At 57.0% G+C, this 56,826-nt stretch carries 55 protein-coding genes (2 of these 55 running past the window's edge); 29 read left to right on the plus strand and 26 right to left on the minus strand.

The annotated features are described in order from the left end of the window. Window positions 1–530 carry the 5' portion of a beta-glucosidase BglX gene (gene bglX, locus IEX01_RS18385; RefSeq protein WP_024556340.1) on the minus strand. Its footprint begins 1,768 nt before the window's first position, so 530 of the gene's 2,298 nt are visible here — the first part of the coding sequence; the start codon lies at window positions 528–530; its stop codon lies beyond the left edge, outside the window. Between the two features lie 197 nt (window positions 531–727). On the opposite strand from bglX, the gene dld reads away from it, so the two are divergent. Beyond that, window positions 728–2,479, plus strand: a complete 1,752-nt coding sequence (dld, locus tag IEX01_RS18390) for a D-lactate dehydrogenase (protein WP_024556339.1) — start codon at window positions 728–730, stop codon at window positions 2,477–2,479. Between the two features lie 109 nt (window positions 2,480–2,588). Continuing rightward, window positions 2,589–3,146 (plus strand): GNAT family N-acetyltransferase, encoded by a 558-nt coding sequence (locus IEX01_RS18395; protein ID WP_024556338.1) that lies wholly within the window; start codon window positions 2,589–2,591, stop codon window positions 3,144–3,146. Here the strand turns inward: IEX01_RS18395 and pbpG are convergent. Further along, a complete protein-coding gene (gene pbpG / locus IEX01_RS18400) occupies window positions 3,143–4,090 on the minus strand; it encodes a D-alanyl-D-alanine endopeptidase (RefSeq protein ID WP_188724308.1) in 948 nt (315 codons plus the stop codon). The two genes, IEX01_RS18395 and pbpG, sit on opposite strands and share 4 nt — an antisense overlap. Before the next feature lie 171 nt (window positions 4,091–4,261). Beyond that, complete coding sequence (locus tag IEX01_RS18405; protein ID WP_024556336.1) at window positions 4,262–4,849, minus strand: Yip1 family protein; 588 nt, start codon at window positions 4,847–4,849, stop codon at window positions 4,262–4,264. A gap of 167 nt (window positions 4,850–5,016) precedes the next feature. On the opposite strand from IEX01_RS18405, the gene IEX01_RS18410 reads away from it, so the two are divergent. After that, window positions 5,017–5,592 (plus strand): DedA family protein, encoded by a 576-nt coding sequence (locus IEX01_RS18410; protein ID WP_024561004.1) that lies wholly within the window; start codon window positions 5,017–5,019, stop codon window positions 5,590–5,592. Here the strand turns inward: IEX01_RS18410 and IEX01_RS18415 are convergent. Further along, the gene (locus IEX01_RS18415; RefSeq protein ID WP_024556334.1) at window positions 5,583–6,356 is read right to left on the minus strand and encodes an SDR family oxidoreductase; all 774 of its coding nucleotides are present in this window, start codon (window positions 6,354–6,356) and stop codon (window positions 5,583–5,585) included. The two genes, IEX01_RS18410 and IEX01_RS18415, sit on opposite strands and share 10 nt — an antisense overlap. A gap of 81 nt (window positions 6,357–6,437) precedes the next feature. Then, window positions 6,438–7,007, minus strand: coding sequence for a TetR/AcrR family transcriptional regulator (locus tag IEX01_RS18420; RefSeq protein ID WP_188724309.1), 570 nt, complete (start codon window positions 7,005–7,007; stop codon window positions 6,438–6,440). A gap of 105 nt (window positions 7,008–7,112) precedes the next feature. Between IEX01_RS18420 and IEX01_RS18425 the strand changes: the two genes are divergently transcribed. Then, window positions 7,113–7,580 (plus strand): nuclear transport factor 2 family protein, encoded by a 468-nt coding sequence (locus IEX01_RS18425; RefSeq protein ID WP_024561002.1) that lies wholly within the window; start codon window positions 7,113–7,115, stop codon window positions 7,578–7,580. Between the two features lie 167 nt (window positions 7,581–7,747). Further along, window positions 7,748–7,831, plus strand: a complete 84-nt coding sequence (gene yohP, locus IEX01_RS21920; protein ID WP_125454249.1) for a small membrane protein YohP — start codon at window positions 7,748–7,750, stop codon at window positions 7,829–7,831. A gap of 31 nt (window positions 7,832–7,862) precedes the next feature. Here the strand turns inward: yohP and IEX01_RS18430 are convergent, their stop codons facing one another. After that, window positions 7,863–8,816: an MBL fold metallo-hydrolase gene (locus tag IEX01_RS18430; RefSeq protein ID WP_188724310.1), complete on the minus strand. Its 954-nt coding sequence runs from the start codon at window positions 8,814–8,816 to the stop codon at window positions 7,863–7,865. A 76-nt stretch (window positions 8,817–8,892) separates the two neighbouring features. Between IEX01_RS18430 and IEX01_RS18435 the strand changes: the two genes are divergently transcribed. Continuing rightward, complete coding sequence (locus tag IEX01_RS18435) at window positions 8,893–9,807, plus strand: LysR family transcriptional regulator (RefSeq protein WP_024556330.1); 915 nt, start codon at window positions 8,893–8,895, stop codon at window positions 9,805–9,807. Here IEX01_RS18435 and dusC read toward each other — a convergent pair. Then, window positions 9,804–10,736: a tRNA dihydrouridine(16) synthase DusC gene (dusC, locus tag IEX01_RS18440; RefSeq protein WP_024556329.1), complete on the minus strand. Its 933-nt coding sequence runs from the start codon at window positions 10,734–10,736 to the stop codon at window positions 9,804–9,806. The genes IEX01_RS18435 and dusC overlap by 4 nt on opposite strands. A 365-nt stretch (window positions 10,737–11,101) precedes the next feature. Between dusC and IEX01_RS18445 the strand changes: the two genes are divergently transcribed. The 4 genes from IEX01_RS18445 to sanA all read left to right on the plus strand — a co-directional run bounded on the left by IEX01_RS18445 (window position 11,102) and on the right by sanA (window position 14,046). Beyond that, a complete protein-coding gene (locus IEX01_RS18445) occupies window positions 11,102–11,497 on the plus strand; it encodes a CidA/LrgA family protein (protein WP_188724311.1) in 396 nt (131 codons plus the stop codon). Next, window positions 11,497–12,192 carry a CidB/LrgB family autolysis modulator gene (locus IEX01_RS18450; protein WP_024556327.1) on the plus strand — a complete coding sequence of 232 codons (696 nt, stop codon included), beginning with the start codon at window positions 11,497–11,499 and terminating at the stop codon, window positions 12,190–12,192. Before IEX01_RS18445 ends, IEX01_RS18450 begins: the two co-directional genes overlap by 1 nt. 130 nt (window positions 12,193–12,322) lie before the next feature. Beyond that, window positions 12,323–13,207 carry a cytidine deaminase gene (cdd, locus tag IEX01_RS18455; protein WP_024556326.1) on the plus strand — a complete coding sequence of 295 codons (885 nt, stop codon included), beginning with the start codon at window positions 12,323–12,325 and terminating at the stop codon, window positions 13,205–13,207. 125 nt (window positions 13,208–13,332) lie between these two features. Further along, window positions 13,333–14,046 carry an outer membrane permeability protein SanA gene (gene sanA, locus IEX01_RS18460; RefSeq protein ID WP_188724312.1) on the plus strand — a complete coding sequence of 238 codons (714 nt, stop codon included), beginning with the start codon at window positions 13,333–13,335 and terminating at the stop codon, window positions 14,044–14,046. A 270-nt stretch (window positions 14,047–14,316) separates the two neighbouring features. On the opposite strand, the gene mglC is transcribed toward sanA, so the two are convergent. The 7 genes from mglC to IEX01_RS18495 all read right to left on the minus strand — a co-directional run bounded on the left by mglC (window position 14,317) and on the right by IEX01_RS18495 (window position 22,509). Then, window positions 14,317–15,327: a galactose/methyl galactoside ABC transporter permease MglC gene (gene mglC / locus IEX01_RS18465; protein ID WP_188724313.1), complete on the minus strand. Its 1,011-nt coding sequence runs from the start codon at window positions 15,325–15,327 to the stop codon at window positions 14,317–14,319. A 15-nt stretch (window positions 15,328–15,342) separates the two neighbouring features. After that, the gene (gene mglA, locus IEX01_RS18470) at window positions 15,343–16,863 is read right to left on the minus strand and encodes a galactose/methyl galactoside ABC transporter ATP-binding protein MglA (RefSeq protein WP_024556323.1); all 1,521 of its coding nucleotides are present in this window, start codon (window positions 16,861–16,863) and stop codon (window positions 15,343–15,345) included. Between the two features lie 84 nt (window positions 16,864–16,947). Further along, window positions 16,948–17,943, minus strand: a complete 996-nt coding sequence (gene mglB / locus IEX01_RS18475) for a galactose/glucose ABC transporter substrate-binding protein MglB (protein ID WP_024556322.1) — start codon at window positions 17,941–17,943, stop codon at window positions 16,948–16,950. A 288-nt stretch (window positions 17,944–18,231) separates the two neighbouring features. Continuing rightward, window positions 18,232–19,257, minus strand: a complete 1,026-nt coding sequence (gene galS / locus IEX01_RS18480) for an HTH-type transcriptional regulator GalS (RefSeq protein WP_024556321.1) — start codon at window positions 19,255–19,257, stop codon at window positions 18,232–18,234. Between the two features lie 154 nt (window positions 19,258–19,411). After that, window positions 19,412–20,569, minus strand: a complete 1,158-nt coding sequence (gene yeiB / locus IEX01_RS18485; RefSeq protein ID WP_188724314.1) for a DUF418 domain-containing protein YeiB — start codon at window positions 20,567–20,569, stop codon at window positions 19,412–19,414. Window positions 20,570–20,587: 18 nt separating this feature from the next. Further along, window positions 20,588–21,256 (minus strand): GTP cyclohydrolase I FolE, encoded by a 669-nt coding sequence (folE, locus tag IEX01_RS18490; RefSeq protein ID WP_024556319.1) that lies wholly within the window; start codon window positions 21,254–21,256, stop codon window positions 20,588–20,590. Window positions 21,257–21,360: 104 nt separating this feature from the next. Next, window positions 21,361–22,509, minus strand: coding sequence for a YbfB/YjiJ family MFS transporter (locus IEX01_RS18495; protein ID WP_188724315.1), 1,149 nt, complete (start codon window positions 22,507–22,509; stop codon window positions 21,361–21,363). Between the two features lie 129 nt (window positions 22,510–22,638). Here IEX01_RS18495 and fghA point away from each other — a divergent pair, with 129 nt between their 5' ends. Next, complete coding sequence (gene fghA / locus IEX01_RS18500; RefSeq protein WP_188724316.1) at window positions 22,639–23,469, plus strand: S-formylglutathione hydrolase; 831 nt, start codon at window positions 22,639–22,641, stop codon at window positions 23,467–23,469. Window positions 23,470–23,521: 52 nt separating this feature from the next. On the opposite strand, the gene IEX01_RS18505 is transcribed toward fghA, so the two are convergent. Together IEX01_RS18505 and yieE are read right to left on the minus strand one after the other, a co-directional pair. Further along, entirely contained in the window at window positions 23,522–24,991 is a 1,470-nt protein-coding gene (locus IEX01_RS18505; RefSeq protein WP_024556316.1) for an amino acid permease, read from the minus strand. 181 nt (window positions 24,992–25,172) lie between these two features. Next, a complete protein-coding gene (gene yieE, locus IEX01_RS18510; protein ID WP_024556315.1) occupies window positions 25,173–26,039 on the minus strand; it encodes a DNA-binding transcriptional regulator YeiE in 867 nt (288 codons plus the stop codon). Window positions 26,040–26,156: 117 nt separating this feature from the next. Between yieE and IEX01_RS18515 the strand changes: the two genes are divergently transcribed. Both IEX01_RS18515 and nfo read left to right on the plus strand, forming a co-directional pair. Further along, a complete protein-coding gene (locus IEX01_RS18515) occupies window positions 26,157–27,206 on the plus strand; it encodes a YeiH family protein (RefSeq protein ID WP_188724317.1) in 1,050 nt (349 codons plus the stop codon). Window positions 27,207–27,280: 74 nt separating this feature from the next. Further along, entirely contained in the window at window positions 27,281–28,138 is an 858-nt protein-coding gene (nfo, locus tag IEX01_RS18520; protein WP_024556313.1) for a deoxyribonuclease IV, read from the plus strand. Window positions 28,139–28,197: 59 nt separating this feature from the next. On the opposite strand, the gene fruA is transcribed toward nfo, so the two are convergent. From fruA to fruB, 3 genes are read right to left on the minus strand one after another with little or no spacing between them, the layout of a single operon-like run. Next, entirely contained in the window at window positions 28,198–29,898 is a 1,701-nt protein-coding gene (fruA, locus tag IEX01_RS18525) for a PTS fructose transporter subunit IIBC (protein ID WP_024556312.1), read from the minus strand. 16 nt (window positions 29,899–29,914) lie between these two features. Continuing rightward, a complete protein-coding gene (gene fruK / locus IEX01_RS18530) occupies window positions 29,915–30,853 on the minus strand; it encodes a 1-phosphofructokinase (RefSeq protein ID WP_024556311.1) in 939 nt (312 codons plus the stop codon). After that, a complete protein-coding gene (gene fruB / locus IEX01_RS18535) occupies window positions 30,850–31,983 on the minus strand; it encodes a fused PTS fructose transporter subunit IIA/HPr protein (RefSeq protein WP_188724318.1) in 1,134 nt (377 codons plus the stop codon). Before fruB ends, fruK begins: the two co-directional genes overlap by 4 nt. A gap of 369 nt (window positions 31,984–32,352) precedes the next feature. Here fruB and setB point away from each other — a divergent pair, with 369 nt between their 5' ends. Beyond that, a complete protein-coding gene (gene setB / locus IEX01_RS18540) occupies window positions 32,353–33,534 on the plus strand; it encodes a sugar efflux transporter SetB (protein ID WP_024556309.1) in 1,182 nt (393 codons plus the stop codon). Here setB and IEX01_RS18545 read toward each other — a convergent pair. Further along, complete coding sequence (locus IEX01_RS18545; RefSeq protein WP_024556308.1) at window positions 33,531–33,785, minus strand: zinc/iron-chelating domain-containing protein; 255 nt, start codon at window positions 33,783–33,785, stop codon at window positions 33,531–33,533. The genes setB and IEX01_RS18545 overlap by 4 nt on opposite strands. A 169-nt stretch (window positions 33,786–33,954) precedes the next feature. Here IEX01_RS18545 and yeiP point away from each other — a divergent pair, with 169 nt between their 5' ends. Then, window positions 33,955–34,527 (plus strand): elongation factor P-like protein YeiP, encoded by a 573-nt coding sequence (gene yeiP / locus IEX01_RS18550; protein ID WP_024556307.1) that lies wholly within the window; start codon window positions 33,955–33,957, stop codon window positions 34,525–34,527. A 109-nt stretch (window positions 34,528–34,636) separates the two neighbouring features. On the opposite strand, the gene uxuA is transcribed toward yeiP, so the two are convergent. After that, window positions 34,637–35,827 carry a mannonate dehydratase gene (gene uxuA, locus IEX01_RS18555; RefSeq protein WP_048888128.1) on the minus strand — a complete coding sequence of 397 codons (1,191 nt, stop codon included), beginning with the start codon at window positions 35,825–35,827 and terminating at the stop codon, window positions 34,637–34,639. Window positions 35,828–36,033: 206 nt separating this feature from the next. Between uxuA and IEX01_RS18560 the strand changes: the two genes are divergently transcribed. The 9 genes from IEX01_RS18560 (at window position 36,034) to yejF (ending at window position 47,700) form a co-directional block, all read left to right on the plus strand. Further along, on the plus strand, window positions 36,034–37,500 hold the full coding sequence (locus IEX01_RS18560; protein WP_048888129.1) for a mannitol dehydrogenase family protein: 1,467 nt from the start codon (window positions 36,034–36,036) through the stop codon (window positions 37,498–37,500). A gap of 116 nt (window positions 37,501–37,616) precedes the next feature. Beyond that, window positions 37,617–38,603: a CobW family GTP-binding protein gene (locus tag IEX01_RS18565; protein WP_024556304.1), complete on the plus strand. Its 987-nt coding sequence runs from the start codon at window positions 37,617–37,619 to the stop codon at window positions 38,601–38,603. A gap of 35 nt (window positions 38,604–38,638) precedes the next feature. Next, a complete protein-coding gene (locus IEX01_RS18570) occupies window positions 38,639–39,343 on the plus strand; it encodes a phosphatase PAP2 family protein (protein WP_035895805.1) in 705 nt (234 codons plus the stop codon). Between the two features lie 424 nt (window positions 39,344–39,767). Further along, window positions 39,768–40,337 carry a bifunctional murein DD-endopeptidase/murein LD-carboxypeptidase gene (gene mepS, locus IEX01_RS18575; RefSeq protein ID WP_024559666.1) on the plus strand — a complete coding sequence of 190 codons (570 nt, stop codon included), beginning with the start codon at window positions 39,768–39,770 and terminating at the stop codon, window positions 40,335–40,337. Window positions 40,338–40,508: 171 nt separating this feature from the next. Then, a complete protein-coding gene (gene pdeN, locus IEX01_RS18580) occupies window positions 40,509–42,071 on the plus strand; it encodes a cyclic di-3',5'-guanosine monophosphate phosphodiesterase PdeN (RefSeq protein WP_024556301.1) in 1,563 nt (520 codons plus the stop codon). Between the two features lie 110 nt (window positions 42,072–42,181). Further along, the gene (locus IEX01_RS18585; RefSeq protein ID WP_188724319.1) at window positions 42,182–43,987 is read left to right on the plus strand and encodes an extracellular solute-binding protein; all 1,806 of its coding nucleotides are present in this window, start codon (window positions 42,182–42,184) and stop codon (window positions 43,985–43,987) included. An 8-nt stretch (window positions 43,988–43,995) separates the two neighbouring features. Next, window positions 43,996–45,093, plus strand: coding sequence for a microcin C ABC transporter permease YejB (locus IEX01_RS18590; RefSeq protein WP_024559664.1), 1,098 nt, complete (start codon window positions 43,996–43,998; stop codon window positions 45,091–45,093). Further along, a complete protein-coding gene (locus tag IEX01_RS18595) occupies window positions 45,090–46,112 on the plus strand; it encodes a microcin C ABC transporter permease (protein WP_024556298.1) in 1,023 nt (340 codons plus the stop codon). Before IEX01_RS18590 ends, IEX01_RS18595 begins: the two co-directional genes overlap by 4 nt. A gap of 1 nt (window position 46,113) precedes the next feature. Further along, window positions 46,114–47,700, plus strand: a complete 1,587-nt coding sequence (yejF, locus tag IEX01_RS18600) for a microcin C ABC transporter ATP-binding protein YejF (protein WP_188724320.1) — start codon at window positions 46,114–46,116, stop codon at window positions 47,698–47,700. Window positions 47,701–47,705: 5 nt separating this feature from the next. On the opposite strand, the gene IEX01_RS18605 is transcribed toward yejF, so the two are convergent. The 3 genes from IEX01_RS18605 to rsuA all read right to left on the minus strand — a co-directional run bounded on the left by IEX01_RS18605 (window position 47,706) and on the right by rsuA (window position 50,310). Beyond that, complete coding sequence (locus IEX01_RS18605) at window positions 47,706–48,050, minus strand: YejG family protein (protein ID WP_188724321.1); 345 nt, start codon at window positions 48,048–48,050, stop codon at window positions 47,706–47,708. Between the two features lie 346 nt (window positions 48,051–48,396). Continuing rightward, on the minus strand, window positions 48,397–49,587 hold the full coding sequence (locus IEX01_RS18610; RefSeq protein WP_024556295.1) for a Bcr/CflA family multidrug efflux MFS transporter: 1,191 nt from the start codon (window positions 49,585–49,587) through the stop codon (window positions 48,397–48,399). A 15-nt stretch (window positions 49,588–49,602) separates the two neighbouring features. Then, on the minus strand, window positions 49,603–50,310 hold the full coding sequence (rsuA, locus tag IEX01_RS18615) for a 16S rRNA pseudouridine(516) synthase RsuA (RefSeq protein WP_188724322.1): 708 nt from the start codon (window positions 50,308–50,310) through the stop codon (window positions 49,603–49,605). Between the two features lie 172 nt (window positions 50,311–50,482). Here rsuA and radD point away from each other — a divergent pair, with 172 nt between their 5' ends. Then, complete coding sequence (gene radD, locus IEX01_RS18620) at window positions 50,483–52,237, plus strand: DNA repair helicase RadD (protein ID WP_188724323.1); 1,755 nt, start codon at window positions 50,483–50,485, stop codon at window positions 52,235–52,237. Window positions 52,238–52,245: 8 nt separating this feature from the next. On the opposite strand, the gene IEX01_RS18625 is transcribed toward radD, so the two are convergent. Continuing rightward, complete coding sequence (locus IEX01_RS18625; RefSeq protein ID WP_188724324.1) at window positions 52,246–53,145, minus strand: SDR family oxidoreductase; 900 nt, start codon at window positions 53,143–53,145, stop codon at window positions 52,246–52,248. Between the two features lie 103 nt (window positions 53,146–53,248). On the opposite strand from IEX01_RS18625, the gene IEX01_RS18630 reads away from it, so the two are divergent. Then, window positions 53,249–54,073 (plus strand): helix-turn-helix transcriptional regulator, encoded by an 825-nt coding sequence (locus IEX01_RS18630; protein WP_024556291.1) that lies wholly within the window; start codon window positions 53,249–53,251, stop codon window positions 54,071–54,073. A 129-nt stretch (window positions 54,074–54,202) separates the two neighbouring features. Further along, on the plus strand, window positions 54,203–54,487 hold the full coding sequence (rplY, locus tag IEX01_RS18635; protein ID WP_024556290.1) for a 50S ribosomal protein L25: 285 nt from the start codon (window positions 54,203–54,205) through the stop codon (window positions 54,485–54,487). A 93-nt stretch (window positions 54,488–54,580) separates the two neighbouring features. Here rplY and yejK read toward each other — a convergent pair whose 3' ends face one another. Then, the gene (gene yejK, locus IEX01_RS18640) at window positions 54,581–55,588 is read right to left on the minus strand and encodes a nucleoid-associated protein YejK (protein ID WP_024556289.1); all 1,008 of its coding nucleotides are present in this window, start codon (window positions 55,586–55,588) and stop codon (window positions 54,581–54,583) included. A 157-nt stretch (window positions 55,589–55,745) separates the two neighbouring features. On the opposite strand from yejK, the gene IEX01_RS18645 reads away from it, so the two are divergent. Together IEX01_RS18645 and yejM are read left to right on the plus strand one after the other, a co-directional pair. Next, window positions 55,746–55,973: a YejL family protein gene (locus tag IEX01_RS18645; protein ID WP_024559658.1), complete on the plus strand. Its 228-nt coding sequence runs from the start codon at window positions 55,746–55,748 to the stop codon at window positions 55,971–55,973. An 18-nt stretch (window positions 55,974–55,991) separates the two neighbouring features. After that, window positions 55,992–56,826, plus strand: partial view of an LPS biosynthesis-modulating metalloenzyme YejM gene (gene yejM / locus IEX01_RS18650; protein ID WP_188724325.1) — the 5' portion only. The gene runs 926 nt beyond the window's last position; the window shows 835 of its 1,761 coding nt (coding positions 1–835); the start codon lies at window positions 55,992–55,994; the stop codon falls past the right edge of the window.

Consider the following 56,826-nt stretch of genomic DNA (forward strand, 5'->3'; position numbering starts at 1 on the left):
TCTTCGCCAAATCCTTCCGAGCCGCGGCCCCAGCGCGGGTCGCGCGAAACGTCCACCATCGGCGCCCAGGTCATGTTCAGGCCGTCGTCCGCCGCTTCATAGGCAGAAACGCGGCCTACATTTTTCACCGTTTCCAGGTTAAAGGTGGAAGCGAGGCCAAGGCTAATCGGGAAAACGGTGCGCTGGCCGTGCACGACGTCATAGGCGAAGAAGAGCGGAATTTTGGTGCGGCTCAGTTCCATCACCTGGTCCTGCATCACGCGAATATCCGGGCGGGTGACGGTGTTGAAAATCGCCCCCACCTGGCCATTTTTAATCATTTCTCGAACGGCTTCTTTTGGGGTATCCGGACCGACGCTGATTAACCGCAACTGGCCGATTTTCTCATCGACCGTCATTTTTTTGAGCAAATCGGTTACAAACGCATCCCGCGCTTCGGGCGTCAGCGGGTGGTTGCCGAACATATCGGAAGCCAGAGCCGGTTGCAGCGCAAGGCTTACGGCCACACCTACAGAACAAAGCCATTTCATAGGATTAACTCTCTTAGGTAAACATCCGCCTCGCGAACCGAGGCGGTGAAAATCAGACACGCAGTGTGCCATAAGCATAACAAGGTAAGAAGATTCCTCTCGATTTGTACGCTGATTTTTCGACGTTTTAAGACTCCTGACCAAATTCAGCGCTATGCTTAGAGACGATGATTTTTACCCGCCACAAGGAGTGGAACATGTCCCTTAGCGCACAGCACAATCCGCATCCCTTTATCACCGAATTAACCCGTCTCGTTGGCGCCAACCAACTGTTGACCGACCCGGCGAAAACCGCCCGCTATCGCAAAGGCTTCCGCTCAGGCCAGGGCGACGCGCTGGCCGTGGTTTTTCCGGGTACGCTGCTCGAATTATGGCGCGTTCTGAACGCCTGCGTGCAACATGACAAAATTATTCTTATGCAGGCGGCCAATACCGGCCTGACGGAAGGCTCCACGCCGAACGGCAACGACTATGACCGTGAAATCGTCATTATCAGCACGCTGCGCCTGGACAAACTGCACTTGCTGGATAACGGCAAACAGGTTCTGGCTTACCCCGGCACCACCCTCTATCAGCTGGAAAAAGCCCTGAAGCCGCTCGGGCGCGAGCCGCACTCGGTGATCGGCTCCTCCTGCATCGGCGCGTCGGTGATTGGCGGGATTTGCAATAACTCCGGCGGCGCGCTGGTGCATCGCGGCCCCGCTTATACTGAAATGTCGCTTTACGCGCAAATCGACGCGCAAGGGAAACTACACCTGGTCAACCATCTTGGCATCGATCTGGGCGCGACGCCGGAGCAGATCCTCGGCGCGCTGGATGACGATCGCCTGAAAGAGGACGCGGTGCGCTATGACAACCGCCAGGCGTCGGATCATCACTATATCGAGCGCGTGCGCAACATTGAGGCTGACACCCCGGCGCGCTACAACGCCGATCCGGATCGCCTGTTTGAAGCCTCGGGCTGCGCCGGCAAGCTGGCGGTTTTCGCCGTGCGTCTGGACACGTTTGAAGCCGAGAAGCGCCAGGGGGTCTTTTATATCGGCACCAACCAGCCGGAAGTGCTGACCGAAATTCGCCGCCATATTCTGGCGAACTTTAAAAACCTGCCGGTGGCCGGCGAATACATGCATCGCGACATCTATGACATCGCCGAGCGTTACGGCAAAGACACGTTCCTGATGATAGACAAGCTCGGGACCGACAAAATGCCGTTCTTCTTTACCGCCAAAGGCCGCACCGACGCCTGGCTGGAAAGGGTGCCGTTCGTGAAGCCGCACTTCACCGACCGCGTGATGCAGACGCTTGGCAATCTCTTCCCGCGCCATTTACCGCCGCGCATGAAAAGCTGGCGGGATAAATATGAACATCATCTGCTGCTGAAAATGGCGGGCGACGGCATTACCGAAGCGCGCGACTGGCTGGCGGACTATTTCAAAACCGCCGAAGGCGACGTGTTCGCCTGTACGGCGGAAGAAGGCAGTAAAGCGTTCCTGCACCGCTTCGCGGCGGCGGGCGCGGCGGTGCGCTACCACGCGGTACATGCCGATGAAGTGGAGGATATTCTGGCGCTGGATATCGCCCTGCGGCGTAACGATACCGACTGGTTTGAAACCCTGCCGCCGGAAATCGACAGCAAGCTGGTGCATAAGCTCTACTATGGCCACTTTTTCTGCCACGTTTTCCACCAGGATTACATTGTGAAAAAAGGGGTGGATGTGCATGAGCTTAAAGAGCAGATGCTCGCCCTGCTGCGCGAGCGCGGCGCGCAATACCCTGCCGAACATAACGTTGGCCACCTTTATGAAGCTCCGGCGAGCTTAAAACAATTTTATAAGGCGAACGATCCGACAAACAGCATGAATCCCGGCATCGGCAAGACCAGCAAACAGAAATACTGGGGTGAAGAGGCTACAGGCTCTGAAGGTGCTGAGAAAACCGGGGCGATATAGTGCTCCCGGCAGCGTTCGCGCTGTTTTCCGCGTATTTTTCATACTAGAGTAACTGCTCCTGCCGCAGACGCCTTGTCTGCGGCTCACACAGCAAGGGAAGGAGCATAATATGTCCGTTGTCGAAATCCTGCCGACGACTGAGATAGCAATCCGCGACGTTACAGCGGAAGACGTAGATGCTATTACCGCAATTTATGGCTGGCACGTACGCCACGGGCGCGCCTCGTTTGAAGAGATGGCGCCGGACGCCGTGCAGATGGCCGAACGCATACAACAGATCCAGCGTCAGGGGCTGCCCTGGCTGGTCGCCACCCTGCACGGGGTGGTGGTAGGTTACTGTTACGCTACCCTTTACCGTTCCCGCCCCGCCTATCGCTATACGGTGGAAGAATCCATTTATGTGGAAAACAGTATGCGCGGACGCGGAATCGGCAGCGAGCTGCTGGCGGCGTTAATCCACCGCTGCGAGCAAGGCCCCTGGCGGCAGATTATTGCCGTTATTGGCGATGGCGAGAACAATCACGGATCGCATCGTTTACACCTGCAGCAGGGATTTGAGGTGGTGGGACACCTTAAGAGCGTAGGGTTCAAGCATGGCGACTGGCGCGATACGCTTATCATGCAGCGTCCACTCAATAAAGGCGACTGGACGCTGCCGGGCAATTAATCGTCCTGGGCGTCACCACCCGCGGCGCTGTTGCTTGCCATCTGCGCCGCTTTTTGCCGTTTATAGCTGAGGGCCGAGGCGGGAACCGGGGTCGCCTTGCCGGTTTCAAGCCAGGTGCGCAGGCGGCTGGCGTCGGCAAAGTGGGTATATTTGCCAAAGGCGTCCATAACCACCAGCGACACCGGTCGGCCTTTAATCACCGTACGCATCACCAGACAGTGGCCCGCCGCGTTAGTAAAGCCGGTTTTGGTCAGCTGAATATTCCAGTTTGGGCGATACACCAGGTGGTTAGTGTTGCGAAACGGCAGGGTATAGGCCGGATTCGAGAAGGTCGCCATATCTTCATGCGTGGTGCTGAGCTGGCCTATCAGCGGATACTGCTTGCTGGCTATTAACAGCTTAGTCAGGTCGCGCGCCGTAGAGACGTTATGAATGGAAAGGCCAGTAGGCTCCACATAGCGGGTGTGCGTCATCCCCAGCGCTTTCGCTTTGGCGTTCATGGCGCGGATAAACGCGTCATAGCCCCCCGGGTAATGGTGCGCAAGGCTCGCCGCCGCGCGGTTTTCCGAGGACATCAGCGCCAGCAGCAGCATATTCTTGCGGCTTATTTCGCTGTTGAGGCGCACGCGGGAATAGACCCCTTTCATTTCCGGCGTATGGCTGATGTCGACCTTAAGCTTCTCATCCAGCGGCAGACGGGCGTCCAGCACCACCATCGCGGTCATCACTTTGGTAATGGAGGCTATCGGGCGAACCAGATCGGGATGGCTCGAATAGAGCACCTTATTGGTATCAAGATCGACGATCATGGCGCTGCCGGAGGCGATCTCCGGCTGGGCCGCCATTACAGCGGCGGGCGTTTTAGCGGCAACAGCTTGCGGCGCAAAAGGCGCGGCCAGCATCAGCGTCAGTGTAAACAGCGAAAGGCGAAATTTTATCGGCATGGTGTTTGTTCAGATTATTATTCACAAGCGTAATGACGCACACCGCAACCGTTTAGAAAATCAATAACGGCAGCAGGCGCCGCATGATACTCCGGCGTACCGCTACACCGCTACTGGAGAATCGTGTCGAAAGCTTACGTTGCTGGCGATGAAGCCAGCAACGCACCTCCCTCAGAATAGCCGATAGCCGTAACCCCACAGCACCACGGTTAACGCCAGCAGAACTTCCAGCACCAGCACGCCGATGGCGAGTGTCGAACCGGAAAAATTAAGCCCCTCTTCCCGGTTGATGTTAAGGAAGGTTGGAATGCCGACATAAAGCAGATAGCCGGTATAAAACAGCGCAACGGTGCCTACCAGCGCGCACAGCCACACGACCGGATAAAGCGCCACTATGCCGCTTAAAAAGAGCGGCGTGGCGACATAGCCGGCAAAGACCATGCAGCGCGCCAGCGAAGGACGTTGCGGCAGGCTGCGCGCCATCCACCAGATGACGCGGCCCATGACAGCCACGCCCGCCAGCATCAGCGCGTAGAAGAGAATCGCCAGCGCGAAACCGGTGCCGAGCGAGAGCCGTACGATGTTGCCATCGTCAAAATCCCAGCCAATCTGCGTCGTGCCGATAAAGGCGCAGACCACCGGGATTGCGGCCATTAACAAAACATGATGGGTGTAGTGATGCGAAACGGTTTCGTTTTCGCGCCGGATACTTTGCATTTCACGATCGGGATGGGAGAAGAGTCCCCAGACATGGTTCATATAGCCCCCTTAGTTGCTTAAGCAACGCGCTGTTAAGTATAACGCACGCGGCGATTAAAAAATAAACAGAGCGCATTTTCCAGGCGGGCAGACCCTTCGTTGAAGGCGCAGTGAATATCAGGGTGTATGCTTTAAAGAAAGCCTTACGAGGAGAGCTGATTACACTCATGGATATCAACGCGTTAATTGCCCAGTACGGCTACGCGGCGCTGCTGATTGGCAGCCTTGCGGAAGGCGAGACCATTACGCTTTTAGGCGGGGTGGCCGCACATCAGGGATTGCTTAAATTCCCGCTGGCGGTGCTGGCGGTGGCGCTGGGCGGCATGATTGGCGATCAGGCGCTTTATCTTTTCGGCCGCCGCTTCGGCAACCGCGCGCTGACGCGCTTCTCACGTCATCAGAAAAAGATCGATCGCGCCCAGCGGCTGATTTTGCGTTATCCGGTGTGGTTTGTTATCGGCACGCGCTTTATGTATGGTTTTCGCGTTATCGGCCCGCTATTGATTGGCGCCAGCCGCGTGCCGCCAAAGCTGTTTATTCCGCTGAATATTGCAGGCGCGCTGCTGTGGGCGCTGATTTTCACCACGCTTGGCTACCTGGGCGGCGAGGTGATAGCCCCCTGGCTTGCGCGCGTCGACCAGCATCTGAAGCATTATATCTGGGTGGCATTGGCGGTCGCGATTGTGGTGCTGCTGCGCCTCTTCTTAAAGCGGCGCAGCAGACGGCGGGAAAATCAGGACTGAGGTTTGAACTGCGGGTTGGCGAGCATAAAGCCGCCATCGACGATAAACGACTGGCCGGTGGTATAGCTGGCGTCTTCAGAACAAAGCCATGCCACCAGACTTGCGATTTCTTTGGTCTCGCCCGGACGCGCCAGCGGCACGTTCGGCAGCGAACCCGGCTCGGCGTCCCCTTCATCCATGTCGTTCATCGGCGTCGCAATCGCGCCCGGCGCCACCGCGTTCACAAGTATGTTGTAACTAACAAGCTCCAGCGCCATCGATTTGGTCAGACCACCAAGCGCATGTTTCGCGGCGGTGTAAGCGCTCGCCTCCGGCAGCGGCGTATGTTCATGCACCGAGGTGATGTTAACGATACGACCGCCCTGCCCCTGCTTCACCATCGCCCGGGCGGCAATTTGCGAGCAAAGAAAAGCGCCGTGCACGTCTACGGTAAATATTTGCTGCCAGTCGTTGAAATCCACCTCAAGGAAGGGCGCTTTGTTCATGGCGCCAGCGTTGTTCACCAGCGCATCAATGCGACCAAAGCGGTCAATCAACTCCTGAATGGCGTTCGCCCCTTCCGGCAGGTTGCTCAGGTTGAGCTGGATAAGCTCGGCGCGCCGACCAAAACTTTCCACTTCTTTCGCCGTCTCCTTCGCCCCGGCGTCATCTTTATGCCAGGTGATACCAACGTCATACCCCTGCTTTGCAAGGTAAATCGCGCACTTCTTGCCTATACCCGAATCTGACGCTGTAACAATCGCCACCTTGTTTGCAGAACTCATTGCGACCTCCGGTGTTTTCCATAGAAGGAGTAAGTATAGGAGAGCGATGAGAACTGACCGGGTAAAGGGAAGATACGCGTTTCAGCCCGCCTGCAGCAGGGGCTCAAGCGCCAGCCATTCCCGCAGCAGAGCGACGGCCGCGTTGCCGTTACCCTCGCGCTGCGCCATGACAATGGCTCCGTCCACCAGCAGAGCCACACGCTGCGCCAGCTGCCTGCCCTGCGGCGTATCCGGCAGGTGAGCGGCAAGCGCCTGCGTCATCTCTTCTTTATGAGCGCGTATCAACGCGAGGCTCTCCGGCAGCGCCTGGGCAAGCTCGACCGTCGTGTTAATAAAGGCGCACCCCCGGTAGTGCTCGTCGGCAAACCACAGTTCCAGGGTTGCAGACAGCCCGGCGGCAAGCGAGCCGCCTTGCTGTCGCTGCGCGGCAAGCGACTGGCGAAACCAGCTTATCCAGCGCTCGTGGCGATACTGCAAAAAAGCGAGGATTAAGTCATTTTTTGCCGGAAAGTGCCGGTAAAAAGTCACTTTTGTTACGCCCGCCTCTTTAATGATGCGGTCGATGCCTGTGGCGCGAATGCCTTCACGGTAGAAGAGATCGTGCGCCGTTGCGAGGATGCGCTCGCGAGCGCTTACGTTTTCACTGGTCATTTTGGCTCCTTGTGTAAAGAGTATCACGCATGTAGACAATTCTGTCTACATATGCCAGATTAGATGTAGACAGACCTGTCTACCACCCTAAAGAGGAGCATCATCATGGAAATCCGCCCGCCTTTGCCGCCTTTCACCCGCGAGTCGGCTATTGAGAAAACCCGTCTGGCGGAAGACGCCTGGAATAGCCGCGATCCGCTGCGCGTTTCCCAGGTTTATACGCCCGATACGCGCTGGCGCAACCGCAATGAAACCGTCATCGGTCGCGATCGGGTTGTCGGGTTTTTACAACGCAAATGGGCCCGGGAACTGGAGTACCGGCTGATCAAGGAGCTCTGGGCGTTCGAAGGCAACCGCATCGCGGTGCGATTTGCTTACGAATGGCACGACGACTCCGGCACCTGGTATCGCAGTTATGGCAACGAAAACTGGGAGTTTAACGAGCAAGGACTGATGGCGCGCCGCTTCGCCTGTATCAACGACCAACCGATAACAGAAAGCGAGCGCCGCTTTTTCTGGCCTCTGGGTCGTCGCCCGGACGATCATCCGGGCCTGAGCGAATGCGGGTTTTAATACCGGAGCGCGTAAAAACAGACGTTAATCTGGCAGGGCTGCGTGGGTCAGATCTGTCTGTTTTTCGCGCAACCAGGCCGCACCGACACGGCAAGCTCGCCATGAAAGACTACGCTTTCCTTGTAGCATCAATATTTTGCTCATTACCACAAGGAGAATTAGAGATGATGAAGCTACTGCTGTGGGCCATTCTGATTATTTTTATTATCGGGTTACTGGTGGTCACGGGCGTCTTTAAGATGATCTTCTGACCAGCAGGGCGCCGCCTGCGCGGCGGCGTCCTTACTCCTTCACCTGCAGGCTGCTGTAGTTAACAGGCACCCAACGGTATCCCTCCTGCGCTTTCTTCACTTTGCCTATGCCCGGGAACGCGATATGCGCCGAGGCTACCCAGGCGTTGCTCCGTGCGGCCATGTCGAGCGCTGTCTGGCGTTGCTCCACCGCTTTTGCCTGATCGACATCAAAGTGAATAGCCACTTCCGGTTGCGGCATCTGCACCGCCTGTACATGGATAATATCGCCCCATAGCAGCAAGGTTTCACCGCCGCGGCTGACTTTATACATTACGCTGCCAGGCGTATGCCCCCCTGCGGGCAGCGCTTCGATATCCGGCATAATCTTCGCAGGCGCCGTAAAGGGTTCAAGCTTTCCGGCATCAATAACCGGACGCAGCGACCGTTCCGACTCCTCAAACGTGTGCCGCTGGCCTGGCTCCACGTCACTCGCATGCGCCGGATCCAGCCAGAAATCGACGTCGCGCTTATCCACCCGCACCGTTGCGTTAGGGAAAGCGGGTTTACCGTCGTGCTGTACGCCGCCGGAATGGTCGGCATGAATATGGGTCAGCAGCACAGTATCAATCTGTTCAGGCGGAATGCCCGCCGCCCGCAGGTTTTCCAGCAAATGGCCGCCCGCCTTGCCAAAGAGCGGCCCGGCGCCGCTGTCGACCAGGATAAGCCGCTTGCCGGTATTAATGACGTAAGCGTTGATGGAGGTTTCGGTGCGGGGCGTCATCGCCTGCTCCGCCATCCGGCGCGACAGGGTCGCCGGGTCGATGTGCGTGAGCAGTTTTTCACTGTCAATAACCACCGTGCCGTCGGAAACGGCGGTTATCTGCCAGTCGCCCAGCATCATCCGGTAATAGCCTGGCGCCTGTTTATCCGCAATCGGCACCGGTTGCGCGCTGGTGGTGAAGGCGCAAAGCAGAAAAGTGGAAAGCGCTATCGCAAGCTTCATTGGGGTTCTCCGGGTTGATTTACCTTGTCGAAGTATCTGCCCGACGCTAATATCAATCCAATTGATTGGAGAGATTATGACTATCAAAGAAAATGATTTTCGTAAAATCGACCTGAACCTGCTTATCGCTTTTGCCGTGCTTTTTCGCGAACAGAGCGTTTCGCTGGCGGCGGATAAGCTGCATCTCGGCCAGCCGGCGGTAAGCGGCGCGCTGTCGCGGCTGCGGGAGATGTTCGACGATCCGCTGTTTGTGCGCAGCGGCCACCGCATGCAGCCTACCGCCCGGGCCCAGGCGCTGCACAGCGAACTAATGCCCCTGCTGGAGCAGCTTCAGAGCGCGCTGTTTCAGCAGGCGGAGTTTCATCCGCAACAGGCCAACGCCACCATCACGCTTGGCATGACCGACTGGGTAGAGATGTGGCTGATGCCGCAACTGATTCCGGCATTACGCGACGCCGCGCCAGGGCTGCGCCTGAACGTGGTGGCGAGCGATCCCTTCACCGACGCCCAGCGTCTGGAAGGCGGCGAACTGGATATGGCGATAAGCGTGGCGCAGGCTTCCGCCCGCTGGCAGGAGCGCGAGGCGCTGACGCAAATGCCGTTCGTTACCCTTTGGCACCCGGAGCAAATTACGCTGAACGCCCCGCTCTCGCTGGAAAGCTATGCCGCTCATCCTCATCTTTTAGTCACCTATCGCGAAGCGTCCAGCAGTCAGATAGATACGCTGCTGGCTAAACAGGGGCGGCGGCGCACGGTGTGCTATACCACGCCGCACTTCGCTGCTCTGCCCGGCCTGCTGCGCCAGATGCCCGCGCTCGCCACCGTTCCCGCCGGGCTATCGGAAAACTGGCAGCGCAGTTGGGGCCTTGCCGCAAGTCCCGTGCCGCTGGACGTGCCTTGCATCGAGGTGGCGATGCTCTGGCATCAGCGGCATAACAGCGACCCGGCGTTGATGTGGCTGCGGGAATTTATTCGCCAGCGTTTTGGTTAATGGCGGTTGATGGCGTCGGCAATGGCCGTTGACGTGGTTAAGGTGCGAATTTCGCGGAAAAGCGTGGTCGCTTCGCTGTATTCCTGACGCAGATAGCCGAGCCACTGCTTGATGCGCGCAACGTGATACATGCCGGTGTCGCCCTGCTTTTCCAGCCGGGTATATTTTTGCAGCAGCTTTACGACATCCGGCCAGGCCATACGCGGCTCGTTATATTTAATGACCCGGCTCAGGTTAGGCACGTTCAGCGCGCCGCGTCCTATCATCACCGCGTCGCAGCCGGTAGCCTGCATGCACGCCTGAGCGCTTTGCCAGTCCCAGATTTCGCCGTTGGCGATAACGGGAATGGCAAGCCGCTCGCGAATTTCGCCAATGGCCTGCCAGTTAATGCGCTCGGCACGGTAGCCATCTTCTTTTGTACGGCCATGCACCACCAGCTCGCTGGCCCCCGCCTGCTGCACGGCGTCAGCGATTTCAAAACGCCGCTCGCCGCTGTCCCAGCCAAGACGCACTTTTACCGTTACCGGCAGGTGCGCTGGTACGGCTTCGCGCATCGCTTTAGCGCCGCGGTAAATCAGTTCCGGATCTTTTAAGAGCGTCGCCCCGCCGCCGCTGCCGTTCACGAGCTTTGACGGGCAGCCGCAGTTTAAATCGACGCCCCAGGAGCCAAGCTCCACCGCCCGCGCCGCATTTTCGCCCAGCCACTGCGGATGTTGGCCAAGCAACTGCACCCGCACCCGGGTGCCGGAAGGCGTACGGCTTTGCTGATGCAGCTCCGGGCAGAGTTTATAGAAGGATTTCACCGGCAGCAGCTGGTCCACCACCCGTAAAAACTCGGTGATGCAGAGATCGTAATCGTTCACTTCCGTCAGGAGTTCGCGCACCAGCGAATCGAGCACGCCTTCCATCGGCGCCAGTAAAACACGCATATCGTTACCCGTAAGAAAAAGAGGCGCTATGGTAGCGCCTGCGGCGGCTGGCTGAAAGAGGCTAACCGCGCCGCGTTGCGGTTGCTCAGACCGTTAAGCCAGCGTGTTTGCCATCAGGAAATCGCCCGTCCAGGCGCAGCGTACCGCCCAGCGCTTCTACGTAACGCTTTTTTCGGTTTCGTTTGTTGTAATAACGAGTGCGAAGAGACACGCTTTGCACACCTGTCGCGATTTAGCGAAGCCGTAACGCTGTTCACCACTGTGCCTTGCGGGAATATCAAGTATGCTGACAATTCATGGTGTGATCGGTAGCACAGTTTACGCTTTAATTGTATGATGAATGCATTCCGCAAAGGGTGACTTTCATGAGTATTACGCTGACGACTCTCTGGCAATTCATACGCGCTTTTTTGTTAATTTACGCCTGCTTATATGCGGGCAACGCTATCGCCGCCCTGCTGCCGATAACCATTCCCGGCAGCATTATCGGCATGCTGATTCTCTTCCTGCTGCTCTCTTTGCAGATCCTTCCCGCGAAGTGGGTTAAGCCTGGCTGCCATGTGCTTATCCGCTATATGGCGCTGCTGTTTGTGCCGGTCGGCATTGGCGTGATGCAGTATGTGGATGTGCTGCGCGCCCAGTTTGGCCCGGTAGTCGTCTCCTGCTTTATCAGCACGCTTCTGGTGTTTCTGGTGGTGAGCTGGAGCTCGCACCTGGTCCACGGCGAGCGCAAGGTCATCGGGCAGAAGGAGAAAAAGTGATGCTTGAGAATATCTGGTGGTCGCTGCCGCTGACGCTGGTGGTCTTCTTCGGCGCACGCAGGCTGGCGGCGAAACTCAAATCGCCGCTGCTTAATCCGCTGCTGGTGTCGATGGTTATTATCATTCCGTTTCTTGTGGCGACCGGCATCTCCTATGAACGCTATTTCGCGGGCAGCAAGATCCTGAATGACCTTCTGCAACCGGCGGTGGTGGCGTTAGCGTTTCCGCTTTACGAACAGCTGCACCAGATCCGCGCGCGCTGGAAATCGATTATCACCATCTGTTTTATCGGCAGCGTGGTGGCGATGATAACCGGCACCTCTGTCGCTCTGCTGATGGGCGCAACCCCCGAAATCGCCGCGTCGGTACTGCCGAAATCCGTAACGACGCCTATTGCGATGGCGGTAGGCGGCAGCATCGGCGGCATTCCGGCTATCAGCGCCGTGTGCGTTATCTTTGTGGGGATTCTCGGCGCGGTATTCGGCCACAGTTTGCTGAATTTAATGCGTATTCGCACCAAAGCCTCCCGCGGACTGGCGATGGGCACTGCCTCGCACGCCCTGGGTACGGCGCGCTGCGCGGAGCTGGATTACCAGGAAGGGGCGTTCAGTTCTCTGGCGCTGGTGATCTGCGGCATTATCACCTCGCTCATCGCGCCCTTTTTATTCCCGGTTATTCTGGCCGTTTTTGGCTAAAAGTTGCGATACGTCGCGCAAATTCATTTTAAATTTCATTTGTTGCATAGGCAGTGAGACGAAAATCACATATAAAGCCCAGCGAGGCCCGTAAACTACGGCTCCAGTAAACTGATAAGAGGCTTAGCCCATGCATTCACGTTTTGAATCTGCTTTTGCACAGCTTCCCGCCGCGCTCCAGGAGTCCCTGGCGCCGTGGCTCGCCGATGCGCATTTCCCGGCCATGCTGAGCGCAAGTCAGGTTGAAGAGGTAAAACGCCACAGCGGGCTGGATGATGAAGCGCTCGCCTTCGCGCTGCTGCCGCTGGCGGCCGCCTGCGCGCAGACTGACATCTCCCATTTCAACGTCGGCGCCGTAGCCCGCGGCCTGAGCGGCGCGCTCTATTTCGGCGCGAACATGGAGTTCACCGGCGTGGCGATGCAGCAGACCGTGCACGCGGAGCAAAGCGCCATTACCCACGCCTGGATGCGCGGCGAAAGCGGCCTTTGCGCCATCACCGTGAACTACACCCCTTGCGGCCACTGCCGCCAGTTTATGAACGAGCTGAACAGCGGCCTGACCCTGCGCATTAACCTGCCGGGACGTGCCCCCTCTAAGCTTGGCGACTATCTGCCCGACGCTTTCGGCCCACGCGACCTTGATATTAAAACGCTGATTTTCGACGCTGAGGATCATGCATTCGCCTTAAAAGGCGAAGCGCTCGGCGACGCGGCGATAAAAGCGGCTAACCGCAGCCACGCGCCTTACAGCCAGTCGCCTTCCGGCGTCGCCCTGCAAACTCATGACGGGCAGATTTTTACCGGCAGCTATGCTGAAAACGCCGCGTTTAATCCCTCGCTGCCTCCCCTGCAGGCGGCGCTGAATCTGCTGAGCCTGAACGGCTATGGCTGGCGTGATATTCAGCGGGCGTCGCTTGCAGAAAAAGCGCAGGCCAATATCGTTCAATGGGACGCAACCGTTGCTACGCTTCGCGCCATTGGTTGCGACGCCGTCGAACGCATCGAACTCGCCTGATGCCCACCCTGCGGATAAAACATCCGCAGTGGTGAAAATTGCTTCAACCGATACGCTGATTCTTGCTCTTGTCCAACGGGTAAAGTAGCCTTGGATGAAATTTCACCCCTGCTCCGAGTACCTGAATGTTGAAGCGTTTGTTATACAGCCTGCTGGTTCTGATTAGCTTATTGCTGTTAACTGCGCTGGGGCTTGACCGCTGGATCAGCTGGAAGACCTCTCCCTACGTTTATGATGAACTGCAGGACCTGCCCTACCGTCAGGTTGGCGTGGTGCTGGGCACGGCCAAGTATTACCGCACCGGGGTCATCAACCAGTATTACCGCTACCGCATTCAGGGCGCGCTGAACGCGTATAACAGCGGCAAAGTGAACTACCTGCTGCTTTCCGGCGATAACGCGCAGCAGAGCTATAACGAGCCGATGACGATGCGCAAAGATTTCATCGCCGCAGGCGTCGACCCGGCGGACATCGTGCTGGACTACGCGGGCTTTCGTACGCTGGATTCGATAGTTCGCACCCGCAAAGTGTTTGATACCAACGATTTCATCATTATCACCCAGCGCTTTCACTGCGAGCGCGCGCTGTTTATTGCGCTGCATATGGGCATCCAGGCGCAGTGCTACGCCGTTCCCTCGCCTAAAAATATGCTCCCGGTGCGCATTCGCGAGTTCGGCGCTCGCCTCGGCGCGCTGGCGGACCTCTATATCTTCAAGCGCGAACCGCGCTTCTTAGGGCCGCTCATCCCGATTCCTTCGCTGCATGAAGTCCCGGATAACGCGCAGGGATACCCGGCGGTGACGCCGGAGCAGCTGTTAGAGTTACAAAAGAAGAAGTAACGGCGGGTTACGTTTCGCCGCACGCAGCCGGTTTGCCTTCGCCCCTCATCCCCGGCCTTCTCCCCCAAAGCCCGAGGGAGAAAACCCGCCTTTTAACCCACTACGCCGCGCTGTTTTCCGGGTGGGTTAGCTTTAGCGGCTCCTGTTATGCCCGCCGCCGCAAAAGGCGAATGGCGCTTCGCTTACCCACCCTGTTCCCTTTGTCTCCTGCTGCCCCGCCCATAAAAAAAGCCCCCGCGTCTGCGGAGGCTTTTCCATACTGCCAAGCGATTACTTCTTGCGAGCGTATTTCAGGGAGTCCAGCGCTACCGCGAAGATAATGATGGCGCCCTTGATGATGTACTGCCAGTACGGGTTCACGCCGATATAGGTCAGGCCGTAGTTGATAACGGTGAAGATTATCACACCAGTTACCACGCCGAGCACCGTACCCACGCCGCCGCTGAAGGAAACCCCGCCCACTACGCAGGCTGCGATGGCGTCGAGTTCGTACATGAAGCCGAGGTTGTTGGTAGCGGAACCGATACGGCCCGCTTCCAGCATCCCGCCGAAGGCGTAGAAGACGCCGGAGAGCGCATAAATCATCAGCAGGTTCAGCGCCACGTTCACGCCGGAAACCTTCGCCGCTTCCGGGTTGCCGCCGATGGCGAAGATATTTTTACCAAAGCGAGTTTTGTTCCACAGGATCCAGACGAACACGACGGCGATCAACGCATAGAAAGTGATGTAAGAGAGCCTGAAGCTGCCTATCGCCAGGAACCCTTGCGTAAAGGTCGAGAAACCGCTGTCGAAACCAGAGATCGGCGAAGCGCCCACAAAATCGTAGTACAGGGAGTTGATGCCGTACACGATGATCATGGTGCCGAGCGTGGTGATAAACGGCGTTACGTTCAGGTAAGCGATAACGATGCCGTTAATCAGGCCGATGATGGCGCCGATAGCGCAGACAATCAGGATAACCAGCGCAATCGGCATGGTCGCCATTTCCGGGAACACCTTGTTGGCGTTTTCCATTGATTGCAGCAAGGTCGCCGCGACTACCGCCGCGAGCCCTACCTGACGACCGGCTGAAAGGTCCGTGCCCTGGGTAACAATAAGCCCCGCGACGCCCAGCGCGATAATAATACGCACCGAGGATTGGGTCAGAATGTTACTTAAGTTAAGCAGACTTAAAAAAGTGGAATCCTGGAAAATAATAATGGCCAGCAACACTAAAAGAACGACGTAAATACCGCCTTCTTTCAGATAAGTGAGAAAACTCTTCTTATTTAACGCACTCATGAGGAGCCCCTGATATTAAAGGTGCAAAGACGCAAGACGTAAAATTTCGTTTTGCGTTGTCGTTTTAGTGTCAACAATTCCAGCGACGAGGCCATTGCTCATTACCAGAATACGATCGGTTATCCCTAACAGCTCTGGCATTTCGGAAGAGATAATAATGATCCCTTTGCCTTTTTTCGCCAGCTCAGCGATAAGCTGATAAATTTCAAACTTCGCGCCTACGTCAATACCGCGCGTCGGTTCATCCAGCATTAATATTTCCGGTTGCGTCAGCAGCCAGCGACCAATAATCACCTTTTGCTGGTTGCCGCCGGAAAGCGAACCGATTTGCGTCCGGTGCCCTGGCGTTTTCACGCGCATGGAATCGATAACCCACTGGGTATCGCTTTTCATGCGGGAATTATCCAGCAGACCGACTTTATTTTTGTAGTTGCGAATATTGGAGATCAGGGAGTTAAAACCGATATCCAGATAAGCGTAAATCCCCGTTGAGCGACGCTCCTCGGTCACCAGCGCGAAACCGTGGTTAATGGCTTCGTTGGCGGTGTGGTTATTAATCTGTTTGCCGTGCAAGGTAATGGTGCCCGCCGATTTTTCACGGATACCAAATAACGTTTCCACAATATCAGTGCGCTTGGCGCCCACCAGTCCCGCGATGCCGAGAATCTCCCCTTTATGCAGATCAAAGGAGACGTCACGGATAGAGGGCTGGCGCAGCGAGGTCAGGTTGCGCACTTCAAGGATAACTTCACCCGGTTTGTTTTCTTTATCCGGGAACCGCTGATTGAGCGAACGGCCCACCATCATGGCGATGATCTTATCCATATCCAGCCCTTCAAGCGGCTGGGTGGCGATCCACTGCCCGTCGCGCAGGATAGTAATTTCATCGCACAGCTGAAATATCTCTTCCATTTTATGGGAGATATAAACAATACCGCAGCCGCGCTCTTTCAGCTTACGGATAATTTTAAAGAGATGATTCACCTCTTTTTCCGTTAGTGAAGAAGTGGGCTCATCCATAATGACGATTTTCGCGTCATAGGAGAACGCTTTGGCGATTTCAATCATCTGCATCTGCGAGACAGAAAGCGTCCCCACGCGCGCGCGCGGATCGATATCAATATCCAGCTCGTCGAAAATCGCTTTGGTATCGCGATACATTTTGTCCTGATCGACAAATACCCCTTTGGTGGGGTAGCGACCAAGCCACATATTGTCCATAACAGAGCGCTGCAAAACCAGGTTTAACTCCTGGTGCACCATGGAAATACCATTTTCCAGCGCTTCTTTGGCCGAATGAAAATCAATTTCTTTTCCCTGGAAAAGAATGCTGCCGGAATCTTTCTGGTAGATCCCAAAAAGGCACTTTAATAACGTTGACTTGCCTGCGCCGTTCTCCCCCATTAACGCGTGGATGGAGTGAGGACGAACTTTTAAATTTACGTTATCGAGTGCCTTAACGCCGGGGAATGACTTGTTGATATTGGTCATTTCCAACAGGTATTCGCCTGACGTCTGCGTAGTATTGCTGACCATAATTACACCTGGCTGCGAGAGTATTGTCTGAGCATGGCACGGTTTAAAAGGGGCGCTTGCGCGCCCCGGAAAAGCATTTAACTATTATTTATCGCTGAACTGCGCCAGGTTGTCTTTATCAACGCCGACGTAAGGAATACGAACCACTTTGTTTTCAATTTTCCAGTTCGTGCCGTCAGCGGCGCCTTTACCCTGCGCCAGGTTTTTCGCCAGATCGAACGTCGCTTTCGCCTGGTTGTTGGCGTCGTTCAGCACGGTACCGGCCATCGCACCGGATTTCACCAGCGCCAGCGCTTCCGGCAGGGCGTCAACGCCGAATACCGGGATTGAAGATTTGTTATGCGCCTTCAGCGCTTCTACTGCGCCCATCGCCATCGCGTCGTTGTTGGCGATCACGACTTCAATTTTGTTGGCGTTCGGACCAGAGAGCCAGGCGTCCATTTTGTCTTTCGCCTGAGCGGTATCCCACATGGCGGTATCTAACTGCAGCTGCTGAGTTTTGATGCCTTTATCGTTCAGCTCTTTAATCACGTAGGTAGTACGCGCTTCGGCATCCGGGTGGCCCGGCTCGCCTTTCAGCAGTACGAACTGGATCTGGCCGTCTTTGTTCAGGTCCCAGTTTTTGTTCGCAGCCCAGTGCTTAGCGATCAGGTCGCCCTGGATAACGCCGGATTCTTTGGAGTCGGTCCCTACGTAGTAAGCTTTGTCGTAGCTGTCGAGCGCTTTGCGTGAAGGTTCTTTGTTATAAAACACAACCGGTACGTTCTGCCCGCGCGCTTTTTCGATGACGGTACCCGCAGCGGCCGGGTCAACCAGGTTGATGGCAAGGGACTTCACGCCTTTCGCCAGCAACACGTCAATCTGGTCGTTCTGCTTGGACTGGTCGTTCTGCGAGTCGTTCATCAGCAGCTCAACGTCTGGCGTGGCTTTTGCTTCTTTCTCAATGGCCTTGCGTACTACGGACATGAAGTTATCGTCATACTTATAGATAGTCACGCCGATACGGTCAGCGGCCTGGGCTGCGGCGCCAAACAGCATGCAGGACATAACGGCAGACAGAGTAAGGACCTTCTTATTCATGGTATCTCCGGTTTTATGCAGGGTAGTTCTTGTGAAAAACGGGCGGCGGGGTAGTAATGTTAGAAAAGTGTTACTGACCACCGAAGCTCACTTTAAAATTTTCTTCCTTGATCGGTAACGCTCCAGTACTGCGTCTTTTTGTTTGTTTTCGGCCCTTAACCCATGCTCTTAGCGCAACGTTGCTGTTACATAGTGTTTCAGCCTTTAAAACGCTGACATCATAGACCAGCGCAATGTTAATATACTGTGAATTTACTCACAGATTGAAAGCGGTTACATCACTCTCATTTATAAACTAGTGATCGGCCCCACACTTTGCTTTCCGGCCACGGAATGGCGGCGCACCAGCGTCGGCATAAAGCAGTGACTGGCCTGCAAATCGAGCTCTCCTGCGGCGCCCTGCAGCGCCAGCTCGGTCGCGAGTCGCGCCATGGAAACAATGGGATAGCGCACCGTGGTGAGTTGCGGATCGGTGTAGCGGGCGATTGGAATATCATCGAAACCAATGAGTGACAAATGCTGCGGCACGGCAATGCCATTATCTTTAAGTGCCGTTAGCGCGCCTGCCGCCATGCTGTCGTTGTAGGCAAACACCGCCGTGAGCTGCAGGTTGCGCCCCAGTAACTCCACCATCGCCGCCTCGCCGCCCTGCATATCCGGGCTGCCCGTACCGACCCAGCTTTCCGGCGGCGTTATCCCCTGCTCCGCCAACGCCCGCAGCCAGCCCTCTTTACGCTGGTCATCATCTTCAATACGGTGAGCGGAAGCCAGATAGCCGATGCGCTGATGGCCATTGCTTTGCAGCATGCGGGTCGCCATCATCGCGCCGGTGACATTGTCCAGACCGACGCAGCGATGCGCGTAGCCGGGCACGATACGGTTAATCAGCACCATGCCGGGGATTTGGTCGAGAAAGCTTGCCAGCTCTGCGTCGCCGAGCGCTTTGGCATGAACGATTAAAGCGGTGCAGCGCTGGCGAATCAGCACTTCTATGGCATGGCGCTCTTTTTCCGCTTCATGGTAGCTATTGCCGATGAGCACATATTTTTGATGCTGCTGGGCCACAGTATCCACCGCTTTTACCAGCGCGCCGAAGAAGGGATCGGAAACGTCCATCACCACCACGCCAATAGTATCGCTGACCTGGGTGGCCAGCGCCTGGGCATTGGCGTTCGGCCGGTAGCCTAGCTGACTGACCGCCTGCATAACGGTTTCACGCGTTTCAGGGCTTACCAGCGCGCTGTTGTTCAGAACGCGGGAGACCGTAGCGACAGAGACGCCCGCAAGTCTTGCGACGTCACGAATAGTGATCATAACGATCACCTTTAAGTAGTTGGCAGCAGTTCACAAATACCCCCTGTGTAAGCCTGGGGGCTATTCTGGCAGCGAGCAGAAAGGCGCTACGTGAAGCACATCACAGCGCTGGAAACGGTTACATACGAAATGTTAACGATTGTGATCCAGATCGTTATCTTGTTGTTTGCGATAACGGCACGCCTGACGCTCTGGCCGTGAGCTGCCGCCAGAGCCACTCCACCGGCCCCTGGCGAAAGCGACGCAGCCAGAGTACGGAGATCAATATGTTAACCGCCCAGACGGCGGGGACGAAGGCGAGCAATTGCAGGCGGTCAAACCACATAAACAGCCCGAAGCGATGAAACAGCGTAATGCAGATTAACGATTGCAGCAGGTAGTTGGTGAGTGCCATGCGGCCAACACAGGCCAGCGCGCCGGTTAACCGGAACCTGGCAAGTGATGGCCAGAAACCATAAATCAGCGCCGCGTAGCCGATGGTCTGCAAGGGCGCGCTGAGTTCACGCGGCGCCTGCAGATAAAACGCGGTCCAGCGGTAATCCCAGCCGATTCGCCACTGCGCGATAACCGCAGGCAGGTTAATCAACAGCCCAGCCAGCACCAGGATGAGGCCCGTACGGCGATAGTGCTGCAGGCTGAACTCGCCGCGCAGCCAGCCGCTACGCATCAGCGCCGCGCCGATAAGCATCATTCCCGCCAGCTCCCAGCCGTACTGCGCGCCGAGCGCCAGCAGGCTTGAAGAGAGAAGATCGAGCCGATTATCGATAGCCTCCGCTCCGCCGTTCAGCTTCCAGAACTGCTCATATTGCAGGTGCGCGGCGTCCGGCACCCACGAACGGTTGATCTGGTCGCCAGTGATAGCGCCGAGCAGAAGCAGCACGCCCACGCCCATCAGGTACAGCAGCACCCCGGTGTTAAACAGCGATTTAACGCCCGAGGCGTCGCGCACCATTCGCCAGCTGATAAGCCCTACCAGCCCATAGGCAAGCAGGATATCGCCATCCCACAGAAAAACCGCATGCAAAAAACCGAAAATCACCAACAGGCTCAGGCGCGCCTGAATCCAGCGTTTGCCACGGACGAGCAGCATTTGCAGGCCGGCGCCAAACAGCAATGCGAAAAGCGTGAGGAATTTAACCTGCGCGAAGAGGTCCAGCAGCGCCCAGGTCCAGGCGTCGCGCAGGGTCGCTTCGCCATACCAGGCGGGGTTGAGGTAAGCCGCCTTCGGCAGACCGAAGGCGTTGATATTCAAAAGCAGGATGCCCAGGATGGCGACGCCGCGAACCACGTCCAGCGTGACGTTTCTTGCCATGGCGGCCTGCCTTATCAATTAGCTGGGGTGGCGTACCGCGCGCAGGAATTCCTGGCGCGTATTCTGGCTGGACTTAAACAACCCGCCAAGCGACGTCGTCGTGGTGGCGCTGGTTGCGTCGCGAATACCGCGCGCTTTTACGCAATAGTGCACCGCGTCAATGGACACCGCCACGTTGCTCGTGCCAAGCAGCGTTTGCAACGCCACCAGGATCTGCTGCGTTAAACGCTCCTGCACCTGTGGGCGCTGGGCGAAAAACTGCACAATGCGGTTAATCTTCGACAACCCAATCACCGAGTCTTTCGGAATGTAGGCCACCGTGGCTTTGCCGTCGATGGTTACAAAGTGGTGTTCGCAGGTGCTGGTCAGCGTGATGTCGCGAACCGTGACCATCTCATCCACTTTCATCTTGTTCTCGATGACGGTGATTTTCGGGAAATTAGCGTAGTCCAGGCCGGAGAAAATCTCGTCGACATACATCTTGGCGATGCGATGCGGCGTTTCCATCAGGCTGTCATCGCTCAGATCAAGATTAAGCAGCTGCATAATCTCGGTCATATGACCGGCGATAAGGCGCTTGCGGGTTTCGTTATCAAGCTCGTGCAACGGCGGACGCAGCGGCGTCTCCAGGCCACGCGCAACCAGCGCCTCATGTACCAGGGCAGCTTCTTTTGAGAGTAATGACATCTTATTTTTTCTCCAGCAGGTGTAACCAGCCTTTACCGCAGGGGGCAAAGTGAGCGTTCATTGTGCGTGAGCGGGCGCACATAATCCAGTAGCGGGACCGATAATTATTGGGATTGTTGATTCCTTTCTTCGTCGCGCCGCCAGACCAGCGCGCCGCCGATAACCAGCGCCACGCCAGCTATCCACAGCGCCGGCTCCAGCCTGCCGGTGAGAAAGCTGGCAACCGCAGAGGTCATCGGGCCGACAAGCTGCCCCACGGCATAACCGGTCGTGAGCAGCCCGGCCAGATAGCGGGTGTGCTTCGGCGCCAGCTCTCGCCCGTAGTGCAACGAAAGCTGCACGGCGCAGAGAAAGCCGCCGCCTACCAGCAGCGCGCCGATAACCAACCCGTTTATACCCGGCAGCCATGCGGCGGCCACCACGCCTGCGGCCTGCAGCCACAGCACTATTGCCAGCCGCTGATTGCTTTGCAGCACCCCGCGAAGCAGGATGCTAAGCGCAATGCCGATAACCGAAGCGCCGCCAAAAACAGGCCAGACAAACTGTGCAAACAGGCTGCCTGGAAAGCGCGCCGCCGCCATTTGGGAAAGAAACGTCGCGGGCAGAATATAACCAAACCCGGCGAGACTGTAGCTCCAGACCAGCTTTTTCAGTCCGCGCGTCAGGCGCAGCGGCTCAGGCTGGTTGCCCGGGCGGTGGAGATGCCCCCGGCGCGGCAGGTTGCGGGCAATCAGCGCGATAAACAGCAGCGCCAGCGCGCCGTAGATAAGCCAGCCCTGCTGCGCGCTGAGCCCGGCGCCGTGGATCCAGACCGCCAGCAGGCCGCTGATGGCGATGCCGGCGCCCGGCCCAGCGAACACCGCGGCGCTAAGGCCCGGCCTGCCGAAATGGGCGAGCTGTTCGTTGGTCCAGGCGGCCATCAGCACCAGCCCCCAGCCGCTCATGCAGCCGATAACGAAGCGCAATACGGCGTGCGGCCAGGGTCCGTCGACAAAAGCGGAAAGCAGCGTCAGCAGCACCGCGCCGCCGACGCCCGCCCAGAGCCGAAGCTCAACGTGACGCTGCGCGCGCATCGCATCCCATGCGCCGACCAGATAGCCAAGATAGTTTGCAGCGGCGACCAGTCCGGCGCTGGTGAGCGTTAACTGCCCCTCCCCTACCATCAACGGCACCTGAGGCGTAAACGCGAAACGCCCAATCCCCATTACCACAATCAGCGCGAGAAACCCGGTCAGTGCAATACGCAGCGCCACAGCGCCTCCATTTGTTAAAATAAAGTTATAGCTATGATGCGGCATGAGTTTTCTAAGGTGAAGTGAAACTTGTTCACTCGTCAATGCGCGTTTGCGCTATTCTGTTCAGCCCATTATAAGGAGCCGCCTATGGAACTGCTCGACGAGCATCGCTGTTTTTCCGGCCAGCAGCAGCGCTGGCGACATCACTCTCAGGCGCTCAATTGCGCCATGACCTTCAGCATTTTTCTGCCGCCGGAGACCGACGCGCCGCCGCCTGTGCTTTACTGGCTCTCAGGCCTGACCTGTACCGATGAAAACTTTACGACCAAAGCGGGCGCGCAACGCGTGGCGGCTGAACTGGGCATTGCGTTAGTGATGCCGGACACCAGCCCGCGCGGCGATGAGGTGGCGGACGCGGAAGGGTACGACCTCGGCAAAGGCGCCGGTTTCTACCTTAACGCCACCGTTGCGCCCTGGGCATCCCACTATCGCATGTATGATTACCTGCGCGATGAACTGCCCAAAGTGATTGCGGAAAACTTTAAGGTAGCGGACCGTTGCGCCATCAGCGGCCACTCAATGGGCGGCCACGGGGCGCTTATCATGGCGCTGAAGAACCCCGGGCGTTTCCGCTCGGTTTCCGCCTTCGCGCCAATCGTCAACCCGTCTGCCGTGCCGTGGGGGAAAAAAGCGTTCACCACGTATCTTGGCGAAGATGAAAGCCAGTGGCACCAGTGGGACAGTTGCGCATTGCTGGAAAAGGCCGATCCGGCGCACGCTATCCCCACGCTTGTCGACCAGGGCGACAGCGACCCGTTCTTTGGCGAGCAACTCCAGCCGGAGCGGCTTGATGACGCGGCGCGCAAGGCAGGCTGGCCGCTGACGCTGCGCATGCAGCCGGGCTATGATCACAGCTATTATTTCATCGCCACCTTTATTGAAGAGCATTTGCGCTTTCACGCGCAGCATTTGCGCTGATGCATCCATGCTAAACCGGCAATAAAAAAGGGCGCTTAAGGCGCCCTTTTCGTTATTTCTTCAGATGGTCAGGAAACGTCATTTCGCTGTAACGCACGAAATGCGTGCCTCTGGTCCACTTGTAACCAAACCAGATTATCAGGAACAGCGGAATGCCGATGTAGGTTGCCGCAACGGCCGTCCAGTCAATCGTATCTTCCAGGAATGCCTGATAGTTCTGGCCGAGCGTGATAATAAGACACAGCACGAAGGCGAAAATCGGGCCCAGCGGGAAGAAGCCGGAGCGGTACGGCAGGTCGTTGATATCGTTGCCCTGCATGACATAACCGCGACGGAAGCGATAATGACTAATGGCAATACCGAGCCAGGCGATAAATCCGGTCATCCCCGAGGTGTTCAGCAGCCACAGGTAAACCGTCTGGTTACCGAACATGGAGGTGAGGAAACACAAGCCCGCGACCACGGTCGTCGCATAAAGCGCGTTGCGCGGCACGCCGCCTTTAGACAGCGTTGAGAAAATACGCGGCGCTTTGCCATCGCAGGCCAGGGTGTAGAGCATGCGGGTGGAAGCGTACATGCCGGAGTTGCCCGCAGAGAGCACTGCCGTCAGGATCACCGCGTTCATGATGGCCGCCGCAGAGAGCAGACCCGCGTGCTGGAACACCAGAGTGAACGGGCTGACGCTGATATCTTTCACGTCGTTGCGCAGCAGGCTCGGGTCGGTGTAGGGGATAATCAGGCTGATAATCAGAATGGCGAACACATAGAACAGCAGGATACGCCAGAAAACCTGACGCACCGCGCGCGGAATATTCTTCGCCGGGTCTTCCGATTCGCCCGCCGCGATGCCGATAAGCTCGGTGCCCTGGAAAGAGAAGCCGACAATCATCGCCACGCCAATCATCGCCGAGAAGCCGCCCGCGAATGGCGCCTCATCAATGCTCCAGTTGCTCCAGCCTGCCGGTTCAGCGCCTTTGAAAATGCCGACAATCATCGCGATGCCGACCAGAATAAAGATAATCACGGTCGCCACTTTAATCAGCGAGAACCAGTACTCCGCTTCGCCAAAGCCTTTTACGGAAATGTAGTTCAGCAGGAACATGATGCCGAGGAAGACGGCGCTCCAGATCCAACCTGGCGTATCCGGGAACCAGTAGCTCATCACAAGCTGCGAGGCCACAAGGTCGACCGCGATGGTGACCGCCCAGTTGTACCAGTAGTTCCAGCCCAGCGCGAAGCCGAAGCCCTCTTCTACGTAGTTCTGCCCGTAGGTAGCGAACGAGCCGGAGACCGGCATATAGGCCGCCAGCTCGCCAAGGCTCGTCATCAGGAAATAGACCATCAGGCCGATAAGAATATAGGAAAAAAGCGCGCCGCCCGGGCCCGCCTGAGAAATCGTCGCGCCGGATGCGACAAACAGCCCTGTGCCGATAGAGCCGCCGATGGCGATCATCGTCAAATGACGCGCCTTTAATTCGCGACGTAGCGCAGGCGCTTGTGTGGTTTTAGATTCGGAAACCATATAAAAATAATGCCCATCCATCAAAAGAGGCGCGATTGTAGCAGACTCAAACCGAAGCGCCTGGTGGAAATACGCAGTTATAAGAGACGTTCATGATAGCCGCTGGATCATAAGTAAAGCAGCGGGCCTGCGGGAGAGCGAAAATTTTTTCTTATGACTGACGCCCGATTTGCCGACTCGCTCACGGTTCGCAGTAGCGTAAAAAACGCTGCAGGGCGTTGGACAGGTGCTTCTGGCGATGATGGATCCGGTAAAGCGTTCGCGTCAGGCGCGGCAACGGGGCCTTCACTTCGACCAGCGAGCCGGTTTCCAGCTGCTCGGCTATCACCCTGCGTGAAAGACAACTGATGCCCAGCCCGTGGCGCACCGCATGTTTAATCGCTTCAGAGTTGCCAAGCTCCATCGCCAGCACAAACTGCGGCAGGTGCGAAAGCAGAAGGTAATCGACAATTTCCCGCGTGCCGGAACCTTTCTCACGCAGGATCCAGGGCGCGGCGGCAAGGCGCGCCAGCGTTACTTCCCCGTTTAAAAGCGGGCTTGCGGGAGAGGCGAAGACCACCAGTTCATCCTCAAGCCAAGGTTCGGTGACGATTTCCGCCATATGGCACGGCCCTTCGATAAGCCCGATATCGACGCGAAAATCCGCGACGGCGTTAATCACATCCTGACTGTTGCCAACGCTCATTTCCAGCGGCAATGACGGAAAGTCGCGGCGGTAGCGGGCAATCACTTCCGGCAAAATATAGTTGCCGATAGTGCTGCTGGCATAAACGCGGATAGCGCCGTTATCTTCACGAAAAAGCTGCTCTATCTCTCCCGCCTGCTCCAGCAGCGCCACGGTGCGCGGGTAAAGCAGCCGCCCGTGCTCATTGACCACCAGCCGTTTGCCCACCCGGTCAAAAAGCTGCACGCCAAGCTGGCCTTCCAGATCGGTTAACGCTGCGCTGACCGCCGATTGCGACAGCGCCAGCATTTGCGATGCCTGGGTGGTGGAACCGCTTTTCAGCACTTCGGCAAACACTTCCAGCTGACGCAGGGTGATATGCATAACTCGCCTCAATAGTAAGAGCTCTCTTACCACTTATGATGATTAATTATAAATATATAATCAATTTTATTTTTAAGTCGCCTCGCCTTACGCTTTTCACACAGTAAGGAGAAGGCTATGACAATACTCACACTACGCAAACCGCAGCGTCACCTGATGCATTATGCGCCCGGTCTGGCGCTCACTGCCCTGGTGGCAGGCGCAGCCCTGTGGGCTGGTGCTATCCCGGCGGTCGCTGGCGCAGGGCTTAGCGCGCTGACGCTTGCTATCCTTGCCGGCATGCTTGTCGGCAATACGGTTTACCCTCGCCTCTGGCAATCCTGCGACGGCGGCGTGCTGTTCGCCAAACAGCATTTGTTGCGACTGGGCATTATTCTTTATGGCTTTCGCCTGACATTCGCGCAAATCGCGCAGGTGGGGACAAGCGGCCTGCTGGTGGATATGCTCACGCTCAGCAGCACGTTTTTTCTTGCCTGCTGGCTTGGTCAGCGCGTTTTTAAGCTCGATCGCGAAACGAGCTGGCTGATTGGCGCCGGCAGCAGCATTTGCGGCGCGGCGGCGATTCTCGCCACCGAACCGGTTATTAAAGCGCAAGCCAGTAAAGTGACCGTGGCGGTGGCGACGGTGGTAATTTTCGGCACGCTGGCGATTTTTCTCTATCCTCTGATGTGGCCGTGGCTAAACGCCTTTTTCTCGCCAGAAACCTACGGCGTCTATATGGGTTCTACCATGCATGAAGTGGCGCAGGTCGTGGCGGCGGGCCATGCGGTGGGGCCGGATGCGGAAAACGCGGCGGTTATTGCTAAAATGCTGCGCGTGATGATGCTCGCCCCGTTCCTGATTTTTCTGGCGGCGCGGGTAAAACAGCTGGCGCCGGCAAATGACGGCAAGCGCAGCGCCATCACTATTCCCTGGTTCGCTATCCTGTTTATTCTGGTGGCGGTGTTCAACTCCTTCCATCTGCTGCCGAAACCGCTGGTGGATGCGCTGGTGACGCTCGATACCGTTCTGCTGGCAATGGCGATGGCGGCGCTTGGCGTGACAACGCACCTCAGCGCGCTGAAAAAAGCGGGCGTACGGCCGCTGCTGATGGCGCTCCTCCTCTTTTTCTGGCTGATTGTAGGCGGCGGGGTGATTAACGTTATCGTTGAGCGGCTAATGGCATAAACCGGCACGCGCTTTCCTGGACGTTGCCGCTATGATAAAACGTTCCCCCTTTGCGGGTATGACAGGAGAGAAAGATGAAGTTTATTGGAGCGCATGTCAGCGCCTCCGGCGGGCTCGCCAATGCCGCCACCCGCGCCGCCGAGCTGGAAGCGACAGCTTTCGCGCTGTTCACCAAGAACCAGCGTCAATGGCGTGCCGCCCCGCTCACCCCGGCGATTATCGATGAATTCAAAGCCGCCTGTGAAAAACATGGCTACGGGCCGGGGCAGATCCTGCCGCACGACAGCTTTTTGATTAACCTCGGCCATCCGGAAGCGGAAGCGCTGGAGAAATCCCGTAAGGCGTTTATTGACGAGCTGACGCGCTGTCAGCAACTCGGGCTGACGCTGCTGAACTTTCACCCGGGCAGTCACTTACAGCAAATCAGCGAAGAGGCCTGCCTCTCCCGCATCGCCGAATCGGTGAACATCGCGCTGGAGCAAACGGAAGGCGTGACGGCGGTTATTGAAAATACCGCAGGCCAGGGGAGCAACCTCGGCTTTCGCTTCGAGCATCTGGCGGCGATTATCGACCAGGTGGACGACAAGAGCCGTGTTGGGGTCTGTATTGATACCTGCCACGCCTTCGCCGCGGGTTACGACCTGCGCACGGAAGAGGCGTGCGAAGAGACTTTCGCTGAGTTTGACCGTATTGTCGGCTTTCAGTATTTACGCGGCATGCACTTAAACGACGCGAAAAGCGCTTTCGCCAGCCGGGTGGACCGCCACCATAGCCTCGGCGAAGGGAACATCGGCCATACGCCGTTCCGCTGGCTGATGCGCGACAGCCGCTTCGACGGCATCCCGATGGTGCTTGAAACCATTAACCCGGATATCTGGGCTGAAGAAATCGCCTGGCTTAAGGCGCAGCAAACGACTACGGCAACGGTATAACCGCTGTTTTCAGCAATAAAAAAAGCTCCCCGCAGGGAGCTTTTTTCTTACCGTAACGCTCAGGCGGTTTTCGCCGCCAGTTCCGCTTCCGGACGCTTAAGGAAAGCGTAAGCCAGACCCGCCACCAGCGTACCGGCGACGATAGCAAGAAGGTAGCCCAGCACCGGCGTGATAGCGCCAGGAATCAGCAGCACGAACAGACCGCCGTGCGGCGCCATCAGCTTCGCGCCTACCGCCATAGAGATAGCGCCGGTGATAGCGCCGCCCACGATGCAGCAGGGAATAACGCGCATCGGGTCGCGGGCGGCGAACGGAATCGCCCCTTCGGAGATAAAGCACAGGCCCAGCACCAGCGCCGCTTTGCCCCCTTCCTGCTGGCCTTTGTCGAATTTACGACGCGCCACCATCGTCGCAATGCCCATCGCCAGCGGCGGAACCATACCGGCCGCCATGATAGCCGCCATCGGCGCGTAAACCTGGGAACTCAGCAGCCCCACGCCAAAAGCATAAGCCGCTTTGTTCACCGGGCCGCCCATATCGGTACACATCATGCCGCCAAGAATGGCGCCCAGCAGCACCGCGTTGGCGGTTCCCATCCCCTGCAGCCAGGCGGTCAGGCCCGCCAGGATTTTCGCGACCGGCGTGCCGATAACGTAAATCATCGCCAGACCTACAATCAGGCTGGAGAAGAGCGGAATAATCAGGATAGGCTTCAACGCCTCCATGCTTGGCGGCAGCTTCAGCTTGCCGCTGATCGCTTTGGCAACATAGCCTGCGAGGAAGCCCGCAAGAATACCGCCGATAAAACCGGAGCCGGTGCTGACAGCGAGCATGCCGCCAATCAGGCCCGGCGTCAGGCCCGGACGGTCAGCGATAGAGAAAGCGATGAAACCAGCCAGTACTGGCACCATCAGGGCGAAGGCGGAACCGCCGCCGATTTTCATCAGCGCCGCGGCAAGCGTGCCTTCCTGTTTGAACGCTTCGATGCCGAACACAAAAGAGAGCGCGATTAACAGACCGCCCGCCACCACCATCGGCAGCATGTAGGAAACGCCGGTCAGAAGATGACGATAGGCGCCTGCCCCGCCCTGCTCTTTCTGGCCTGCGGAAGCGGAAGCCGCCTGGCCGGAAGGCTGATAGGGCTTAGCCTCGGCGAGGGCTTTATCGAACTCCTGCGCGGTTTTCTTCAGCGCGAGGCCGGTAGAGGTGCGGTACATTGGCTTGCCGGCGAATTTCGCCAGGTCCACTTCGATATCCGCCGCCACGATAACCAGATCCGCCTGCGCCACCTCTTCCGGCGTGATGGCATTGCCTGCCCCCACGGAGCCGCGGGTTTCCACTTTCGCCCACCAGCCGCGTTTTTTCGCTTCGGTTTCGATAGCTTCCGCCGCCATAAAGGTGTGCGCTACGCCAGTCGGGCAGGCCGTTACCGCCACAATGCGTTTTTGACCGCCCGCCGTCGGCGCGCCAATCGGAGCCGCCGCAACCGGCGCGCTGTACGACTGCGCTTTCTCTTTGGCTTCGCCAAGGAACAGCTCCGGGTGCGCTACGGCGCGATCGATTTCGCCAACAAACACCTTTTTGCCGTTGAGCGCGCTGTCCGCCGGCAGGTTTTTGCCCAGCGCAATGACCAGCTCCGCGTCGTTCGGGTTATCGGTAAGTTCCAGATGCGCTTTCTGCGCCGCCGCACCGAGCAGGGTCTTCGCCATATAGGCGCGGGCCTGGCCGAGCGCGGAGTCAATAATCAGCAGCGTTTTCATTATGCCTCTCCTGCTGTCAGTTAAAAGGTTGTAAGTCGACGCGCGCCATCATCGCCGCCAACTGTGTCCTGTCGGTGATGCCGACATTGCTCTGGCTGACCGCCAGCGCCGCCACCGCCGTAGCAAGACGTAGCGTGTGCTCGCTGGATTCGCGCATCAGCAGGCCGTAGATGAGGCCGCCGACCATTGAATCCCCGGCGCCTACCGTGCTGACCACTTCACAGGCGGGCGGTTTGGCTATCCATTCGCCAGAGGCGTTGACCCACAGCGCCCCTTCTGCACCCAGTGAAATCACCACGTGGGCGATGCCTTGCTCGCGCAGCGCGTGGGCGGCATCAATAACATCTTTCATTTCCGGCAGCTTGCGGCCTGCCCAAATTTCCAGCTCGCGGCGGTTCGGTTTCACCAGCCACGGCGCGGCTTTCAGGCCCGCCACCAGCGCCTCGCGGCTGCTGTCGAAAATAATGCACGGGCACTGGCTGCGCAGGCGCGTCATCCAGTCGGTGAACGCTTCCGGGCTGACGCCCGCCGGCAGGCTGCCGCTGACGCAGACCATGTCGAACTGCCCAAGCCAGCTCAGGGAATCGTTAACAAAACGTTCCCAGTCCGCCGCGGTGACTTCAAAACCGGAGAAGTTAAAATCGGTCACTTCGCCATCTTTTTCCGTCAGCTTCACGTTAATGCGAGTACGGCCCTGCACCACCTGAAAACGGTTGGCGATGCCAAGCTCGCTGAAGAGTTGCTGAAAGCCATCCTGATTATCTTTGCCAAGGAAACCGCCGACGGTGACATCAATCCCTAAATCCTTGAGCACCTTCGCAACGTTAATGCCTTTGCCCGCAGCGTGCAGGCCGGTGGTGCGTACGAGGTTGACTTCGCCGCGTTCGATTTCCGGCGTAAAGCCGACCAGGTCATAAGCCGGGTTTAGCGTAATGGTGGCAACACGTCTGCTCATGCTGCGCCCTCCCCAAGACCAGCGGCGATGGCTTCGCCAATCGCTTTCAGCGCCGCTTCAGCATCCGCTCCCTGTGCGGTAAAGCGCAGGCGATGCCCCTTCTTAACGCCGAGCGCCACTACTTTCATCAGGCTGCGGCCGTTAGCCGGCTTGCCGGTGCCGTCGAGGTTAGCGACGGTGATATCGCTGTTAAATTGCTTGATAGTGTTCACCAGCATCGTGCCGGGACGAGCGTGCAGGCCGTGCTCGTTGCGCACGGTAAACTCGGCGCTCAGCACGTCTTCGGTTAACGCCTCGTCGCTGGTCAACAGCGCAAGCAGCGTAGAAGCGTCGGCGCTAAGCAGGCGGTCCGCTTTCTGATTCAGCAGGAGGTCGCCCAGGCGCTTGAGCACCGGCAGCGGCTGCTGGTCAGCCATGGCGACGGTCATCAGCAGGCCAACTTTTTCGCCATTCGCTTCAAACGCGTTTGCCGGGCGGCTCACCGCGACGGCGCTCGCAAGGTTGCCCTGCGCGCTGTCAGCCAGCCACACGCCCTGCCCCAGATTCAGCGGCGCGTCGACAATCGCCTGGCTGACGAAAGCGGCGTCCACCGCACCCGCCGCCTTCAGGCGACCGGCGTTCAGCGCCTGCAGCGTAACCAGGTCGCTTGCCGCTACATCAAGGCTGAACATTTCGTTATCCAGCTTCAGCGCATCGCTCTGTTTTTCGCCCATCAGCAGCGCGCGCAACTCTTCAGCGCTGTTGGTGGTTTTAAGCTGTTCGGCGATGGCGTCATCGCTCAGCACGTGCGTTAACTGACGCAGCAAGCCGAGGTGTTCATCTGAGCTGGCGGCGATGCCGATAGCCACATACGCCACCTGATCGTCGCCCCAGCGGATCCCCTGCGGGAACTGGAAGACCTGCACGCCGGTTTTCAGCACCTGGTCGCGGGTATCGGTGGTGCCGTGCGGAATGGCGATGCCATTGCCTAAGTAGGTAGAGGTTTGCTGTTCGCGAGCAAGCATGCCGTTAACATAGCCGTCAGCTACATTGCCCGCTTTCACCAGCGCGTCAGCAACCTGACGGATGGCTTCTTCTTTATTGTTGGCGCTGGCGCCGGGATGGATATCCTGAACAGATAACTGGAACATGGTCTCCTCGCTTGCTGAAAGTGAATCGTTTCAGCCTTTCTGAGAAAAAAGGCGTTACCTGATGGCTGAAAAAACCCGAAGATAACGCTGAAACGTTTCAAGAAGTGTGAGGACTTCTGCTGCGCGGCGCAAGAAAAGCCGTAAACGGGATGTACATTTTTAGATGTGTCGCACATTTCATACCTTTCACGTCCCATTTGCTGAAGTTACTTCTGCCTTTTTCAGGCTGGTCAGCTCCGCGTTCAGCGCTCCGTCAGCAAAAAATAAAACAGCTTTTTGATTATTCGTGTGGCGTTTAATACAGGCCGCTGTTTATTTGCGCACGAGGCGCGTAAACTTCGCCTTCCCTTTTGAAAGCGTTCATTTGTTATGCAAAACCTTCCTGCTGCGTCCCGCTTGCGAATGCCTGACATGGCTTCCGCCTCTTTTTTAATTGTAGCTTTTTTAACCGGCATCGCCGGGGCGCTGCAAACGCCTACGCTCAGCCTGTTTCTCACTGAAGAGGTGCATGCGCGACCAGCGATGGTCGGCTTCTTTTTTACCGGCAGCGCCATTATCGGCATTCTGGTCAGCCAGTTTCTGGCGGGCCGTTCGGATAAAAAAGGCGACCGCAAATCCCTTATCTTCGTCTGCTGTCTGCTGGGGGCGCTGGCCTGCGTGTTGTTCGCCTGGAACCGCAACTATTTCATTCTGCTGTTTATCGGCGTGTTCCTGAGCAGCTTCGGCTCTACCGCCAACCCGCAGATGTTTGCCCTGGCGCGTGAGCATGCCGACCGCACCGGCCGGGAAGCGGTCATGTTCAGCTCAATTCTTCGCGCTCAGGTTTCACTGGCGTGGGTTGTCGGGCCGCCGCTGGCGTATGCCCTGGCGATGGGCTTTGGCTTTCAGGTGATGTACCTGAGCGCGGCGGCGGCGTTTATCGTCTGCGGCCTGATGGTGTGGGGCTTCCTGCCTTCGATGCGCAAAGAGCCGGTAGCCACCTCCACGACGCTTGAGGCGCCGCGCCGCAACCGTCGCGACGCCCTGTTGTTGTTTGTCATCTGCACCCTGATGTGGGGCACCAACAGCCTTTACATCATCAATATGCCGCTTTACATCATTAATGAGCTGCATCTGTCGGAGAAGCTGGCTGGCGTGATGATGGGCACCGCCGCGGGGCTGGAAATTCCGACCATGCTGGTGGCGGGCTACTACGCAAAGCGGTTCGGCAAACGCTTTTTAATGCGTGTGGCGATTGTGGGCGGCGTGCTGTTTTATCTCGGCATGCTGATGCTCAGCAGCCCCGTCATGCTGCTCGGTCTGCAGCTGCTTAACGCCATTTACATCGGCATCCTGGCCGGCATCGGCATGCTCTATTTTCAGGATCTGATGCCGGGTCAGGCGGGCGCCGCGACCACGCTTTATACTAATACGACGCGCGTGGGCTGGATTATCGCCGGTTCGCTTGCGGGTGTGATTGCGGAAATCTGGAACTATCACGCCGTGTTTTATGTGGCGTTGGTCATGACGGCCGCCGCTGTCTGGTGCCTGTGGCGGATTAAGGATGTTTAGGGCGCGGTAAGCGCCTCGAGGTGTATGAGGTACTCCATCGCCTGCTGGCGATGTATGCCGCACATCTCGGGGGAGGGTTGCAGGCCGCCGCACACTTTTGGCCGCAGCGGCGAGCCGAACAGCTTGCAGCGCTTATGCTCATCAAGCTGCACGCAAGGTGTGTTCGCCGGTTTGCCGTCTGGCATGCCCGGAATGGGGCTCGATATTGAAGGCGCGGTACAGCAGGCACCGCAGTCGGGACGACATTCCATAATGACCTCGGCCAGGCAGACAGGCGCGGACTTTATCAGGCGCCGCCTGGAAACACTAACGACTTTTTCGCGCCATGCAGCGAAAGCGGTGAAATCCGCTTGCCTGGCTGACGCCTCGCGAGTAATTTGTCGCGATATTTTTGCTATCCCAAATTAACAGGACACTTCGATGCCAAGAGCTAACGAAATCAAAAAAGGTATGGTGCTCAATTACAACGGCAAACTGCTGCTCGTAAAAGACATTGATATTCAGTCACCCAGCGCTCGCGGCGCGGCCACGCTTTATAAAATGCGCTTCTCCGATGTGCGCACCGGCCTGAAGGTGGAAGAGCGTTTTAAAGGCGACGACATTGTCGATACCGTTACCCTGAACCGCCGCTTTGTGGACTTCTCCTACGTAGACGGCGACGAATATGTGTTCATGGATAAAGAAGACTATACGCCCTATACCTTCACGAAAGATCAGATTGAAGAAGAGCTGCAGTTCATGCCGGAAGGCGGCATGCCCGATATGCAGGTGCTGCTGTGGGACGGCCAACTGCTGGCGCTGGAGCTGCCGCAGACGGTAGACCTGGAAATCGTGGAAACGGCGCCGGGCATCAAAGGCGCTTCCGCAAGCGCGCGCAACAAACCGGCGACGCTGACGACCGGTCTGGTGGTGCAGGTACCGGAATACCTCTCGGCGGGCGAGAAAATTCGCATTCATATCGAAGAGAAACGCTATATGGGCCGCGCAGACTAACAGGCCTGCTCACCTGGCGGCGCTTCGCTGTCAGGCCCCAAAAAAAAACCGGCAAGCATGCCGGTTTTTTTATCTGCGTTAACAGCGAGCTACGCCGTTCCCATCAGGGTTACAGCAACTCGGGGTATTTCGTCATCTTCAGCGCCAGCTCGACGCCGCGCACTTCCGCCATGCCTTTGAGGCGGCCGATTGCCGAATAACCCGGGTTGGTTTTCTTGCGCAGATCGTCAAGCATCTGGTGACCGTGGTCCGGACGGAACGGGATAGGACGCCGATCGCCCGCCTTTTTACGACGCAGCTCTTCACTCAGAATAGCGTCAACTACCGCCACCATGTTCACGTCGCCCTGCAGATGCGCCGCTTCGTGGAAGGTTTTCGGGTTCGCTTCACGGCAGGTGGAGCGCAAATGGGTAAAGTGGATGCGATCGCCGAACGTTTCTATCATCCGCACCAGGTCGTTATCAGCGCGCACGCCGTAGGAGCCGGTGCACATGGTGAAGCCGTTGTTAATGCTGTTCACCGTCTCTTTCAGCCACTGCATATCGTCGATGGTAGAGACAATGCGCGGCAGCCCAAGAATAGGACGCGGCGGATCGTCCGGGTGCACCGCCAGCCGCACGCCCACCTCTTCCGCTACCGGTACAATGGCGCGCAGGAAATAAGCCATGTTTTCACGAAGCTGGGCTTTATCGATGCCGTGATATTCCGCAAGGCGCGCGCGGAACTGGTCAAGCGTATAGCCCTCTTCCGCGCCTGGCAGGCCGGCGATGATGTTGCGCGTCAGCTTCTCAATCTCCGCTTCGCTCGCGTTAGTGAAATAGTCCTGCGCCTGACGCTGCTCTTCTTCGCTGTAATCCGCCTGCGCCCCTTCACGTTTGAGAATATGCAGTTCAAACGCAGCAAAGGCTATCTGGTCAAAGCGCAGCGCTTTTGAGCCGTCCGGCAGGACGTACTCGAGGTCGGTGCGCGTCCAGTCGAGAATAGGCATAAAGTTATAGCAAACGGTGTCGATGCCGCAGGCTGCGAGATTGCGGATGCTTTGCTGATAGTTAGCGATGTGCTTATCGTAATTACCGGTGTGGGTTTTAATTTCTTCATGCACCGGAATGCTTTCCACTACCGACCAGACCAGCCCTTTTTCCGCCAGCAGCGCCTGGCGCGCGCGGATCTCTTCCACCGGCCAGACGTCGCCATTTGCAATGTGATGCAGCGCGGTAACGACGCCGGTCGCGCCTGCCTGACGCACATCATCCAGTGATACCGGATCGTTTGGGCCATACCACCGCCAGGTTTGTTCCATGACCATCCCCTCGTTAAGTTGTTATACCAATCATACCAGAACCAATGACGACTACCATACAGGTTTCCACTAAGCGATCAAACCGCCCGCCACCATTGATTGATCCAGCTCACAAACCCCGGATATTTACGGCATACCAATTCAATTTGCTGTCATATAACTTTACACTGGTTTTGTTAAATGATGGTTAATAAGGTATGTACTAAATGAATACAATTGCCTCCGTAACGCTGCCCGATTCGGTTAAGCGCCCCCGCTACGATCGTCATCGTTTACAAAGCCGCATCGTGCATTTCGGCTTCGGCGCTTTTCACCGCGCGCACCAGGCGCTGTTAACCGATCGCGTGCTGAATCAACAGGGCGGCGACTGGGGAATTTGCGAAATCAGCCTGTTCAGCGGCGACAAGCTAATGAGCGATCTTCGCGCCCAGGACCATCTTTATACCGTGCTGGAAAAAGGCGCGGACGGCAACCAGGCATACCTCATTGGCGCCGTGAAAGAGTGCCTGAACGCAAAGCTTGACGGTATGGAAGCGATTGTCGAAAAGTTCTGTGAACCGCAGGTGGCTATCGTCTCCCTGACGATTACCGAGAAAGGCTATTGCATCGACCCGGCGACCGGCAAACTGGATACGCGCAATGAGCGCATCGTTCACGATCTCGAAAACCCGCACCAGCCGCATTCCGCACCCGGACTACTGGTGGAAGCGCTGCACCGCCGCCGCGAGCGGGGTCTCGCGCCGTTTACCGTGCTTTCCTGCGACAATATCCCGGATAACGGCCACGTCGTGCGTCAGGCGGTGCTCGGCATGGCGCAAAAGCGCAGCCCCGAACTGGCGCAGTGGATAGGCGAACATGTGACATTTCCGGCGACGATGGTGGACCGTATCGTGCCTGCCGCCACGCCGGAGTCGCTTGCGGAAATCGCCGACGCGCTGGGCGTGGAAGACCCGTGCGCCATCAGCGCCGAGCCGTTTATTCAGTGGGTTATCGAAGATAATTTCGTCGCCGGCCGGCCCGCATGGGAAACGGCGGGCGTCCAGCTTGTTGAGGATGTGCAGCCCTGGGAGCAGATGAAGCTACGCATGCTGAACGGCAGCCACTCTTTTCTGGCCTATCTGGGCTACCTGGCGGGTTATCAGCATATCAGCGATTGCATGCAGGATGCGCGTTTTCGCCAGGCGGCGCGCCAGTTAATGCTCAAAGAGCAGGCGCCGACGCTTCGCATCACCGGCGTGGATTTAACGGCCTATGCCGACAGCCTGATTGCCCGCTTCAGCAATCCGGCGCTTAAACACCGCACCTGGCAGATTGCGATGGATGGCAGCCAGAAGCTGCCGCAGCGAATGCTGGAGAGCATTCGCTGGCATCTGCAACACGGCGGCGACTGGTCGCTGCTTGCGCTGGGCGTGGCAGGCTGGATGCGCTACGTCAGCGGCGTGGATGAACAAGGCGACGCCATCGACGTGCGCGACCCGCTGAGCGAAAAAATTCGCGGGCTGGTTGAGAACAGCCCGCAGGAAAACCGCGTTGAAGCGCTGCTCTCTTTACAGGAAATTTTCGGTGCCGACTTACCGCAGAACCCGATTTTCGTGCATAGCCTGAAAGCGGCCTGGCAAAGCCTTTCCCGCAATGGCGCGAAAGAGGCGGTCGCCCGTCTTGCCGGTCGTTAAGTTTTAACTATCCATGCTTTATAGGGGGCGGCGCTCAGCGTCGCCCCCTCTTCTTTCTTCTCTTTGCTAAGGTTTTTAGACACTATTGGCGTTTTCTCTTTTGTCCGGGAGCGCGCGTGACTAAAACCAATCTCATTACCGGTTTTCTCGGTAGCGGTAAAACCACCACGATTTTGCATCTGCTGGCGCAAAAAGATCCGGCGGAAAAATGGGCCGTGCTGGTCAATGAATTTGGCGAAGTGGGCATTGACGGCGCCCTGCTCGCCGACAGCGGCGCGCTGCTGAAAGAAATTCCCGGCGGCTGCATGTGTTGCGTCAACGGCCTGCCGATGCAGGTAGGGCTTAACACACTGCTGCGCCAGGGCAAACCGGATCGCCTGTTGATAGAGCCCACCGGCCTGGGACATCCCAAACAGATTCTGGATATGCTGACCGCACCGGTCTACGAGCCGTGGATAGATTTACGCGCCACCCTTTGTCTGCTCGACCCACGTCAGTTGCTGGATGAAAAGTGCCTGAGCAATGAAAACTTCCGCGATCAGTTAGCGGCGGCGGACATTATTATCGCCAATAAAAGCGATCGCGCGGACGAGGATAGCCGTCAGGCGCTGGATAAATGGCGGGTGGAACAGGGAGAGGGCCGCGAAGTGGTTTTCGCCACGCAGGGAAATATCGACGGCGCGTGGCTCGATAAACCGCGCGAAAACCAGCGTGAATTGCCGGCAAGCGTGGAACACAGCCATGCCCATCCCAGCAGCCGGGGGCTTGCGGCGTTAAGCCTCGCACAAAACCAGCGCTGGCGGCGCAACCTTAATCATGGCCAGGGCTATCACGCCTGCGGCTGGATTTTTGATGCCGACACGGTGTTCGATACCATTGGGCTGCTGGAATGGGCGCGGCTCGCGCCAGTAGACCGCGTAAAGGGCGTGCTGCGCATTCCTGAAGGGCTGGTGCGAATCAACCGACAGGGTCTCGACTTGAATATTGAAACCCAGAACGTGGCGCCGCCTGACAGCAGAATTGAACTGATTACGCAGAACGAAACGGACTGGAACAGCCTGCAAGCCGCTTTGTTGAAGCTTCGTTTAAGTTCACAGGTCTAACGTTGCCCTTTTTCTAATAAACTGTGACTCCGATCATGAAGATTCGTTTGCCGCTTATCCTGCTGCTGAACGTCGCGGGCGTAGCGTTATTCCTTTCCTGGTTCCTGCCAGCTAACCATGGTTTCTGGTACGCCATTGATACGGGCGTCTTTACCTTTTTTAACCAGCAGCTGGCGGTGAACCGACCGTTTCTGTGGTTTGTGGCAATTACCAATAACCGGGCTTTTGACGGCTGCTCATTGCTGGCGATGGGAGCACTGATGCTCTGGCACTGGCGCCGCGCCGCGCCTGCGCAGCAACGCCGCATCGTACTGATGGGTCTGGTGATGCTGCTGACGGCAGTGGTGCTAAACCAACTCGGTCAGCGTTTACTGCCCGTTACCCGTCCCAGCCCGACGTTAACGTTTACCGGCATTAACCGCGTCAGCGAACTTTTATCTATTTCGACCAAAGATGCGTCGACGGACAGTTTCCCTGGCGACCATGGCATGATGCTGCTTATTTTTGCGGGATTTATGTGGCGATATTTTGGTCAAAAAGCGTTTGCTATCGCCTTACTTATTTTTGCCGTGTTTGCCCTTCCCCGCATGATGATTGGCGCGCACTGGTTTACCGATATATTTGTAGGTTCACTTTGTGTGGTGCTGACAGGGTTGCCCTGGTGTTTATTAACCCCTGTTTCCGACAAGGTTATTGCGTGGTTTGACCGCACGCTCCCCGGCAAAAAACAAACAATTTGATAACATTTAATTAAAATATTAAAACCGTTCCATCAGGGATCGTTTTCGATCCCTGATTGTTTCCGGGAGGTTAATTTCGGTTAAATATCATTACCAGCGTAATGATTATTTAATAACGCAATGAATAGCCTGTTTTTTACCCTTTTCAGGCCATTGTTACACAACTACACACTTTCCTCTTTTCACATCACAATTTCTTATAAAAAAAGCGATAAAACCACTCGCCATACAGGGTTTGATCGGGTAATCTCGGTCTCGTTTTGCTTTCAAGACCGCGTCCGCGGCGCTGAAAATAAAAATGTGCGTTTCTGCACAATTTCGTTCATTCGGAATTGTCTCAACACGCGCGGGTATTTAGTCTCGTCACGTTTGGCATTTTTATAACGATATTTATCGTTAAGGACATCAAGGGAAAATAAATAATATGGTCAAATCTCAGCCGATTTTGAGATATTTTCTGCGGCTCGTACCCGCAGTCGCAGTCGCGGTACTGCTGTCAGCATGTAGCTCCACTAACACCGCAAAAAATATGCATTCTGAGACGCATGCAGTTGGCAATAATGATGGTTTTTTACTGCAAGCCTCTCAGGATGAATTTGAAAATATGGTTCGTAATCTCGATGTTAAATCGCGACTTATGGATCAATATGCCAGCTGGAAAGGCGTCCGCTACCGTCTGGGCGGCAGCACCAAAAGCGGCATCGACTGTTCCGGTTTCGTACAGCGTACTTTTCGTGAACAGTTTGGCTTAGAATTACCGCGTTCTACTTACGAACAGCAGGAAATGGGCAAAAGCGTTGACCGCACAAAATTGCGGACCGGCGATCTGGTGCTGTTCCGGGCAGGCTCTACCGGCCGCCACGTAGGCATTTACATTGGCAATAACCAGTTTGTACATGCCTCCACCAGCAGCGGCGTCATGATTTCCAGCATGGACGAACCGTACTGGAAGAAGCGCTACAATGAAGCGCGAAGAGTATTAAGCCGCAGTTAATGTTGCTTTCCCCCTTGATGGCCAACGTTGACGAACAATAAAAAAACGCTGCTCCGGCAGCGTTTTTTTATTATTTGCGGCTGTGTAAGATGGTCCGCACGTCCCTTTATCCGGCCACAGTCATCAGCATTACGCTAAGCGCCAGCCTTGTCTTTGCGGGAGCCAGACCCAATGCCGTTACCCCACTTTTCTTCAAGGCTGTCGACGCCAAAAAAGATAGCAGCGACCAGCCTGGCCGCAGGGTTGCTTATCGCCCTGCTGGTGAGCAGCCTTTACACAATCTATCTTCATCATAAGCGTGAACAAGCCTGGACGCTGCTGACAAGCGACATTCAACATTACCTCGCCCATTATTTTCACGATCTTAAAACCACCGCGGACAGTTTACAGCCGCTGACGCTGGCTGACTGCTCGATGGTCTCAGCCGACCTCACCTCCCGCGCCGCGTTTAACGTCAACGTGCGGGCGTTCTTGTTGATTCGTGACGAAATCGCCTACTGCTCTTCGGCTATTGGCGCGATACGCGTACCTCTGATGGACCTCATGACGGATATCGATCCTGATAAAGAGGTTGATATGGATATCGTTAAAGGTACGCCAATGTTGCCCGGCAAACCGGCCATCGCCATGTGGTTTCGCAATCCGACGGACAGCGGGCGCGGCGTTTTTACTATCCTTAACGTTAACCTCACCCCCTACCTGCTCTTTACCGCTCGCCAGCGCGATATTACCGGCATCGCGCTGGTGGTGGGCAACGAAGCGCTGACCACGTTCGAAAACGGACTCAGGGGCACCAAAGACCTTCCTCCTGAGCCCTTGCGTACCGCCAGCATCGCAGGCTATCCCATGCAGATTTACCTCTACGGCAACGTCTGGCCTGCGCAGGACATTCAGCTTTCCGTGCTGCTCGGGATCCTGAGCGGTCTGCTCGGTGGCGTGCTGACCGGCTATCTGCTTTACACCCGCTCCCGCTCGGGCAAAGAGATTTTAATCGGCATCAAACGTCACCAGTTCTTTGTGATGTATCAGCCGGTGGTGGAATCCCGTGAATTGCGCATGACGGGCGTGGAAGCGCTGATGCGCTGGGAGCATCCCGAAGCGGGCATGATCCCGCCAGACGCATTCATCAGCTTCGCCGAAGCGCAGCAGCTTATTGTGCCGCTCACTCGCCACCTGTTTAAGCTGATTGCCGCCGATGCGCCGCAGCTGCAAAAAGTGCTGCCGCGCGGCGCCAAGCTTGGCGTAAACATCGCGCCAGGTCATCTGCACTCCGCCACTTTTAAAGAGGATATACGCCAGTTTGCCGCCTCGCTGCCGCCCGATTACTTTCATATCGTTTTTGAAATTACTGAGCGCGACATGATTCAGGAAAAAGAGGCGCTGGGCTTGTTTCAGTGGCTGCATGATGAAGGTTTTGAGATTGCGGTGGATGATTTTGGCACCGGCCACAGCGCCCTGATTTATCTTGAGCGCTTTAAGCTTGATTACTTAAAAATTGACCGTGGTTTTGTTAATGCCATCGGCACGGAGACCGTTACTTCACCCGTGCTGGATGCGGTGATTACCCTTGCGAAACGGCTTAATATGAACACCGTAGCCGAAGGGGTTGAAACCGCAGAACAGGCGAAATGGCTACGCGAGCAGCATGTAACCTATTTACAGGGTTACTATTTCAGCCGCCCGCTGCGCCTTGCGCAGCTTACCGAAGGCGTGACATTCTCAGAAGACGATTAACCGTCAGAGTATTTCCCTCATCCGCGCCCTCCCTTATTATGCTCAGACCCGCCAGTCTGCGGTTAAGGCCCCGGGCTGGCGATAATAAGGATTTTTTAACAGGCTATCTCATGTTTGCACGCGCGCTTGTAGTACTGCTGATCCTGTATGGTGCGGTTTGTCAGGCCGAACCGATAAAAGAGAGCTACTCCCTGGCCATTCTGGGAGAGCCTAAGTACGCCGTAAATTTTACCCACTTCGATTACGTCAACCCGGCAGCGCCTAAAGGCGGCAACGTCACGCTTTCAGCCATCGGCACCTTTGATAACTTCAACCGCTACGCCCTGCGCGGCAACGCGGCCATACGCACCGAGGCGCTTTACGATCCGCTGTTTACCACCTCGGATGACGAGCCGGGAAGTTACTATCCGCTGGTCGGCGAAATGCTGCGCTACTCGCCTGACTTCGCCTGGGCGGAGGTGGAAATTAACCCGCGCGCGCGCTTTCATGACGGCTCGTCCATCACAGCGGATGATGTCGCCTTTACCTTTCACAAATTCATGACTGAAGGGGTGCCGCAGTTCCGTCTTTATTATAAAGGGGCGACGGTAAAAGCCATCGCGCCGCTGACGGTGCGGATTGAGCTTGCGAAACCGGGCAAAGAGGATATGCTGGGACTGCTTTCGCTGCCGGTAATGCCGCATAAATACTGGAAAGATCATAAGCTCAGCGACCCGCTCTCCCGTCCGCCGCTGGCAAGCGGCCCCTATCAAATCACCGATTTTCGCATGGGCCAGTACGTGGTTTATTCACGCGTAAAAGATTACTGGGCGGCAAACCTGCCGGTAAACCAGGGCCGCTGGAACTTCGATACCCTGCGCTACGACTATTACCTGGACGATAACGTGGCGTTTGAAGCGTTCAAAGCGGGCGCCTTTGATTTTCGACTTGAAAGCAGCCCCAAAAACTGGGCGACACGCTATAACGGCAAAAACTTCGACAGCCGTTATATTGTCAAGGAAGAGCAAAAAAACGAATCGGCGCAGGATACCCGCTGGCTGGCGTTTAATATCCAGCGCCCCCTGTTCGCCGACCGTCGGGTGCGGGAAGCGATAACCCTCGCCTTTGATTTTGAATGGATGAACAAGGCGCTGTTTTATGGCGCTTACAGCCGCCCCGTCAGCTATTTCCAGAATACCGAATACGCCGCGCGAAATTACCCGGATGCCGCCGAACTCACCTTACTCGCGCCGCTGAAAAGCGACGTGCCTCCGGAGGTCTTTACTACCATCTACCAGCCGCCGGTTTCTCACGGCGATGGCTTTGACCGCAACCATCTGCTGAAAGCGCTTACATTGCTGAAGGCGGCAGGCTGGACGCTGAAAGATCAAAAGCTGGTTAACGAGAAAACGGGGCAGCCTTTCAGCTTCGAGTTATTGCTTTCGGCGGCAGGCAATAACCAGTGGGTGCTGCCCTTCCAGCACAACCTTGAGCGGCTTGGCATCACCATGTCTATTCGTCAGGTGGATAATTCACAACTTACCAATCGCCTGCGCAAGCGCGATTACGACATGATCCCCACGCTTTATCGCGCCATGCCATGGCCGAGCGGTGACTTGCAGATCTCATGGGCTTCCGCCTACATTGATTCCACCTATAATTCCCCCGGTGTTCAAAACCCGGCGGTGGATAAACTTATCGCGCAAATTCTCGAAAACCAGGGCAACAAAGAGAAACTGTTGCCGCTGGGCCGCGCGCTGGACAGGGTGCTGACCTGGAACTATTACATGCTGCCGATGTGGTATACCTCCGCCGACCGTTTTGCCCGCTGGGATAAATTCTCCCGTCCCGGCATCCATCCTGTTTATTCGCTGGGTTTCGATACCTGGTGGTATGACGTAAACAAAGCGGCGAAGCTGCCTGCGGCGCGGCGCTAAGGAACGACATGGGCGCATATCTGATTCGGCGTTTACTGCTGATTATCCCGACGCTGTGGGCCATCATTACCCTTAACTTCTTTATTGTGCAGATAGCCCCCGGCGGACCGGTCGACCAGGCTATCGCCGCAATTCAGTTTGGCCACGGCAGCGGCGTGCCGGGGGTGAGCGTGGAAGGCGCAGGCGCCACGCATGCGCAAACGGGCGTCGGCAACATTGGGGATAGCCAGTATCGCGGCGCGCGCGGGCTGGACCCGGAAATCATCGCGGAAATTACCCATCGTTACGGATTCGATAAGCCGCTTCACGAGCGTTACCTGAAGATGCTCGGCGATTATCTGCGTTTCGACTTTGGCGACAGCTTGTTTCGCAGCGCGTCGGTGGTGCAACTGATTGGCGATAGCCTGCCGGTTTCCGTTACGCTTGGGTTATGGAGCACTTTGATTATCTACCTGGTTTCCATTCCGCTTGGCATTCGCAAGGCGGTGCATAACGGCAGCGGGTTCGATATCTGGAGCAGCGCGTTTATTATCGTCGGTTATGCCGTACCGGCATTTCTGTTTGCCATTCTGCTGATTGTGCTGTTTGCGGGCGGCACCTGGTTTGATATTTTCCCGCTGCGCGGCCTGGTGTCGGCGAATTTCGATACCCTCCCCTGGTATAAGAAAATCGCCGATTATCTCTGGCATATCACCCTGCCGGTGCTGGCAACGGTCATTGGCGGCTTCGCGGCACTGACGATGCTGACGAAAAACGCGTTTCTGGACGAGATCCGCAAGCAGTACGTAGTGACCGCCCGGGCGAAGGGCGTAGGGGAAAAGCAGATCCTGTGGAAACATATCTTTCGCAACGCCATGCTGCTGGTCATCGCGGGCTTTCCGGCCACCTTCATCAGCATGTTTTTTACCGGTTCGCTGCTGATTGAAGTGATGTTCTCGCTCAACGGCCTGGGGCTGCTGGGCTATGAAGCCACCGTCTCACGCGATTATCCGGTGATGTTTGGCACGCTTTACATCTTCACGCTGATCGGCCTGCTGTTGAATATCCTGAGCGATATTACCTATACGCTGGTCGATCCGCGCATCGATTTCGAGGGACGCGGATGAGTCGATTAAGCCCGGTAAACCAGGCGCGCTGGGCGCGGTTTCGTCGTAACCGCCGCGGTTACTGGTCGCTCTGGATCTTTGCAATACTCTTCACCCTGAGCCTGTTTTCTGAACTGCTCGCCAACGACAGACCGTTGATAGTCCATTTTCAGGACCGCTGGTATTTCCCGGTAGCGGTGGATTACAGCGAAAGCGATTTCGGCGGCCCGCTCGCCACCCGCGCCGACTATCAGGATCCCTGGCTCCGCCAGCAGCTGGCGTCCGGCTGGACCCTGTGGGCGCCTGTCCGCTTTGGCGCCAACGCCATTAATTACGCAACCACGACCCCTTTCCCCTCGCCTCCTTCAGCGCAAAACTGGCTGGGCACTGACGCGAACGGCGGCGACGTGCTGGCGCGCATTCTTTACGGCACGCGCATTTCGCTGTTGTTCGGTCTGATGCTGACGCTAAGCTCAAGCGTTATCGGCGTGCTGGCGGGCGCGGTGCAGGGCTATTACGGCGGCAAGGTGGACCTGTGGGGCCAGCGCTTTATTGAAGTCTGGTCCGGCATGCCGACGCTGTTTTTAATTATCCTGCTTTCAAGCGTGGTGCAGCCGGGTTTCTGGTGGTTGCTTGCCATCACCGTGCTGTTTGGCTGGATGAGCCTTGTGGGCGTGGTGCGCGCTGAGTTTTTACGCACCCGCAATTTTGACTATATCCGCGCAGCCCAGGCGCTGGGCGTCAGCGACAGAGCTATTATGTGGCGGCATATGCTGCCTAACGCGATGGTGGCGACCCTCACTTTTCTGCCGTTTATCCTTTGCGGGTCGATTACCACCCTCACCTCACTCGATTTCCTCGGCTTCGGTCTGCCGCTCGGCTCTCCTTCGCTGGGTGAACTGCTGCTGCAGGGCAAAAACAATCTGCAGGCGCCCTGGCTTGGCATTACCGCCTTCTTTTCGCTGGCGATTTTACTTTCGCTGTTAATCTTTATTGGCGAAGCGGTGCGCGACGCCTTCGATCCGGGCAAGGCGGTCTGATATGGCGCAACCTTTACTCTCCATCGAACAGCTTTCCATCGCGTTTCGCCAGCAGGAAACGGAACGTCGGGTGGTGAATACGCTCTCCTTGAGCATCAACGCCGGTGAGACGCTGGCGCTGGTGGGGGAATCGGGCTCCGGCAAGAGCGTGACCGCGCTTTCCGTGCTGCGTTTGCTCCCCTCGCCACCCGTTGTTTATCCAGAAGGCGATATTCTCTTTCACGGCCAGTCGCTGCTTACCGCTTCTGAACAACAGCTGCGCAGCGTGCGGGGCAACCGCATCGCAATGATTTTTCAGGAGCCGATGGTTTCGCTCAACCCGCTGCACAACGTCGAGCGACAGCTTTATGAGGTGCTTTCGCTGCACCGGGGAATGCGCCGCGAGCCGGCGCGCGCGGAAATTATCACCTGCCTTGAGCGCGTCGGCATCCGTCAGCCTGCTAAGCGGCTCAATGATTTTCCACACCAGCTTTCAGGCGGCGAGCGCCAGCGCGTAATGATAGCGATGGCGCTGCTGACCCGTCCCGAGCTGCTGATTGCTGACGAACCCACCACAGCGCTGGACGTTTCCGTGCAGGCGCAAATCCTGACGCTGCTGGATGAGCTGAAGCGCGAGCTGAATATGGGGCTGCTGTTCATTACGCATAACCTTAATATCGTGAAGCGGCTGGCGGACAATGTGGCGGTAATGCAGAGCGGCGAATGTGTGGAGCGTAACCGCACCGCCGCACTCTTTCTTGCGCCGCAGCACGACTATACGCGCCGCCTGCTGGACGCCGAGCCCGCAGGCGAACCGGTGCCGGTGGCGCCAGCCGCGCCGCTGTTAACCGTGGATAAGCTTCAGGTCGCCTTTCCCATCCGGCGCGGCTTGTTAAAGCGAGTGGTGGATAATCACTACGCGGTAAAAGAGATTAGCTTTACGCTGCGCCCCGGCGAGAGCCTTGGGCTGGTGGGCGAATCAGGTTCTGGTAAAAGCACTACCGGGCTTGCGCTGCTGCGGCTGCTGCCCTCTAAAGGAAAAATTATTTTTGACGGCCAGCCGCTGCATGCGTGGAATCGCAAACAGATGCTGCCGGTGCGCCATCGCATCCAGGTCGTGTTCCAGGATCCTAACTCCTCACTCAACCCAAGGCTGAATGTGCTGCAAATAATCGAAGAAGGATTACGCGTACATAAGCCCGGTTTATCCGCCGCTGAGCGGGAAGCGCACGTCACAGCCGTTATGCAGGAAGTGGGGCTGGACCCGCAAACGCGTCATCGCTACCCGGCGGAATTTTCCGGCGGACAGCGCCAGCGTATCGCGATTGCAAGGGCGCTTATTCTTAAACCCGACCTGATCGTACTCGACGAGCCGACCTCTTCGCTTGACCGCACCGTGCAGGCGCAGGTGCTGGCGTTGCTCAAAACGCTGCAGGCCCGGCATCGCCTGGCTTACATTTTTATCAGTCACGATCTTCAGGTGGTGCGCTCGCTATGCCATCAGGTGGTGGTGCTGCGCCAGGGTGAAGTGGTGGAACAAGGAAACTGCCAGCAAATTTTTACCGCCCCGCAGGCGGACTATACGCGTCAGCTGCTTACGCTGCGCTGACGCGTTCAGAAGGGATTCTGGCCAGAAAACGTCTCTGCAATAGCCACGCCGAAATTCTTCAGGCGGCAGGTAGCGGCAAATTCATCCTGACCGTTTACAAACAGCGTAGGTTCGCCTTCGCACTCCACTACGGAGCAATCCACTTCGATATCGCTCAGCGCCTGGCTTAACTTGTGCATCACCGGCCAGGCTTTTTCGCCATCCGGACTCAGCAGCTTCAGACCCACAAGGCAATTTTCGCACGGGCCGTTTTGCTGCGGAATCGGTTCAACTATTGAACCCGTAAAACCTGCCCGCCAACGATAGCTTTGCGGCAAGCGATGGACGATGGAGAGTTGTAACATGTTCAAATTTTGTTCCCCGAAGCCAGTAAATTTCACAAACGGTTTACATACAGGTTAACACAATGTTGAAAAAAGGTGATCAAATCAACAAAGAAACCGCTTACATGTCTTACCGCTGCGACATTACTCTTTCATTCATAAGTACTATTTTATGTGCGACGGATCGCATTTTGGCGCTATATGTACCCCTTTCTGCGATCTAACTCAACCTTTTTTACTACAGGGTTGTGACTTTTTCACCGCTTTACTTTTACATTCGCGAAACAAATTACCGCATAAAAAAGACGCGCGCGTTGATATCAAATAAAAAAGGGCGCGTTTTGCGCCCTCTGTGTCACCTTGATGAAGCCGTTTACGTGCGGCGCGGCCGGCTGGCGTAAAGGTAGAAAAGCATGGAGCAGGTCGCGCAAAACGCGATAGACCAAATCATCGGCCAGGCGGAGGTAAAGGTTGATAAAGAGAGCAGTGCGCCGGTAATGGCGCCAATGCCAAAGCGGAAGGTGCCCGCAAGCGAAGAGGCGGTTCCCGCCATATGAGGAAACTCATCCAGAATAACCGCCATCGCGTTAGAGGCCACCAGCGATACGCAGCCGACAAAGGCCGCCACGCCCAGCACCAGCGCCCAGAAACCAAGGTTCAACTCGGCGCTGACCACCATCCACAACGCCATTAAGAACTGCACGTACAGCCCGTTGCGAAACATTTTCACTGCGCCAACGCGACGAACAAAGCGGCTGTTAACGATGGTCATCAGGAACAGAAAGACGATATTCAGCGCGAAATAGTAGCCAAAGTGCTGCGGCGAAACATGGTTAAGCTCAATGTAAACAAACGGCCCGGCGCTTAAAAACGAGAACATTCCCGCAAAGCTGAAACCGCTTGCAAGCATATAGCTAAGCACGCGCTTATGGCGAAACAGCGTAGCGAAATTACCAAGCGTGGTGCGAAAGTGAAACTTCTGGCGACGTTCGACAGGCAGCGTTTCGCGTATAAGAAAGAAGATTGCGACGGAGGCGAGCAGCGCCAGTAGCGCCAGGATCCAGAAAATTGCATGCCAGTTAAACCAGACCAGCACCGCCCCGCCCGCCATCGGCGCCACCAGCGGCGCGATAGTGGTAACCAGCATAACGAAAGACATCATGCGCGAGAACTCTTCTTTCGGATAGATATCGCGCATCAGGGCGTTTATCACCACGCTTGCCGCCGCCGCAGCCAGACCGTGCAGCAGACGCATGGCGATAAGCTGGTCAACGGACTGCGACAGTGCGCAGGCGACCGCCGCCGCGGCGAAAATCAGCGTGCCGCCGAGAATCACCGGCTTGCGCCCGATACTGTCGGCCATCGGCCCGTAAAAGAGCTGGCCGATAGCGAAGCCCAGAATATAAGAGCTTAGCGTCATCTGCGTCCTGCCTGCGTCAACGCCATACTCCTGCGCAATCACCGGCAGCGCAGGCAGGTACATATCAATAGAAAGCGGCATCAGCATGGCCAACAGGCCAAGGATCAGCACAATACCCAGCGATGAATTTTGCCTCGCGGTCACAAGGTTCTCCTGAAATTAGCGTGTCGGCGCGCCGACGCTGGCGATTTCTTCTTCGGTAAGCGGGCGGTATTCGCCAGGCTGCAGCGCCGGATCCAGCGCAATCGCGCCGATGCGCTCGCGGTGGAGCGCCACCACATGGTTGCCAACCGCCGCAAACATCCGCTTCACCTGGTGATAGCGCCCTTCGCTAATGGTCAGCCGCACTTCGGTGGGCGTGATGACCTCAAGCTGCGCCGGTTTGGTGAGATCTTTTTCATTGTGCAACTGGATGCCTTGCGCAAAGCGCTCGGCCGTATCGTCCGCGACCGGCGATTCCAGCGTCACAAGATAGGTTTTCTCACAGTGATGGCGCGGCGAAGTGATGCGGTGCGACCACTGACCGTCATCGGTCATCAGCACCAGCCCGGTAGTGTCGATATCCAGGCGGCCTGCGGCATGCAGCTTGTGGGCCACCGGCACGTCAAGAAAATAGAGCACCGTCGGGTGATCCGGGTCATCCGTTGAGCAAACGTAGCCCTGGGGCTTGTTGAGCATGAAGTAACGCGGGCCGGTCTGCTGCGTTAGCGCATTGCCGTCATACTCCACATCATGGTCGGGGGAGAGTTTAAAAGCGCTGTCTTTGATGATGTCGCCATCTACCGTTACCCGGCTGGCGCGAATTTCACGGCCAGCAATAGCGCGGCTGACGCCAAGCTGCTGGGCGATAAACTTATCGAGTCGCATGCGGTTTAATTGCCTGTCTTATCTGGAAAATCCAGCCTGGGCTGGTTGAGCTAACGCCTGTTGGTGAGTGAGCGGCGGAGCAAGCCGCTCAGTATAACGGGCTGTAACCGTCTCACAAGACGAAATTAATTCATGGCATAATATTAGCGTGATTCCTTTATTCAGTAAGCCAATGTTTACCCTACGCCCCTATCAGCAAGAAGCGGTGGACGCCACCCTCAGCTACTTTCGCCGTCGTCGCGATCCCGCCGTGATTGTCCTGCCGACCGGCGCAGGCAAAAGCCTGGTTATCGCCGAACTGGCGCGCGTTGCCCGCGGCCGCGTGCTGGTGCTGGCGCACGTTAAAGAACTGGTGGCGCAAAACCACGCCAAGTATTGCGCACTCGGACTCGAGGCGGATATTTACGCCGCCGGCCTTGCCCGTAAAGAGAGCCATGGCAAGGTAGTCTTTGGCAGTGTGCAATCCGTTGCCCGAAACCTGAACCATTTTCAGGGCGAATTTTCACTTTTGATTGTCGATGAGTGCCATCGCATCAGCGACGATGACGAAAGCCAGTATCAGCAAATCCTGACGCACCTGAAAAAGGTGAATCCTCACTTACGTCTGCTGGGGCTGACTGCGACGCCTTACCGCCTCGGCAAAGGCTGGATTTACCAGTTTCACTACCACGGCATGGTGCGCGGCGACGAAAACGCGCTGTTCCGCGACTGCATTTATGAGTTGCCGCTGCGCTATATGATTAAGCATGGCTACCTCACGCCGCCGGAGCGGCTTGATATGCCCGTGGTGCAGTACGATTTCAGCCGCCTGCAGGCGCAGTCCAACGGCCTGTTCAGCGAGGCGGATCTCAACCGCGAACTGAAAAAGCAGAAGCGCATTACGCCGCATATCATCAGCCAGATTGAGGAGTTTGCGCAAACGCGCAAAGGGGTGATGATTTTCGCCGCCACGGTGGAGCATGCCAAAGAGATAACCGGCCTGCTGCCCGCCAGCGACGCGGCATTGATTACCGGCGAAACGCCCGGCCCGGCGCGCGACGAGCTTATAGAGGCGTTTAAAGCGCAGAAATTCCGCTATCTGGTAAATGTGTCAGTGCTTACTACCGGTTTTGATGCGCCGCACGTGGACCTGATAGCCATTCTCCGCCCTACGGAGTCTGTGAGTCTTTACCAGCAAATCGTCGGGCGCGGCCTGCGCCTGGCGCCGGGCAAAACCGACTGCCTGATACTGGATTACGCCGGCAACCCGCATGACCTTTACACGCCCGAAGTGGGAAGCCCGAAGAAAAAGAGCGACAACGTGCCTGTGCAGGTGTTCTGCCCCGATTGCGGCTTCGCCAATACGTTCTGGGGTAAAACGACCGCCGACGGCACCATCATCGAGCACTTCGGCCGCCGCTGCCAGGGCTGGTTTGAAGATGACGACGGGCGCCGGGAACAGTGCGATTACCGCTTTCGCTTCAAAAACTGCCCGCAGTGCAATGCGGAAAATGACATCGCCGCCCGCCGCTGCCGTGAATGCGATCACGTGCTGGTGGACCCGGACGATATGCTGAAAGCGGCGCTGAAGCTTAAAGATGCGCTGGTGCTGCGCTGCGGCGGCATGCAGCTGCAGCCGGGCGGCGATGAAAAAGGCGAATGGCTGAAAATTACCTATTACGATGAAGACGGCGCGGACGTTTCTGAGCGTTTTCGCCTGCAAACGCCCGCCCAGCGCACGGCTTTCGAACAGCTCTTTATCCGCCCTCATACCCGGGCGCCGGGCATCCCGCTGCGCTGGAATAAGGTAGCGGATATCGTGGCCCAGCAGGCGCTGCTGCGCCACCCCGATTTTGTGGTGGCGCGTCTTAAAGGCCAGTACTGGCAGGTACGTGAAAAAGTCTTCGATTACGAAGGGCGCTTTCGCCGGGCAAACGAACTGCGTTGACAGGCTGATTAACGCAGCGCGGCGGTATAATCCATCTCCTGCAAATCCTCGATAAGCGACGGCCCCTGCGGCGTCCAGCCAAGCTGTCGCTGCGTCCAGTCGCTGCTGGCGCGAAGATCGAGCGAGGCGAAGGCGGCGAACCAGCCAAAATGTTCCGCCGCCGCGGCTGGCGGCAAGGAAACCGCCTCAACACCGAGCCCTTTCGCCACCGTCCGGGCGATATCGACAAACGCCACCGCCTGCTCCGCCACAGCATGATAACGCTCGCCGCGACGCCCCTGCTCCAGCGCCAGCCGGTAAAGGCGCGCCACATCGCTTACGTGCGCCGCAGACCAACAGTTTGCGCCGTCGCCGCTGTACGCCGCTACGCCTTTCTCCTTCGCCAGCGCAATATAGTAAGAGATAAGGCCTTGCCTGCGCGTATCATGCACCTGCGGCAGCCGAACGACGCGCACATCCACGCCGCTCTCCAGCGCCGCTTTGCCCGCCTGTTCCGATGCAATGCGCGGGTTAGGATGCGCAGGATTAAATACCGCCTCCGTCGCCGGGCGCCCATCGGCCCCGTCGCCCATGCCGGTGCCGGAGGTAATGATTAACGGACGGGAGCTGCCTTTCAGCGCCGCGCCAAGCGTTGTAATCACGCGCCGGTCTTTTTCGCAATTTTCAGCGAAACGGCTGAAATCGTGATCGAAAGCGGTATGAATAACGGCGTCGGCGCTTTCAAGGCCAGCAAGCAGGCTTTCGGGCTGTTCCAGCGTGCCGAGATGCACCCCAGCGCCCGCCGCCCTGAGCGCCCGGGCGCTGGCATCCGTTCGCGCCAGGCCCGTTACCTGATGTCCGGCCTTTTGCAGTTCAGGGATAAGATGGGAGCCGATAAACCCTGTCGCTCCGGTGATGAACAGACGCATAGCAGACCTCCTGAAGGAATCGTCAGGACAGGCTATACCACCGCTGATACGATAAAAGTAGTGACATTATCAGGGTATAAAACCTAACAGGATAACGAAGCCTATGGATAACCAGAATCCACTCGGCCATTTTCTTAAGGCCTGCCGGACGCGGCGCGACCCTATAGCGTTCGGCTTCCAGGCGCAACGCCGCCGTACGCCTGGCCTGCGTCGTGAAGAGGTGGCGCTGATGGCGAACATCAGTCCCACCTGGTACACGTGGCTTGAGCAAGGGCGCGGCGGCACGCCGTCGAGAGAGGTGCTTAACCGCATCGCCGCCGGCCTGCGGCTCACCGAGGCCGAGCGCGAGCATCTCTTTCTGCTTGCCTTCGGTCATCCGCCTGAATCGCGCTACCCGAGCTCAGAAACGATAACGCCCCGCCTTCAGCGCGTGCTGGATGCGCTGCCGACAAGCCCCGCCATTATCAAAAACGTGACCTGGGATGTGCTGGCATGGAATCGCGCCGCCGCCGTCATTTTGACGGATTACGCCAGGCTTACGCGGGAACAGCGCAATATTTTGCGCCTGCTGTTTAGCGACTCTCGCGTCCGGCATGGGCAAAAAGAGTGGGAGCGCGTCGCAGGCCTGGTCGTCAGCGCTTTCAGAGCCGATATCGCGCGGGCCGGAGACTCGCAAGCCATGACGAAGCTGGTGGATGAGCTGTGCCAGAGCAGCGCTGAATTCGCCGCCCTGTGGCGCCGTAATGATGTGACAAGCCACGGTGAAGGCCTTAAGCAATTGCAGCATCCCGATATCGGCGAGATTGCGCTTGAGTTTTCCACCTTTGTGGTCGAAAGCCGTCCCGACCTGACAATGATGGTTTTTAATCCCGCGTCGCAAGAGAGCCAGCGGCGCATTGAAGCGCTAATAGCCGCCGCCCAGAGGTAACGAAACCGCTGTTTTGATTGTCACCGGCGTCGTTCGCGGCTATAATGCCGCCCGCTTTTGCATCCGCAAAGCCGATCATCTACCTGTTGCTGGGTCGCCTGTAACAGGATTATTTATAGAGAGACAGTCATGTTTACTATCGAAGCACAAGCACGTAAAGAGCAGGGTAAGGGTGCGAGCCGCCGCCTGCGCACAGCTAACAAATTCCCGGCCATCATCTATGGCGGCGAAGAAGCTGCAATCGCTATCGAACTGGATCACGACAAACTGATGAACATGCAGGCTAAACCTGAGTTCTACAGCGAAGTTCTGACCCTCGTTGTTGATGGCAAAGAAGTAAAAGTTAAAGTTCAGGCTGTTCAGCGTCACGCTTACAAGCCGAAACTGCAGCACATGGACTTCGTTCGCGCTTAATTGCCGCAATGATGTTCAGAAAAAACGCCGCTTAATGCGGCGTTTTTTTATGGCTGCGGTTTAGCTTACCCGCCTTGCGGCGGATAAGGCTGGTTACGATTTGCCGCTGGTGCGGCGCTGTAGCTGGTCGCGCAGGTTCGGCGGCGTGCCTTTAATGGTCAGCGTGTCGGTAGCCGCATCCCAGAAAATCCGCTCGCCAAGCAGCGTCGCATCAAAATTGATTGTCAGCCCGCCGCCGCTGCCGGCATATTTCGTCAACTGGCGCAGCGTGCTGCGATCCGCCGGGAAGCTCTCTTCCAGCTCATAACCCTGCTCGGCGGTAAACGCCTCAAAGCTCTTCTCGCCGAAATTGGGCAGCTCTTTTGACAGCTCGGAAAGCGTGATTTCTTCACCCGCCTGCAGCTGCTCGTTGCAGTAGGTGTACACCTGCGCCCGCACGTTTTGTCGCTCGTTTTTATCCAGCTGCGCTTCGGCGGTGAAATCGTCCACCGCCTGCAACAGGCCGCGGTTTTGCGCTTTGGCGTTAAGCCCTTCGCTGGCGCCGAGGAAATCCATAAAGAAATCGGCGACTTTGCGCCCTACCCGCCCTTTCAGGAACGTCAGGTAACGGGTCGACTCCGGATTGGTTTCCCACTCGGTCAGATCGATGCGCGCCACAATATCGGCATGGTTGATATCAAGATAATGCGTGGAGCTGATATCCAGATTTTCATTGACCCGCATGCTGCTTAAGTTATTCAGCACGGCAACCAGCAGATACTCCACCGCCAGATAACGATACTGGCAAAACAGCACTACGCCGCCGTCGGCAAAGGGGTATTTCGCCAGCTCGTCGCGCAGGCGGCCGGTGGCCGCGCGGCTGAAGGCGAGAAAATCATCTTCCCCCTTGCGGCACTGACGCAGCGCCTGGGCAAGCTCGCTCTCTTCGTTAAACAGACCATAAGCTTTGCTTTTCGCGCTATAGACGCGGTGCAGCTCGGCCATCATCTCGGAAACCGTTACGTTTGGCTCAAGCAGCGAGTCGCGCAGCACCAGCTCCAGGTTCTGCTCGTCGCGCTTAATTAACTGATGTAAGGCAATCTGGTCGATATCCAGACTCATGATAAACTCTCCTGTCAGACAGGACGGTATTCAACCACTGCCTGTCGCGCTGCGCAACCGCAGATGTTTCCTGACGTCCACCGTTGATAAAATGCGGGAAAAATGGCGGTTGCTACGGTAAGATATCGCACTTTACTGATTAAACTGATGTCGAGTTATGCCACAACTGTCCCGCTATAGTGATGAACGCGTTGAAGAACTGCTGAGTGAACTGGTGAATGTGCTGGAAAAGCACAAAGCGCCCACCGATCTGTCTCTGATGGTGCTTGGCAATATGGTCACCAATCTGATTAACACCAGCGTAGCGCCTGCGCAGCGTCAGGCGCTGGCTCGCTCCTTCGCCGAGGCGCTGCAGTCCTCCGTCCGCGAAGATAATGCGCATTAAGGGATACCGTAAACAAGCATGGTGACTAACCGTCAGCGCTACGCCGAAAAAGTCTCCCAGATGATAAGCTGGGGGCACTGGTTCGCCCTGTTCAACATTTTGTTGGCCATGGTGATGGGTAGCCGCTACCTGTTTATCGCCGACTGGCCGACTACGCTTACGGGTCGCGTTTACTCTTACGTAAGCCTGGTCGGCCACTTCAGTTTTCTGGTTTTCGCTACCTATCTGTTAATTCTCTTCCCGCTCACCTTTGTGGTGATGTCGCAGCGGCTGATGCGGTTTCTCTCCGCCCTGCTCGCGACCGTCGGGATGACGCTGCTGTTAATCGACAGCGAGGTCTTTACCCGCTTCCACCTGCACCTGAACCCGGTGGTGTGGCAACTGGTGGTCAACCCCGAACAGGGCGAAATGGCCCGCGACTGGCAGCTGATGTTTATCGGCGTGCCGGTTATTTTCCTTATTGAGATGCTCTTCGCTACCTGGAGCTGGCAGAAGCTTCGCAGCCTTACGCGGCGGCGGCGCTACGCAAGACCCGTGGCGGGACTATTCTTCGCGGCGTTTATCGCCACTCACGTGATGTATATCTGGGCGGACGCCAACTTCTACCGCCCCATCACCATGCAGCGCGCTAACCTGCCGCTCTCTTATCCTATGACGGCGCGCCGTTTTCTGGAAAAACATGGTCTGCTGGACGCGCAGGAGTACCAGCGCCGCCTCGTGGAACAGGGGGATCCGGAAGCGGTGTCGGTGCAATATCCGCTAAGCGACCTGCGTTATACCGATATGGGCGCAGGCCATAACGTGCTGTTTATTACCGTCGATGGTCTTAACTATTCGCGCTTTGAAAAGCAGA

It is taken from the genome of Franconibacter daqui (assembly GCF_014644275.1).
GTDB lineage: Bacteria > Pseudomonadota > Gammaproteobacteria > Enterobacterales > Enterobacteriaceae > Franconibacter > Franconibacter pulveris.

Coding starts and splice junctions, on each gene's coding strand:
- dld (WP_024556339.1), top strand. CDS start 728: ATGTCCCTTAGCGCACAGCACAATCCGCATCCCTTTATCACCGAATTA.
- IEX01_RS18395 (WP_024556338.1), top strand. CDS start 2,589: ATGTCCGTTGTCGAAATCCTGCCGACGACTGAGATAGCAATCCGCGAC.
- pbpG (WP_188724308.1), bottom strand. CDS start 4,090: ATGCCGATAAAATTTCGCCTTTCGCTGTTTACACTGACGCTGATGCTG.
- IEX01_RS18405 (WP_024556336.1), bottom strand. CDS start 4,849: ATGAACCATGTCTGGGGACTCTTCTCCCATCCCGATCGTGAAATGCAA.
- IEX01_RS18410 (WP_024561004.1), top strand. CDS start 5,017: ATGGATATCAACGCGTTAATTGCCCAGTACGGCTACGCGGCGCTGCTG.
- IEX01_RS18415 (WP_024556334.1), bottom strand. CDS start 6,356: ATGAGTTCTGCAAACAAGGTGGCGATTGTTACAGCGTCAGATTCGGGT.
- IEX01_RS18420 (WP_188724309.1), bottom strand. CDS start 7,007: ATGACCAGTGAAAACGTAAGCGCTCGCGAGCGCATCCTCGCAACGGCG.
- IEX01_RS18425 (WP_024561002.1), top strand. CDS start 7,113: ATGGAAATCCGCCCGCCTTTGCCGCCTTTCACCCGCGAGTCGGCTATT.
- yohP (WP_125454249.1), top strand. CDS start 7,748: ATGAAGCTACTGCTGTGGGCCATTCTGATTATTTTTATTATCGGGTTA.
- IEX01_RS18430 (WP_188724310.1), bottom strand. CDS start 8,816: ATGAAGCTTGCGATAGCGCTTTCCACTTTTCTGCTTTGCGCCTTCACC.
- IEX01_RS18435 (WP_024556330.1), top strand. CDS start 8,893: ATGACTATCAAAGAAAATGATTTTCGTAAAATCGACCTGAACCTGCTT.
- dusC (WP_024556329.1), bottom strand. CDS start 10,736: ATGCGTGTTTTACTGGCGCCGATGGAAGGCGTGCTCGATTCGCTGGTG.
- IEX01_RS18445 (WP_188724311.1), top strand. CDS start 11,102: ATGAGTATTACGCTGACGACTCTCTGGCAATTCATACGCGCTTTTTTG.
- IEX01_RS18450 (WP_024556327.1), top strand. CDS start 11,497: ATGCTTGAGAATATCTGGTGGTCGCTGCCGCTGACGCTGGTGGTCTTC.
- cdd (WP_024556326.1), top strand. CDS start 12,323: ATGCATTCACGTTTTGAATCTGCTTTTGCACAGCTTCCCGCCGCGCTC.
- sanA (WP_188724312.1), top strand. CDS start 13,333: ATGTTGAAGCGTTTGTTATACAGCCTGCTGGTTCTGATTAGCTTATTG.
- mglC (WP_188724313.1), bottom strand. CDS start 15,327: ATGAGTGCGTTAAATAAGAAGAGTTTTCTCACTTATCTGAAAGAAGGC.
- mglA (WP_024556323.1), bottom strand. CDS start 16,863: ATGGTCAGCAATACTACGCAGACGTCAGGCGAATACCTGTTGGAAATG.
- mglB (WP_024556322.1), bottom strand. CDS start 17,943: ATGAATAAGAAGGTCCTTACTCTGTCTGCCGTTATGTCCTGCATGCTG.
- galS (WP_024556321.1), bottom strand. CDS start 19,257: ATGATCACTATTCGTGACGTCGCAAGACTTGCGGGCGTCTCTGTCGCT.
- yeiB (WP_188724314.1), bottom strand. CDS start 20,569: ATGGCAAGAAACGTCACGCTGGACGTGGTTCGCGGCGTCGCCATCCTG.
- folE (WP_024556319.1), bottom strand. CDS start 21,256: ATGTCATTACTCTCAAAAGAAGCTGCCCTGGTACATGAGGCGCTGGTT.
- fghA (WP_188724316.1), top strand. CDS start 22,639: ATGGAACTGCTCGACGAGCATCGCTGTTTTTCCGGCCAGCAGCAGCGC.
- IEX01_RS18505 (WP_024556316.1), bottom strand. CDS start 24,991: ATGGTTTCCGAATCTAAAACCACACAAGCGCCTGCGCTACGTCGCGAA.
- yieE (WP_024556315.1), bottom strand. CDS start 26,039: ATGCATATCACCCTGCGTCAGCTGGAAGTGTTTGCCGAAGTGCTGAAA.
- IEX01_RS18515 (WP_188724317.1), top strand. CDS start 26,157: ATGACAATACTCACACTACGCAAACCGCAGCGTCACCTGATGCATTAT.
- nfo (WP_024556313.1), top strand. CDS start 27,281: ATGAAGTTTATTGGAGCGCATGTCAGCGCCTCCGGCGGGCTCGCCAAT.
- fruA (WP_024556312.1), bottom strand. CDS start 29,898: ATGAAAACGCTGCTGATTATTGACTCCGCGCTCGGCCAGGCCCGCGCC.
- fruK (WP_024556311.1), bottom strand. CDS start 30,853: ATGAGCAGACGTGTTGCCACCATTACGCTAAACCCGGCTTATGACCTG.
- fruB (WP_188724318.1), bottom strand. CDS start 31,983: ATGTTCCAGTTATCTGTTCAGGATATCCATCCCGGCGCCAGCGCCAAC.
- setB (WP_024556309.1), top strand. CDS start 32,353: ATGCAAAACCTTCCTGCTGCGTCCCGCTTGCGAATGCCTGACATGGCT.
- IEX01_RS18545 (WP_024556308.1), bottom strand. CDS start 33,785: ATGGAATGTCGTCCCGACTGCGGTGCCTGCTGTACCGCGCCTTCAATA.
- yeiP (WP_024556307.1), top strand. CDS start 33,955: ATGCCAAGAGCTAACGAAATCAAAAAAGGTATGGTGCTCAATTACAAC.
- uxuA (WP_048888128.1), bottom strand. CDS start 35,827: ATGGAACAAACCTGGCGGTGGTATGGCCCAAACGATCCGGTATCACTG.
- IEX01_RS18560 (WP_048888129.1), top strand. CDS start 36,034: ATGAATACAATTGCCTCCGTAACGCTGCCCGATTCGGTTAAGCGCCCC.
- IEX01_RS18570 (WP_035895805.1), top strand. CDS start 38,639: ATGAAGATTCGTTTGCCGCTTATCCTGCTGCTGAACGTCGCGGGCGTA.
- mepS (WP_024559666.1), top strand. CDS start 39,768: ATGGTCAAATCTCAGCCGATTTTGAGATATTTTCTGCGGCTCGTACCC.
- pdeN (WP_024556301.1), top strand. CDS start 40,509: ATGCCGTTACCCCACTTTTCTTCAAGGCTGTCGACGCCAAAAAAGATA.
- IEX01_RS18585 (WP_188724319.1), top strand. CDS start 42,182: ATGTTTGCACGCGCGCTTGTAGTACTGCTGATCCTGTATGGTGCGGTT.
- IEX01_RS18590 (WP_024559664.1), top strand. CDS start 43,996: ATGGGCGCATATCTGATTCGGCGTTTACTGCTGATTATCCCGACGCTG.
- IEX01_RS18595 (WP_024556298.1), top strand. CDS start 45,090: ATGAGTCGATTAAGCCCGGTAAACCAGGCGCGCTGGGCGCGGTTTCGT.
- yejF (WP_188724320.1), top strand. CDS start 46,114: ATGGCGCAACCTTTACTCTCCATCGAACAGCTTTCCATCGCGTTTCGC.
- rsuA (WP_188724322.1), bottom strand. CDS start 50,310: ATGCGACTCGATAAGTTTATCGCCCAGCAGCTTGGCGTCAGCCGCGCT.
- radD (WP_188724323.1), top strand. CDS start 50,483: ATGTTTACCCTACGCCCCTATCAGCAAGAAGCGGTGGACGCCACCCTC.
- IEX01_RS18625 (WP_188724324.1), bottom strand. CDS start 53,145: ATGCGTCTGTTCATCACCGGAGCGACAGGGTTTATCGGCTCCCATCTT.
- IEX01_RS18630 (WP_024556291.1), top strand. CDS start 53,249: ATGGATAACCAGAATCCACTCGGCCATTTTCTTAAGGCCTGCCGGACG.
- rplY (WP_024556290.1), top strand. CDS start 54,203: ATGTTTACTATCGAAGCACAAGCACGTAAAGAGCAGGGTAAGGGTGCG.
- yejK (WP_024556289.1), bottom strand. CDS start 55,588: ATGAGTCTGGATATCGACCAGATTGCCTTACATCAGTTAATTAAGCGC.
- IEX01_RS18645 (WP_024559658.1), top strand. CDS start 55,746: ATGCCACAACTGTCCCGCTATAGTGATGAACGCGTTGAAGAACTGCTG.